The organism is Vibrio hannami (assembly GCF_029589055.1).
GTDB classification, from domain to species: Bacteria; Pseudomonadota; Gammaproteobacteria; order Enterobacterales; family Vibrionaceae; genus Vibrio; species Vibrio hannami.
In genome coordinates, this window is record NZ_JARQZP010000001.1 from 115,343 (window position 1) to 173,013 (window position 57,671).

Annotated in this window: 50 protein-coding genes, 7 tRNA genes and 4 pseudogenes (2 of these 61 running past the window's edge); 43 read left to right on the forward strand and 18 right to left on the reverse strand. The window is 44.6% G+C overall.

All coding sequences use genetic code 11. The features are described 5' to 3' along the window. The 14 genes and pseudogenes from P7F88_RS00570 to P7F88_RS00635 all read left to right on the forward strand — a co-directional run. Positions 1-726 carry the 3' portion of a pilus assembly protein PilP gene (locus P7F88_RS00570; RefSeq protein ID WP_277821425.1) on the forward strand. The gene continues 288 nt to the left of window position 1, outside the view, so 726 of the gene's 1,014 nt are visible here — the last part of the coding sequence; its start codon lies beyond the left edge, outside the window; its stop codon occupies positions 724-726. 91 nt (positions 727-817) lie between these two features. Continuing rightward, positions 818-2,038: pseudogene (locus P7F88_RS00575) on the forward strand (type IV pilus secretin PilQ); the annotation flags it as partial. A gap of 278 nt (positions 2,039-2,316) precedes the next feature. Next, positions 2,317-2,835: a shikimate kinase AroK gene (aroK, locus tag P7F88_RS00580; protein ID WP_277821427.1), complete on the forward strand. Its 519-nt coding sequence runs from the start codon at positions 2,317-2,319 to the stop codon at positions 2,833-2,835. Between the two features lie 24 nt (positions 2,836-2,859). Next, a complete protein-coding gene (aroB, locus tag P7F88_RS00585) occupies positions 2,860-3,945 on the forward strand; it encodes a 3-dehydroquinate synthase (RefSeq protein ID WP_277821428.1) in 1,086 nt (361 codons plus the stop codon). A 51-nt stretch (positions 3,946-3,996) separates the two neighbouring features. After that, positions 3,997-5,484 (forward strand): AAA family ATPase, encoded by a 1,488-nt coding sequence (locus P7F88_RS00590; protein WP_277821429.1) that lies wholly within the window; start codon positions 3,997-3,999, stop codon positions 5,482-5,484. A gap of 71 nt (positions 5,485-5,555) precedes the next feature. After that, the gene (locus P7F88_RS00595; RefSeq protein ID WP_277821430.1) at positions 5,556-6,428 is read left to right on the forward strand and encodes a Dam family site-specific DNA-(adenine-N6)-methyltransferase; all 873 of its coding nucleotides are present in this window, start codon (positions 5,556-5,558) and stop codon (positions 6,426-6,428) included. 79 nt (positions 6,429-6,507) lie between these two features. Further along, positions 6,508-7,182, forward strand: a complete 675-nt coding sequence (rpe, locus tag P7F88_RS00600; RefSeq protein WP_277821431.1) for a ribulose-phosphate 3-epimerase — start codon at positions 6,508-6,510, stop codon at positions 7,180-7,182. Between the two features lie 61 nt (positions 7,183-7,243). Next, positions 7,244-7,929: pseudogene (locus P7F88_RS00605) on the forward strand (phosphoglycolate phosphatase). Between the two features lie 113 nt (positions 7,930-8,042). Continuing rightward, a complete protein-coding gene (gene trpS / locus P7F88_RS00610) occupies positions 8,043-9,047 on the forward strand; it encodes a tryptophan--tRNA ligase (RefSeq protein ID WP_277821432.1) in 1,005 nt (334 codons plus the stop codon). A gap of 159 nt (positions 9,048-9,206) precedes the next feature. Next, a complete protein-coding gene (locus P7F88_RS00615) occupies positions 9,207-9,785 on the forward strand; it encodes an aminodeoxychorismate/anthranilate synthase component II (protein WP_277821433.1) in 579 nt (192 codons plus the stop codon). Positions 9,786-10,158: 373 nt separating this feature from the next. After that, positions 10,159-11,365: pseudogene (locus tag P7F88_RS00620) on the forward strand (aspartate aminotransferase family protein). A gap of 103 nt (positions 11,366-11,468) precedes the next feature. Further along, on the forward strand, positions 11,469-12,488 hold the full coding sequence (gene astA, locus P7F88_RS00625; RefSeq protein ID WP_277821434.1) for an arginine N-succinyltransferase: 1,020 nt from the start codon (positions 11,469-11,471) through the stop codon (positions 12,486-12,488). Between the two features lie 15 nt (positions 12,489-12,503). Further along, the gene (gene astD, locus P7F88_RS00630; protein ID WP_277821435.1) at positions 12,504-13,961 is read left to right on the forward strand and encodes a succinylglutamate-semialdehyde dehydrogenase; all 1,458 of its coding nucleotides are present in this window, start codon (positions 12,504-12,506) and stop codon (positions 13,959-13,961) included. Between the two features lie 191 nt (positions 13,962-14,152). Then, complete coding sequence (locus P7F88_RS00635) at positions 14,153-14,944, forward strand: DUF1338 domain-containing protein (RefSeq protein WP_277821436.1); 792 nt, start codon at positions 14,153-14,155, stop codon at positions 14,942-14,944. A gap of 22 nt (positions 14,945-14,966) precedes the next feature. On the opposite strand, the gene epmB is transcribed toward P7F88_RS00635, so the two are convergent. Further along, positions 14,967-16,007, reverse strand: coding sequence for an EF-P beta-lysylation protein EpmB (epmB, locus tag P7F88_RS00640; protein ID WP_277821437.1), 1,041 nt, complete (start codon positions 16,005-16,007; stop codon positions 14,967-14,969). Positions 16,008-16,043: 36 nt separating this feature from the next. Here epmB and efp point away from each other — a divergent pair, with 36 nt between their 5' ends. Beyond that, the gene (efp, locus tag P7F88_RS00645) at positions 16,044-16,610 is read left to right on the forward strand and encodes an elongation factor P (RefSeq protein WP_277821438.1); all 567 of its coding nucleotides are present in this window, start codon (positions 16,044-16,046) and stop codon (positions 16,608-16,610) included. 115 nt (positions 16,611-16,725) lie between these two features. Here efp and frdD read toward each other — a convergent pair whose 3' ends face one another. From frdD to frdA, 4 genes are read right to left on the reverse strand one after another with little or no spacing between them, the layout of a single operon-like run. Then, a complete protein-coding gene (frdD, locus tag P7F88_RS00650; RefSeq protein ID WP_338405514.1) occupies positions 16,726-17,088 on the reverse strand; it encodes a fumarate reductase subunit FrdD in 363 nt (120 codons plus the stop codon). 10 nt (positions 17,089-17,098) lie between these two features. Beyond that, entirely contained in the window at positions 17,099-17,482 is a 384-nt protein-coding gene (gene frdC / locus P7F88_RS00655) for a fumarate reductase subunit FrdC (RefSeq protein WP_277821440.1), read from the reverse strand. 3 nt (positions 17,483-17,485) lie between these two features. After that, the gene (locus P7F88_RS00660) at positions 17,486-18,226 is read right to left on the reverse strand and encodes a succinate dehydrogenase/fumarate reductase iron-sulfur subunit (RefSeq protein ID WP_277821494.1); all 741 of its coding nucleotides are present in this window, start codon (positions 18,224-18,226) and stop codon (positions 17,486-17,488) included. After that, the gene (gene frdA / locus P7F88_RS00665; protein WP_277821441.1) at positions 18,223-20,043 is read right to left on the reverse strand and encodes a fumarate reductase (quinol) flavoprotein subunit; all 1,821 of its coding nucleotides are present in this window, start codon (positions 20,041-20,043) and stop codon (positions 18,223-18,225) included. The genes P7F88_RS00660 and frdA overlap by 4 nt, the downstream gene beginning before the upstream one ends. Positions 20,044-20,292: 249 nt before the next feature. On the opposite strand from frdA, the gene epmA reads away from it, so the two are divergent. Then, complete coding sequence (gene epmA / locus P7F88_RS00670) at positions 20,293-21,273, forward strand: elongation factor P--(R)-beta-lysine ligase (RefSeq protein WP_422127227.1); 981 nt, start codon at positions 20,293-20,295, stop codon at positions 21,271-21,273. A gap of 19 nt (positions 21,274-21,292) precedes the next feature. Here the strand turns inward: epmA and P7F88_RS00675 are convergent, their stop codons facing one another. The 4 genes from P7F88_RS00675 to rsgA all read right to left on the reverse strand — a co-directional run bounded on the left by P7F88_RS00675 (position 21,293) and on the right by rsgA (position 25,996). After that, the gene (locus tag P7F88_RS00675; protein ID WP_277821442.1) at positions 21,293-22,180 is read right to left on the reverse strand and encodes a DMT family transporter; all 888 of its coding nucleotides are present in this window, start codon (positions 22,178-22,180) and stop codon (positions 21,293-21,295) included. 125 nt (positions 22,181-22,305) lie between these two features. Continuing rightward, positions 22,306-23,727, reverse strand: coding sequence for an SLC13 family permease (locus P7F88_RS00680; protein ID WP_277821443.1), 1,422 nt, complete (start codon positions 23,725-23,727; stop codon positions 22,306-22,308). Positions 23,728-23,948: 221 nt separating this feature from the next. After that, a complete protein-coding gene (gene asd / locus P7F88_RS00685; protein ID WP_277821444.1) occupies positions 23,949-24,842 on the reverse strand; it encodes an archaetidylserine decarboxylase in 894 nt (297 codons plus the stop codon). A 98-nt stretch (positions 24,843-24,940) separates the two neighbouring features. Continuing rightward, positions 24,941-25,996 carry a small ribosomal subunit biogenesis GTPase RsgA gene (gene rsgA, locus P7F88_RS00690; RefSeq protein WP_277821445.1) on the reverse strand — a complete coding sequence of 352 codons (1,056 nt, stop codon included), beginning with the start codon at positions 25,994-25,996 and terminating at the stop codon, positions 24,941-24,943. 94 nt (positions 25,997-26,090) lie between these two features. Here rsgA and orn point away from each other — a divergent pair, with 94 nt between their 5' ends. From orn to P7F88_RS00730, 8 genes are all read left to right on the forward strand, one after another. Continuing rightward, the gene (orn, locus tag P7F88_RS00695; RefSeq protein ID WP_277821446.1) at positions 26,091-26,636 is read left to right on the forward strand and encodes an oligoribonuclease; all 546 of its coding nucleotides are present in this window, start codon (positions 26,091-26,093) and stop codon (positions 26,634-26,636) included. Positions 26,637-26,803: 167 nt separating this feature from the next. Next, positions 26,804-26,879: transfer RNA gene (locus P7F88_RS00700), tRNA-Gly, on the forward strand. A 41-nt stretch (positions 26,880-26,920) separates the two neighbouring features. Continuing rightward, positions 26,921-26,997 (forward strand) — tRNA-Met (locus P7F88_RS00705). Positions 26,998-27,017: 20 nt separating this feature from the next. Continuing rightward, positions 27,018-27,093, forward strand: a tRNA-Gly gene (locus P7F88_RS00710). A 42-nt stretch (positions 27,094-27,135) separates the two neighbouring features. Beyond that, positions 27,136-27,212 (forward strand) — tRNA-Met (locus tag P7F88_RS00715). Between the two features lie 19 nt (positions 27,213-27,231). Next, positions 27,232-27,307, forward strand: a tRNA-Gly gene (locus P7F88_RS00720). A gap of 42 nt (positions 27,308-27,349) precedes the next feature. Continuing rightward, positions 27,350-27,426, forward strand: a tRNA-Met gene (locus P7F88_RS00725). A gap of 94 nt (positions 27,427-27,520) precedes the next feature. Beyond that, a tRNA-Gly gene (locus tag P7F88_RS00730) sits at positions 27,521-27,596 on the forward strand. A 215-nt stretch (positions 27,597-27,811) separates the two neighbouring features. On the opposite strand, the gene P7F88_RS00735 is transcribed toward P7F88_RS00730, so the two are convergent. Then, entirely contained in the window at positions 27,812-27,955 is a 144-nt protein-coding gene (locus P7F88_RS00735) for a hypothetical protein (RefSeq protein ID WP_277821447.1), read from the reverse strand. A 403-nt stretch (positions 27,956-28,358) separates the two neighbouring features. Continuing rightward, positions 28,359-29,471 carry a tRNA epoxyqueuosine(34) reductase QueG gene (queG, locus tag P7F88_RS00740; protein WP_277821448.1) on the reverse strand — a complete coding sequence of 371 codons (1,113 nt, stop codon included), beginning with the start codon at positions 29,469-29,471 and terminating at the stop codon, positions 28,359-28,361. Between the two features lie 259 nt (positions 29,472-29,730). Here queG and tsaE point away from each other — a divergent pair, with 259 nt between their 5' ends. The 8 genes and pseudogenes from tsaE (at position 29,731) to hflC (ending at position 38,791) form a co-directional block, all read left to right on the forward strand. Further along, the gene (gene tsaE / locus P7F88_RS00745) at positions 29,731-30,195 is read left to right on the forward strand and encodes a tRNA (adenosine(37)-N6)-threonylcarbamoyltransferase complex ATPase subunit type 1 TsaE (protein WP_277821449.1); all 465 of its coding nucleotides are present in this window, start codon (positions 29,731-29,733) and stop codon (positions 30,193-30,195) included. A 35-nt stretch (positions 30,196-30,230) separates the two neighbouring features. Further along, positions 30,231-31,904: an N-acetylmuramoyl-L-alanine amidase gene (locus P7F88_RS00750; RefSeq protein WP_277821496.1), complete on the forward strand. Its 1,674-nt coding sequence runs from the start codon at positions 30,231-30,233 to the stop codon at positions 31,902-31,904. A 23-nt stretch (positions 31,905-31,927) separates the two neighbouring features. Next, positions 31,928-33,883 (forward strand): DNA mismatch repair endonuclease MutL, encoded by a 1,956-nt coding sequence (gene mutL / locus P7F88_RS00755; RefSeq protein WP_277821450.1) that lies wholly within the window; start codon positions 31,928-31,930, stop codon positions 33,881-33,883. Continuing rightward, complete coding sequence (gene miaA / locus P7F88_RS00760) at positions 33,876-34,808, forward strand: tRNA (adenosine(37)-N6)-dimethylallyltransferase MiaA (RefSeq protein WP_277821451.1); 933 nt, start codon at positions 33,876-33,878, stop codon at positions 34,806-34,808. The genes mutL and miaA overlap by 8 nt, the downstream gene beginning before the upstream one ends. A gap of 162 nt (positions 34,809-34,970) precedes the next feature. Next, on the forward strand, positions 34,971-35,237 hold the full coding sequence (hfq, locus tag P7F88_RS00765) for an RNA chaperone Hfq (RefSeq protein ID WP_277821452.1): 267 nt from the start codon (positions 34,971-34,973) through the stop codon (positions 35,235-35,237). A 38-nt stretch (positions 35,238-35,275) separates the two neighbouring features. Continuing rightward, positions 35,276-36,564, forward strand: a pseudogene (gene hflX, locus P7F88_RS00770) (ribosome rescue GTPase HflX). A 44-nt stretch (positions 36,565-36,608) separates the two neighbouring features. Then, positions 36,609-37,802 carry an FtsH protease activity modulator HflK gene (gene hflK, locus P7F88_RS00775; protein ID WP_277821453.1) on the forward strand — a complete coding sequence of 398 codons (1,194 nt, stop codon included), beginning with the start codon at positions 36,609-36,611 and terminating at the stop codon, positions 37,800-37,802. A 2-nt stretch (positions 37,803-37,804) separates the two neighbouring features. Continuing rightward, positions 37,805-38,791 carry a protease modulator HflC gene (gene hflC / locus P7F88_RS00780; RefSeq protein WP_277821454.1) on the forward strand — a complete coding sequence of 329 codons (987 nt, stop codon included), beginning with the start codon at positions 37,805-37,807 and terminating at the stop codon, positions 38,789-38,791. Between the two features lie 49 nt (positions 38,792-38,840). On the opposite strand, the gene P7F88_RS00785 is transcribed toward hflC, so the two are convergent. Then, complete coding sequence (locus tag P7F88_RS00785; protein WP_277821455.1) at positions 38,841-39,026, reverse strand: DUF2065 domain-containing protein; 186 nt, start codon at positions 39,024-39,026, stop codon at positions 38,841-38,843. Positions 39,027-39,225: 199 nt separating this feature from the next. Here P7F88_RS00785 and P7F88_RS00790 point away from each other — a divergent pair, with 199 nt between their 5' ends. Beyond that, positions 39,226-40,542 carry an adenylosuccinate synthase gene (locus P7F88_RS00790; RefSeq protein WP_277821456.1) on the forward strand — a complete coding sequence of 439 codons (1,317 nt, stop codon included), beginning with the start codon at positions 39,226-39,228 and terminating at the stop codon, positions 40,540-40,542. Between the two features lie 63 nt (positions 40,543-40,605). Here P7F88_RS00790 and P7F88_RS00795 read toward each other — a convergent pair whose 3' ends face one another. The 4 genes from P7F88_RS00795 to P7F88_RS00810 all read right to left on the reverse strand — a co-directional run bounded on the left by P7F88_RS00795 (position 40,606) and on the right by P7F88_RS00810 (position 45,623). Next, a complete protein-coding gene (locus P7F88_RS00795; RefSeq protein WP_277821457.1) occupies positions 40,606-42,114 on the reverse strand; it encodes a PTS transporter subunit EIIC in 1,509 nt (502 codons plus the stop codon). Between the two features lie 141 nt (positions 42,115-42,255). Continuing rightward, on the reverse strand, positions 42,256-43,485 hold the full coding sequence (locus P7F88_RS00800; protein ID WP_277821458.1) for an ABC transporter substrate-binding protein: 1,230 nt from the start codon (positions 43,483-43,485) through the stop codon (positions 42,256-42,258). Positions 43,486-43,489: 4 nt separating this feature from the next. Then, complete coding sequence (locus tag P7F88_RS00805) at positions 43,490-44,926, reverse strand: HAMP domain-containing sensor histidine kinase (RefSeq protein ID WP_277821459.1); 1,437 nt, start codon at positions 44,924-44,926, stop codon at positions 43,490-43,492. After that, entirely contained in the window at positions 44,916-45,623 is a 708-nt protein-coding gene (locus P7F88_RS00810; RefSeq protein ID WP_277821497.1) for a response regulator, read from the reverse strand. The genes P7F88_RS00805 and P7F88_RS00810 overlap by 11 nt, the downstream gene beginning before the upstream one ends. Positions 45,624-46,071: 448 nt before the next feature. Between P7F88_RS00810 and motX the strand changes: the two genes are divergently transcribed. The 6 genes from motX to rplI all read left to right on the forward strand — a co-directional run bounded on the left by motX (position 46,072) and on the right by rplI (position 51,581). Further along, positions 46,072-46,704 (forward strand): flagellar protein MotX, encoded by a 633-nt coding sequence (gene motX / locus P7F88_RS00815; protein ID WP_277821460.1) that lies wholly within the window; start codon positions 46,072-46,074, stop codon positions 46,702-46,704. A gap of 142 nt (positions 46,705-46,846) precedes the next feature. After that, complete coding sequence (rnr, locus tag P7F88_RS00820) at positions 46,847-49,342, forward strand: ribonuclease R (RefSeq protein ID WP_277821461.1); 2,496 nt, start codon at positions 46,847-46,849, stop codon at positions 49,340-49,342. Positions 49,343-49,504: 162 nt separating this feature from the next. Continuing rightward, a complete protein-coding gene (rlmB, locus tag P7F88_RS00825; RefSeq protein ID WP_277821462.1) occupies positions 49,505-50,242 on the forward strand; it encodes a 23S rRNA (guanosine(2251)-2'-O)-methyltransferase RlmB in 738 nt (245 codons plus the stop codon). Positions 50,243-50,426: 184 nt separating this feature from the next. Then, a complete protein-coding gene (rpsF, locus tag P7F88_RS00830) occupies positions 50,427-50,816 on the forward strand; it encodes a 30S ribosomal protein S6 (RefSeq protein WP_277821463.1) in 390 nt (129 codons plus the stop codon). 52 nt (positions 50,817-50,868) lie between these two features. Further along, entirely contained in the window at positions 50,869-51,096 is a 228-nt protein-coding gene (gene rpsR / locus P7F88_RS00835) for a 30S ribosomal protein S18 (RefSeq protein ID WP_000090471.1), read from the forward strand. A 32-nt stretch (positions 51,097-51,128) separates the two neighbouring features. Continuing rightward, the gene (gene rplI, locus P7F88_RS00840; RefSeq protein WP_277821464.1) at positions 51,129-51,581 is read left to right on the forward strand and encodes a 50S ribosomal protein L9; all 453 of its coding nucleotides are present in this window, start codon (positions 51,129-51,131) and stop codon (positions 51,579-51,581) included. Between the two features lie 95 nt (positions 51,582-51,676). Here the strand turns inward: rplI and P7F88_RS00845 are convergent, their stop codons facing one another. Beyond that, entirely contained in the window at positions 51,677-52,423 is a 747-nt protein-coding gene (locus tag P7F88_RS00845) for a DUF481 domain-containing protein (protein WP_422127244.1), read from the reverse strand. A 197-nt stretch (positions 52,424-52,620) separates the two neighbouring features. Here P7F88_RS00845 and P7F88_RS00850 point away from each other — a divergent pair, with 197 nt between their 5' ends. From P7F88_RS00850 to P7F88_RS00860, 3 genes are read left to right on the forward strand one after another with little or no spacing between them, the layout of a single operon-like run. Continuing rightward, a complete protein-coding gene (locus P7F88_RS00850) occupies positions 52,621-54,015 on the forward strand; it encodes a replicative DNA helicase (protein ID WP_277821466.1) in 1,395 nt (464 codons plus the stop codon). Positions 54,016-54,030: 15 nt separating this feature from the next. Next, positions 54,031-55,125, forward strand: a complete 1,095-nt coding sequence (gene alr / locus P7F88_RS00855) for an alanine racemase (protein WP_277821467.1) — start codon at positions 54,031-54,033, stop codon at positions 55,123-55,125. Then, positions 55,109-56,335: a BamA/TamA family outer membrane protein gene (locus P7F88_RS00860; RefSeq protein ID WP_277821468.1), complete on the forward strand. Its 1,227-nt coding sequence runs from the start codon at positions 55,109-55,111 to the stop codon at positions 56,333-56,335. The genes alr and P7F88_RS00860 overlap by 17 nt, the downstream gene beginning before the upstream one ends. A gap of 14 nt (positions 56,336-56,349) precedes the next feature. Here the strand turns inward: P7F88_RS00860 and P7F88_RS00865 are convergent, their stop codons facing one another. Next, positions 56,350-56,769: a secondary thiamine-phosphate synthase enzyme YjbQ gene (locus tag P7F88_RS00865; protein ID WP_277821469.1), complete on the reverse strand. Its 420-nt coding sequence runs from the start codon at positions 56,767-56,769 to the stop codon at positions 56,350-56,352. Between the two features lie 321 nt (positions 56,770-57,090). Here P7F88_RS00865 and pgi point away from each other — a divergent pair, with 321 nt between their 5' ends. After that, positions 57,091-57,671, forward strand: partial view of a glucose-6-phosphate isomerase gene (pgi, locus tag P7F88_RS00870; protein WP_277821470.1) — the beginning only. 1,072 nt of this gene lie beyond the right edge of the window; only the first 581 of its 1,653 coding nucleotides appear in the window; its start codon is at positions 57,091-57,093; the stop codon falls past the right edge of the window.

Here is a 57,671-nt window from a genome sequence, read left to right on the forward strand (position 1 = left end):
GATATTCTTTCCGTTGTTAACCGATTTGCTTCTGCTAATCGTCTTACAGTGCATCAAATAGATAAAAAACAACCGTTAGGGAACAATGTTTACGTTCAACATCTTTTCGATATCCAGATTTCAGGGAGGTTTGAGGATCTTGGGCGATTTTTTGGCTTTATCGCCTATGTGAAACCCTACATTGGCTTCGAGCGTATTGAGTTTCTTAAGGATAGTGCGGACAGCTCAGAGATTAGCGTCAGAATAAGTGCAGTGACCTATTCTCTGGATGATAACTGGCAGAGGATGGCGTTAGAAGCTATATCTGGTTTAAACCAAACGCCAGAACCTGAGCAAGGATTGTCGCGATATAACACATCTTTTAACCCTGTATCCCCAAGAGATATTTTTGAGTTTGCAGCCCTGGAGTCAAACTCAGGAATTGCTCAACAAAAATGTACAAAAAGCAGCGTGCCTGGAGATCTAACTGAGATTGAGAAATTCAAGCTAGGCGAGTTATCGCTGAAAGGCTTCCTTCGCGCAGATAATAAAAAAGCAGCATTAATCCAGACTCCTGATGGAAAAGTTGTTTCTGTAAAGGAAGGAGACTCCCTCGGAGATGAAGGTGGATATGTGTTAAGTATCAATCAGCATGATCTACTGATTTATGAAACAGCTGGTGGATGTGAATCTCATAAGCCGGTCTACTGGCCAAAAAGGAGTATTAATATTGAAGTTAGACCATAGTTTTGTGATTACTTTACTCTTGCTCTCATTTGCTGTTAGTGGGGCGGAGAATGAAGGTTCCGTTAATCGGTCAGAAGAAAACCGGATTTCCCTTAATGCTCAAGATATGCCAGTAAGAAACCTGCTCCAGGCCGTCGCCGATTTTAAAGGGCTGGATCTGGTGGTTTCCGATTCGGTTGAAGGAAATATCTCTTTAAATTTTGAAAATGTTCCATGGGAACAGGCTCTTGAAGTCATTCTGCATGCTAAAGGTTTGGACAAACATATTACGGGCAACATTATACTCATTGCTCCTAAAGAGGATTTTGGAAAAAGGACACAATACGAAGCGGAGCAAACCAAGTTAACGCAGCAGTTTGAGCTCTTGCATTCACGGGTGATAAGAGTTCATTTTGCAAATGCTGTTGAACTGGCTGAAACCTTATCATCAGGCAGTAACGTAATGTCGTCCAGAGGTGCTCTTTTTGTCGATAGCCGAACCAATTCAATCATTGTCAGAGATATGCAAAGCAATCTGGAAGAGGTTAGTAAGATGATTGCGCAGTTAGATATCCCAATTGATCAGGTTCAGATCGAAGCACGACTCGTTACCATCAGCGAAGGCGATTTAGAAGAGCTCGGTGTTAGGTGGGGCGTATCTGGAAGCCACGGAGATACCGCCTTTGGTGGCTCTTTAGAAGGGATTCACTTACAGGGCGATGAATTGTCACTGGATGATATGCTCAACGTCAATCTGGGAGCGTCAAGCCCCAATGCCTCAGGCATTGCTTTCTCAATAGGTACGCTAGAAGGCATGCTTTTGGATCTTGAACTATCTGCACTGCAGTCGGAGTCCAGAGCCGAAATAATATCCAGTCCCAGGCTGATTACTGCCAACAAGAAAACGGCTTATATAGAGCAGGGTACAGAAATCCCTTACCTGGAAGCGGCGTCTAGCGGTGCCACATCGGTCTCATTTAAAAAAGCGGTATTAAGTTTAGAAGTCACTCCACAAATTACGCCCAACCACCAAATTGTTCTTGATCTGAAGGTGACACAAAATAGCCCAGGTGAAACCGTGCGGACTGGTTTTGGAGAGTCGGTATCTATCGATACTCAAAGAATTGGCACTCAGGTACTGGTTAATAACGGCGAAACCATCGTTTTGGGAGGTATTTATCAGTACGACCTGCGCACATCTGTAGATAAGGTCCCTTTGCTGGGAGATTTACCATTATTAGGAAATTTATTTCGTCGAAGCTATGAAGTCAGGCGCAAAAAAGAGTTGATGATCTTTGTTACTCCTAAGGTTATTTCCGAACAAGTTATGTAAAAAAGTTCGGTCTTTGCCTTGAGCCTATAACCTACTAATTATCAATGTAATTTCCATGAATTGTCTGCGGTATAGTGGCTAGTAGCTCAATTATGTTGAGGTGAATTAGTATCACCAGACAAAATATAGTTGCATTACAGCCATCAGATCTAGATAATTTCGGGTCTTATCACGAAATAATTGTGAGGAATCGGTGCTGCAAGCCGATCAGTGAAGTATAAAAATCGATCTGATTTGTAGCAATTTCATTGAATTAACGCTGTAAATTAATGCTGAACATGGCTGAGAAACGTAACATATTTTTAGTTGGCCCAATGGGGGCTGGCAAAAGCACAATCGGTAGACACCTTGCCCAACAACTTCATATGGAGTTCCTGGATTCTGATACTGTAATCGAAGAGCGCACTGGCGCAGATATCGCATGGGTATTTGATGTTGAAGGTGAAGAAGGTTTCCGTAAGCGCGAAGAAACAGTAATCAATGACCTGACTGAAAAGCAAGGCATTGTATTAGCTACTGGTGGTGGCTCGGTTAAGAGTAAAGATAGCCGCAATCGCCTTTCTGCAAGGGGTATTGTTGTTTACCTTGAAACCACGATTGAAAAGCAACTTGCGCGTACCAACCGCGACAAGAAGCGCCCACTACTTCAGACTGATAACCCTCGTGAAGTTCTTGAAGGGTTAGCTGGTGAAAGAAACTCGCTGTACGAAGAAGTTGCTGATTACACAGTGCGTACAGACGATCAAAGTGCAAAAGTAGTAGCCAACCAGATCATAAAAATGATAGAAGAACGTTAAGTTCAATTATTTGGAGAGCCACCCATGGAACGGATAAACGTTGATCTTGGTGAGCGTAGCTACCCTATCTCTATAGGCGCCGGGTTATTCGATAACTCGGCGCACTTTTCTTCTCTAGGTCTTAAGAAAAAAGCGGTAGTCATTAGTAATGTGACTGTTGCGCCGCTGTACGCCGAGAAAGTCATTTCTCAAATTACCTCTTTAGGCTGTGAAGCTACTCTGCTTGAATTGCCTGATGGCGAACAACACAAGAGCTTAAAGGTTTTTGATGACATTATGAGCTTCCTGCTCGAAGGTAACTATGCACGCGATGTGGTATTAGTTGCGCTGGGTGGAGGAGTTATTGGTGATATTGTTGGCTTTGCTGCTGCATGTTACCAGCGAGGTGTCGATTTCATTCAGGTTCCGACAACGTTGCTTTCTCAAGTGGATTCCTCTGTTGGTGGTAAAACCGCGGTTAACCACCCTCTTGGTAAAAACATGATTGGTGCGTTTTACCAGCCTAAATCAGTCACTATAGATATCGACTGCCTGAAGACGTTACCTGAAAGAGAGTTCGCTGCGGGTATCGCAGAAGTTATCAAGTACGGCATCATTTATGATGAAGCTTTCTTTGTTTGGCTAGAAGACAATCTGGACAAGCTATACGCTTTAGATGAGTCGGCGCTGATCTACGCAATTGCCCGATGCTGTGAAATCAAAGCAGAAGTCGTTAATCTAGATGAAAAAGAGTCTGGAATTAGGGCGTTATTGAACCTGGGTCATACTTTTGGTCATGCTATCGAAGCTGAACTGGGGTATGGTAAATGGTTGCATGGTGAAGCAGTTTCAGCAGGAACGGTAATGGCAGCAAAAACTGCCCAACTTCAGGGACTCATTACTGAAGAACAGGTTGAACGTATTCAAGCCATACTTGAACGTTCTAAGCTTCCGATACATACCCCTGAATCTATGTCTTTTGATGATTTCATGAAGCATATGATGCGGGATAAAAAAGTGCTGTCGGGACAACTTCGCCTGGTGCTTCCAACGGGTATTGGTCGAGCTGGTGTGTTTGCAGACGTTTCAACGGAACTGATTCAACAAGCGATCGACTTTTACCGTAAATAACCATATTTTGCAGATAACAGTATTTCGCAGATAACAGTCTGGTAGGTTTCGATGAGTTTAGCTCATGAATTGCGCGTCCTTGATTTAGATTCTCAGATAGAGTTACTTGAGCGGGTCAGACTTCTTACTCGCTTTGGATCCAATCTTATCTCTATTGCGGGACAACCCGGAGCAGGAAAAACCTGGATCGCCCAAAGATACCTTGAAGCCTACGCTCAGGACAAAAACCAGTCACTGTTAATGTGTCACCCCAACCAAACTGATGAGCAGAAGAAGGCCATACTTCTCAATCAGGTGGTTGCCAACCCTATGTTTAATGAACATGACCAGTTTATCGATAGCTTTGCACGCCTTATAGGTGATGAAAGCTGTGATCTGGTCATTGTTGTTGATGACGCACACCTGCTAACTGACACTCTACTTGCTGAACTTTGGACACTTGTACTTGAAGCGCAGACAAATCCTAATTGGAATGTAAACGTCGTCTTGTTTTCCAATGGTTCCACTTTAGAGCCGGTAATAAGCCGGATAAGCTATGGTCAGGAACACAAACCTATTTCATTGGAGATCGAACAGCTAAGGCCCAATGAAGCGCAAACTTTTCTTGAAGTAATGGTACTCAAGTTTGTGCATGGTGAAGCAGAGAAGAAAAAAGTTCGTAAACAAGCGACCAAAACATTAGCCTTGCCAGGTGCTCTTATGGCGTTAGGGGAACGTAAAATGGAGAAGAAGATTATCATCCGTTCAATTATTGGGTCACCTTTTAAAATCTTGCTGTTGGTCCTGATATTACTGGCTCTGATTGCTGGTGGTTACTTGTGGCTATTCGCCCAACCAGGACCTATGGATAAGTCTGAGGCAGATACCCAGGAACAGACTACCGAACAACTTACTACGGCAGAGAATAATACAGAAGATGGCTCTGATCAGATGGTTCTTTCACCAGACGGTAAAAGTAACCTTAACTCTGCAGTTAACACTACAGAGAGTAGCAATAATCCGGCTGGTGCAACGGATGATGCTGAAGACCTGCCGCCATCAGTAACAGAAAGTGTCGTTAGCGTAGGTAATAACGATGATGGTCAACGCGTAGTTGTACCTTCAAATGTAGTTGATGCCCTGCTTCAGGGGGAACCTGTATTAGAGTCAACGGTTATCGAAGATGCGGTTGATGATGCCAGAGAGCAGGCAACCATTTCAGACAATACTTCTGAGCCAGCTCCACCACTGATTACGTTCTCATTTTCTAAAGACGAGCTTCTGGGTGTGTCAGACAGAAACTATACTCTTCAGTTAGCTGCTATGCGTTCACTGGAAGAAGTGCAGGACTTCTTGCTGGTACACGAGATGGAAAATAAAGTTCGCATCTATCCAACAATTCGGTCTGGTGAAAGCTGGTATATCATCACATACAAAGATTTTCCTACTATTCAGCAGGCTAGAAATGCCAGAGATGAGCTTCCACAATCAGTACAGATCCTACAACCTTGGGCAAAATCTATGCTTCAGGTACATAGGGAGATTGAGCGTGCAAATTAACGCTGAGTCAGCCTTGAAAATGTGGTACAGTCCGCTCCCTCGAATTGAAGTTGGTAGTTAAAGAGCGGTAGATGAAAAAGCAACGTGCCTTTCTTAAATGGGCTGGTGGTAAGTATGGTCTTGTTGAAGATATACAGCGTCATCTACCTGAAGCAAAGAAACTGGTGGAGCCATTTGTTGGTGCCGGTTCTGTGTTTCTTAATACCGACTACGAAGAGTACTTGCTTGCCGATATTAATCAGGATCTGATTAATATATACAACCTTCTTAAGAAAGAACCTGAGAAATACATTGCAGAAACCAGAAGGTTGTTTAAGCCTGAGTGTAACCGCAAAGAATTTTACCTCGATATCAGAAAGCAGTTTAACGAGACCGACGATATCTGGTTCCGTTCTGTAGCATTTCTTTATATGAACCGCTTTGGCTTTAACGGCTTATGTCGCTATAACAAAAAAGGTGGTTTCAATGTTCCTTTTGGTTCTTATAAAAAGCCCTACTTTCCTGAAGCAGAGATGATTCATTTCTCTGAAAAGGCTCAGAAAGCGACGTTTGTTTGTGAAAGCTATGTAGACACCTTTAAGAAGGCAAAAAAGGGCAGTGTTATTTACTGCGATCCACCGTATGCGCCGCTTTCTAATACCGCAAACTTTACTTCCTATGCAGGGAACGGTTTTACGCTTGATGATCAGGCTGAGCTGGCAAATATTGCCGAACGTACGGCCAAAAAACGTGGTATCCCGGTTCTTATCTCAAACCACGATACCAGCCTTACTCAACGATTGTATAAAGGGGCCAAGCTGGATACGGTTCAGGTTAAACGAACTATCAGTCGAAATGGTGCCGGGCGCAATAAAGTCAACGAGCTGTTTGCCCTGTTTGAGTCAAAGGTTGAAGCAAAAGTTAGTACCAAATCTCAGGAACGCATCAAAAAGAGCCTGGTCTGATTTCCCATTAGGAAAATCTTCACTCCTTAGGTAGAATTGCGGCCAGATTCTGAACACTACAATAACCCTGAGGTCTGGTATGAAAGATTTTTTAATTGCGCCGTCAATTCTGTCTGCTGATTTTGCTCGTCTTGGTGAAGACGTTGAGAACGTGCTAAACGCTGGCGCTGATGTTATCCACTTCGATGTAATGGATAACCACTTTGTACCTAATCTTTCTTTTGGCGCTCCAATCTGTAAAGCGCTTCGTGACTACGGCATCACAGCCCCTATCGATGTTCACCTGATGGTGAAGCCTGTTGACCGTATTATTCCAGACTTCGCAAAAGCGGGCGCATCTATGATCACAATCCATGCAGAAGCGACCGATCACCTTGACCGTAGTCTTCAGCTAATCAAAGAGTGTGGTTGTAAAGCGGGTGTAGTATTTAACCCGGCAACACCGCTTCATTACCTTGATTACACAATGGATAAAATTGACATGATTCTGCTTATGTCAGTTAACCCTGGTTTTGGTGGTCAATCGTTTATCCCTTCTTCTCTTGATAAGCTGCGTGATATTCGTAAGCGCATTGATGCTTCTGGCCGCGATATCCGTCTTGAAATCGACGGTGGCGTAAAAGTTGAAAATATTCGCGAAATAGCGGAAGCTGGTGCGGATATGTTTGTTGCTGGTTCTGCGATTTTTGACAAGCCAGACTACAAAGCGGTTATCGATCAGATGCGTGAAGAACTGGCAAAAGTTCAGCGCTAATCAAGCTTTAATGAAGAGGGGCAGGGGCTTAAATGCCCCTCTTTTATAATTAGGGGAAAGTATGTCGCTAGAAAAAATTAAACTCATTGCCTTTGATCTGGATGGAACCTTGCTTGATAGCGTGCCAGACCTTTTTGTCGCGGTAGATCAGTCGGTACAAGCACTAGGATATCCGGCAATTACTGAAGAGCAGGTAAGAGAGTGGGTTGGTAACGGTGCAGATGTGTTGCTAGGCAGAGCGATGAGTCGAAGCCTAGAGGTTTCTGAGGACCTTGACCCAGAGTTAAGAAAAAAGCTCGCAGTCTATTTAATGACTTTTACGCTTCATGCGGTCACACCCGTAGTCCTTTGTATCCAACCGTGTTTGAAACCCTTATCAAGTTGCATGATGCTGGCTATAAACTGGCACTGGTAACCAATAAGCCTGGTGTTTTTGTGCCAGAGATTATGGAGCAGCATAAAATTGATCACCTGTTTGTAGAAGTGATTGGTGGAGAAGATTTTCCAACCCGCAAACCTGATCCAATTGCGCTGAACTGGCTGTTGGAGAAGTACGAGCTTTCTGCTGATGAAATGCTGATGGTTGGTGACTCTAAGAACGACATTCTGGCGGCGAAAAATGCAAATTGCCCTTCGTTTGCACTGACGTATGGCTATAACCATGGCGAGCCAATTTCAGACTCTAAACCGGACTTTATTGCCGATGAGTTAGCTGAGTTGCTGGATATCCTGTCTATCTCAAAATAATTAAGATAAGGCTCTGGAAAAATACTCGTTAATGAGTACACTGCTCTATTCGAGATAAAAATATCTCTTTCAAAGAAGTCTCTATTTAAGAAGTAATTAAGGAAATCATAATCATGAGCAAACCTATTGTATTAAGTGGCGTGCAGCCATCAGGTGAACTAAGTATCGGTAACTACTTAGGTGCTCTTCGTCAGTGGCAACAGATGCAGGATGATTATGATTGCCAGTACTGTATTGTTGACCTTCACGCGATTACTGTTCGTCAGGATCCAAAAGCTCTTTATGACGCAACGCTAGATGCGTTAGCTATTTGTCTGGCTGTTGGTGTGACTCCTGAGAAAAGTACTCTGTTCGTTCAGTCTCACGTTCCTGAGCATGCTCAGCTAGGTTGGGTTCTTAACTGTTACACCCAAATGGGTGAACTGAATCGTATGACTCAGTTCAAAGATAAGTCTCAGCGCTACGCGAACGATATTAACGTTGGTCTTTACGATTACCCGGTGCTAATGGCTGCGGATATTCTTGCGTATCAGGCACAACAGGTTCCTGTAGGTAGCGACCAGAAACAGCACCTTGAGTTGGCGCGTGATATCGCAAACCGTTTCAACAACCTGTACGGTGAAACGTTCGCGGTTCCAGAACCATACATCCCTACAGTAAACGCTCGCGTAATGAGCCTTCAGGATGCGACTAAGAAGATGTCTAAGTCGGATGATAACCGTAAGAACGTTATCACTCTGCTGGAGGAGCCTAAGTCGATCACTAAGAAGATTAAGAGCGCAGTAACTGACCCTGAAGATCCACCGCGTGTAATCTACGATGTGGAAAACAAGCCAGGTATCGCAAACCTTATGGGGCTAATGCATGCCGCTACAGGCCAGAGCTTCGAAGAGATTGAGAAAGACTTCGAAGGTAAGATGTATGGCCACTTTAAGGTAGCAGTAGCAGAAGCGGTAGTTGCAATGCTTGAGCCTGTTCAGGCTGAGTATAAGCGTATCCGTGAAGACCGCGCATACCTTGACTCAGTAATGAAGACAGGTGCAGAGAAAGCATCTGCTCGAGCAGAGATCACACTGAAGAAAGTATACGAAGCAGTAGGCTTTGTTGCTCGTCCATAATCAGTGGGTGTAAAAGATTCGCTCAACGCGAATTTGTTGGTTTAAAGTCAAATATCGGGCAGCTCACGAGAGCTGCTTATTTTTTCTTGCCTTTCAGTGCTCAGTCGGCACAATACCGCACTTAAACAACCAATACCGCTTAAATACACGCAGGCACCAATGCTTCTTATCATCGATAATTACGACTCCTTTAGTTATAACCTCTACCAGTACTTTTGTGAACTGGGCGCAGAGGTAAAAGTGGTGCGTAATGATGAAATAGATATTGCAGGCATTGAATCACTAGGTCCTACGCACCTTGTTATCTCTCCGGGGCCATGCACACCAAATGAAGCGGGCATCTCCCTTGAGGCAATAAAACATTTTGCCGGAAAACTACCTTTGATGGGGGTTTGCCTTGGTCATCAGGCCATAGCGCAAGCTTTCGGTGCAGAGGTGGTTCGGGCAAAGAAGGTGATGCATGGAAAAACATCGCCAATTCGCCACAACAACAAAAGTGTGTTTGAAGGGCTAAACAATCCTCTGACGGTAACTCGTTATCACTCGTTAGTAGTGAGCAAAGAGTCACTTCCCGACTGCTTTGAAATTACCTCCTGGACAGAGAGTTCAGACGGTAACTTTGACGAGATAATGGGATTCCAACATAAAACCTTGCCTATTGATGCGGTTCAGTTTCATCCAGAATCGATCAAAACCGAGCAGGGTCATGAGCTACTTGCTAACTTTCTAAAGCGTTAAAATCAGGCTTTCCTGTTTCTGATAGCTTGAACTTGATCACTATTCTTAACAATACCCATCATTCTCTGTTATAACTGAATAATGAAAATTTATGCGGGGAAGAACACCCTCCTATTCCCCCTTTCTGTTGTTTTGCTGAAATATTCCAGTTCTTCAGTGAATCTTCGGGAAATTTTCATAATTACAGTGATAAAGCGATGCATAGATAGTCAATAATTATGCTTTCTCGCTATTGTGTTAGCAGTTATTAAGACGATCTCTCTATTGAATTGGTTAATAAATTGTAAATACAATGCAGAAGTAGAACAAAATACCAACAGTTTGAAAATAGACTCAAGCTGAAGCATTGGTACCGATATGGAGTATTGAGACGATGGGAAATAAAGTCGAACGTAGCTTGTTCAATGACGTGATGGTGCCGTGTTACAGCCCTCTCGAAATGATCCCGGTAAAAGGACAAGGATCACGAGTATGGGATCAGGATGACAACGAATACATAGACTTCGCTGGTGGCATTGCCGTTAGCTGCCTTGGTCATTGTCATCCGGCAATGGTAAATGCCATTACCGAGCAGGCAAGTAAGATTTGGCACCTTAGTAATGTGATGACCAATGAGCCAGCACTTCGTCTGGCAAAAAAACTGACAGAGCTTTCTTTTGCCGATAAAGTATTCTTTGCCAACTCTGGTGCAGAAGCGAATGAAGCAGCTCTGAAACTTGCACGTCGCGTAGCAGCCGACAAATATGGCACAGATAAGTCAGAAATCATTGCCTTTAAACAGGGCTTCCACGGTCGTATATCTCTTTACAGTAACCGTAGGTGGACAAGCGGCGTATTCCGACGGATTTGGTCCTAAACCAGGTGATGTGACGCACCTGGACTACAATGATATCGAAGCATTCAAAGCACATATCTCAGATAAAACCTGTGCTGTGATGATGGAGCCTCTCCAGGGCGAAGGTGGCATTGTTTCACCAACACCTGAGTTTGCTAAAGCTGTCCGCGAACTGTGTGACCAGCACAATGCGCTACTTATTTTTGATGAAGTGCAAACAGGTAATGGCCGTACAGGTACTTTCTATGCTTATGAAGGTCTTGGGGTAACGCCGGATATCCTAAGTACAGCAAAATCTCTGGGTGGTGGTATTCCTATCGGGGCAATGCTGACAACGGATGAATTTGCTCCACACCTAAAAGTGGGTACTCACGGTTCTACTTATGGTGGTAACCCGCTTGCATGTGCAGTGGCTGAAGCGGTCGTTGATATAGTAAGCCAACCTGAAACTCTGGCTGGCGTTGCAGAAAGAGAAGCGCTGTTTCGAGATGGATTGACTAAAATTAACGATAAGTACGGCATCTTCAGCGAAATTCGCGGAAAAGGGTTATTGATTGGTGCTGCCCTGAACGAAGAGTGGCAAGGAAGAGCGCGTGAAGTGTTAGTTGCAGCAGAAAAGCAGGGGCTGATGGTTCTGGTTGCTGGCGCTAATGTGGTTCGATTTACTCCATCGCTGGTAATTCCTAAGCAAGATATTGAGGAAGGCTTAGCGCGTCTCGATAAAGCAATCGCAAGTATTGTTTAAATAAAAACTGGTAGTCACTTCTCCACCTCCGTGGGGAAGTGACAAGCTCAGCAGAACTGGAACTGCAGAGCAATTGTCAAATTAGCATCTGGAGGGAGTTGTGATGCTGGTTGTTAGACCTATAAAAAAAACAGATTACGAAGCACTGAGAGTTTGTGCGGAAGAATCTGGACATGGATTTACTTCGCTTCCGGTTAACGAAGAACTGTTAACCAATCGTATTAATCACTCTGTAGCAAGCTTTGAAAAGCGGGATGTCACTGAACCTGGTGATGAAGGCTATCTGATGGTTGGCTTTGACTCTGAAACCGGGGAAGTTGCTGGCACAACAGCGATCGAAGCATCAATAGGCTGGGATGTGCCTTTCTACACCTACCACATCAGTAAGATTGTTCATTCTTCTCCTAAACTGGGGGTGAACAATGTCGTTAAATTGCTGACTTTTGGTAACAACTACACTGGCTGCAGTGAAGTTTGTACTCTGTTCTTAAGGCCCACTTTCCGTGGCGGCTTTAACGGTAAGCTTATGTCTAAGTGCCGCTTTCTGATGATGGCAGAGCACCCTGAACGTTTCTCTAAAGTGGTATTTGCTGAGATGCGTGGTGTATCTGATGAGAATGGAGAGTCTCCATTCTGGCAGTGGCTGCAAGAACATTTCTTCTCGATAGATTTCACATTGGCTGACTACCTGACAGGCATTGGTAAAAAAGGCTTTATCGCTGATCTTATGCCCAAGTTGCCAATTTATATCAATCTTCTTAGCAAAGAAGCTCAAGCGGTAATAGGCAAAGTGCATGAAAACACGGTTCCTGCACTGAAGCTTTTAGAAAAAGAGGGCTTCGTTTGTCGGGACTACGTTGATATTTTCGATGCAGGACCAACGGTTGAGTGTGATCTGCAAAATATTCACTCGGTACGTGATTCGTTTCGTGCAAAAGCTCAGGTCAGTGAGCACTCAAGTTCTCAGGACTATTTGATCATCAATACTTCTTTTGACAATTTCCGGGCGGTTGCGGCTAAAGCAGCATATGACAATGAGTCTGGCAGCGTTATTTTGAATGAAGAAACAGCTGGCGCACTTGAAATAAAAAGCGGCGACAACGTTCGTATGCTGGCGATTTAAGGTGAGGGTATAAGTATGACTCAGTGGATTTCAGGTCAATGGGTTGCAGGGCAGGGTGAAGTAATGACGTCATCAAGCCCGTATAACGATGAAGTTATCTGGACAGGGGATAGTGCTACGCCTGCACAGGTTGAGCAAGCCGTTAAAGCCGCAAGAAAAGCTTATCTAGAGTGGAAAAAGCTTAGCTATGAAGAGCGGGAAAAAGTGGTTCTGGCGTTTGCTGATGAGGTAAAGGCAAACAGCGAAGGTATCGCTGAAATCATCGCAAAAGAAACAGGTAAGCCATTCTGGGAAACCAAAACCGAAGCCGGAGCTGTTGCGGGCAAAATTGCGATTTCCATTCGTGCTTACCACGAAAGAACGGGCGAAACGCAACGTGAAGCTGCAGGTAACCAGATCGTATTGCGCCACAGACCTCTTGGAGTGATGGCGATATTTGGTCCTTATAACTTCCCGGCGCACCTGCCAAACGGTCATATGGTTCCTGCTTTGTTAGCAGGTAACACAGTGGTTTATAAACCATCGGAACAAACTCCGGCTACCGCTGAGTTTATTATGAAGTTATGGCAGAAAGCCGGACTTCCTGAAGGTGTAATTAATCTGGTTCAGGGAGCCAAAGAGACTGGTATCGCTCTGGCTGAATCTAAAGGCATCGACGGGCTATTGTTTACTGGTAGTGCGAACACAGGACATATCCTTCATCGCCAGTTTGCTGGTCAGCCGGATAAGATGCTGGCTCTGGAGATGGGCGGTAACAACCCTATGGTTATCTCTGAAAACTATGGTGAAGTGGACGCTACGGTTTATACCATTCTGCAATCTGCATTTATCAGTGCAGGGCAGCGTTGTACCTGTGCAAGAAGACTGTATGTGCCGGAAGGTGAGAAGGGAGATGTTCTGATTGAGAGGCTTGTGCAGGCAACTCAGAACATAGTGGTTGATGAGCCATTTGCTGATCCTCAACCATTTATGGGGCCACAAATTTCAGCTCAGGCTGCTGAGATTATTCTCAATGCTCAGGCTCAGTTGCTCACAATGGGGGCAGAGTCTTTGGTAGAGGCTAAACATACAAAGGCGGCTTTTGTTACTCCGGGATTGATTGATGTAACTAAGGTAGAAGAGCTTCCGGATGAAGAGTACTTCGGTCCACTACTTCAGATTATTCGCTATACAGGCCTGGAGAATGCTGTCGAGATGGCTAACGATACTCGCTTTGGTTTATCAGCGGGCCTGGTTTCCACTGATGATGGTGAGTGGGATTACTTTGTTGAACATATCCGTGCTGGCATCGTAAACCGGAACCGTCAGCTTACGGGGGCAAGTGGTGATGCGCCATTTGGTGGTCCGGGTGCATCTGGCAACTTACGCCCGAGTGCTTACTATGCTGCTGATTACTGTGCTTACCCGATGGCTTCAATGGAAGGTAGCGAAACTTTATTGCCTGAGACGTTAAGCCCGGGAGTTAAGTTGTAGTTGTTACTCGTTCCCACGGTCCCGTGGGAATGCATATCTGACAAGAAGAGCTGTATTAATATCGATGTTATTTGGTGTTATTGACTCAGATCTGCATATCCAATGATTTGATGTTTCCGGCTCCGGTATGCGTTACTACGCAGGAGCGTAGTAACGAGGGCGATAAGCCTACCAATTTTCAAGGAGGAACCATGTCACCTGATTTACTATTCCAGTCACTATGGCAGGACTACATTGCTCGCTTATGTCCGTCAGCAGAGAAAGTTCATAGCTTACTTGAAGAGGACGAAGCTCTAATCAACGATCATATTGCATTGCGAACCTTCGGAGTTGAGCTATTAGGTATCGATGTGCTGTCTAAGCCATTTATCGAATTGGGCTATAAAGAGTGCGGCGATTATATCTTTGAAAGTAAGAAGTTAACCGCCAAACACTTTGAGCATCCTGACCCTAAACAGCCAAAAGTCTTTATTAGTCAACTAGAGGTTGGGCTATGCTCACCTGAACTAGGTGCCATAGTTAACCGCTTAGTCGGGCAGGTAGATGCTGAAAAACTAACCAGTAGTGACTTTCTTTCCCATGGCCGACTTTGGGAAACAAGTCACGAAGAGTATGAGTTGCTGGCTAAAGAGAGTGAGTATGCTGCATGGTTGTCTGCTCATGGGTACGGCGCTAACCACTTTACGGTCAGTGTTAACCAGCTGAAGGCATTTGATGAAGTTAAGGCAGTAAATGACCACTTACGAGAGTCAGGCTTCAGAATTAACGAGTCAGGTGGCGAAGTAAAAGGCTCACCTGACGTGTTGCTGGAACAATCATCAACCATGGCAGATAAGGTTCCGGTTCAGTTTAGTGATGGTGAATATGTTATTTCTGGTGGATTCTATGAGTTCGCCAAGCGCTACCCGACGGCTGACGGCACGCTATATCCGGGATTCGTGGCCGCCTCTGCTGACAAGATATTTGAAAGTACCGATAGCTAGGTTACGGGAGCAGGGGACTTACCTACTCCAGATTAAGGTCTAGCGGTGTTTTGCTAGGCCTACCGCCAATCTCTCTGGTTAGCTTAGGCACAAGGTAGCCAGAGGTCTCTTCCATCACGCCTCGCATAATGTTTTTGGCTTCCTCATCACTAACATAGAAGTGAGCTGCGCCTTGTACCTTATCCAACACATGAAGGTAGTATGGCTGAATGCCTGCATCGAATAGACTTTCATTCAGTTCAACCTGAGTATCAACAGAGTTATTGGCTCCCTTAAGAAGCACGCCCTGATTCAGCAGAGTGGCACCAGCAAATTTTAGTTTAGCAAACGCAGCTTTTAGTGAGTCATCAATCTCATTTGGATGGTTGATATGAGAGACAAAAACAACCTGCAAGCGAGTTGAACGAATTAGGTGGCATAGCTCGTCAGTTATACGGGAAGGTATCACCACAGGTAAACGAGAATGGATTCTGAGTCTCTTGATATGAGAGATTTCCCCTAGTTGTTCAAATAACCACTGCAACTCGTGATCCTTGGCCATTAGCGGATCACCACCTGAAAGAATCACTTCATTCAGTTCTTTATGTTCTGCAATATAGTCAATGCTTTGCTGCCAAACAGCTTTAGAGCCTTTGTTTTCACTATAAGGAAAGTGTCTGCGAAAGCAGTACCGACAATTGATGGCACATCCACCTTTAAGGATTAGCAGAGCCCGGTTTTTATATTTATGCAGTAATCCAGGTTGTTCATTATCCTGTTCTTCAAGAGGATCGGAGGAATAACCCGGGTGGATTTCAAGCTCCTCAGTGACAGGAAGAACCTGTTTCAGAAGAGGATCATTGATATCTTTGTGCTTCATTCGGGCAACAAAAGAGCGAGGAACTCGTTGTGCAAACTGCTTTTTTGCTTCGAAGCAGGTTTCACCTTCGCTGTTTTTCGGCCAGTCAGATTCAGGAATGTGAAGCAATTTAAGCAAAGTAACAGGATCTGAGATCCCATTCGCTAGTTCATTGATCCAGTTTTGCTCAACAGAAACTGATTTTCGGGTTATGATATGCGACATTAAATTTTGACTCGAAAAATACGATAAGAGGAAATAATGGCTACAGTTAGCACTAATGAATTCAAAGGCGGCCTTAAACTAATGCTTGATAACGAGCCTTGCGTAATTCTTGAAAACGAATACGTAAAGCCGGGTAAAGGTCAGGCGTTCAACCGCGTTAAAATTCGTAAACTACTTTCTGGTAAAGTGCTAGAGAAAACATTCAAGTCTGGCGAAACGTGTGAAGTTGCTGACGTAATGGATATCGATCTAGATTATCTATACACAGACGGCGAATTCTACCACTTTATGAACGCAGAAACATTCGAACAAATTGCTGCGGATGCAAAAGCGGTTGGTGACAATGCTAAGTGGTTGGTAGAAAACAATACTTGTATGATCACTCTTTGGAACGGTAACCCAATCACGGTTACTCCACCGAATTTCGTTGAGCTTGAAGTAACTGAAACTGACCCAGGCCTTAAAGGTGATACTCAGGGTACGGGTGGCAAGCCAGCAACTCTGACTACTGGCGCTGTTGTTCGTGTACCTCTGTTTATCCAGATAGGCGAAGTAATCAAAGTAGATACTCGTTCAGCTGAATACGTAGGTCGTGTGAAGTAATTTATATGGTTCCAGGTTACGGGACGGACATAGTCCTACAGAACTGATAATTAAAAGGGGTTGATGCAAATGCATCAGCCCCTTTTATTCAGTGTGGGATAAGCTCTTGCAGAGCTTAGATCATATAGATAAACACAACCGCCAGCACAGTAATAAAGCCAGCCACAAAGTAACAAGCGATTTTACCTGCGGTACCCACATGCAGTTTCAGGTCGTGCATACCGTGATGTAGACGGTGCATCGCATGCCACATTGGCAGTGCCAGTGTGCCGATGATAAACAGGGCACCGATAAAGCTGGTGGCAAAGTCAGCCACACGCTCATAGCTCAGTGCTTCCGCATCAATGATGCCTAGTGGCGCAAGAATACCCAGTACCAATACGGTGATTGGGGTAATCATCGCAAACCAGGTGCCGCCAGCACCGAACAGTCCCCACCATACCGGCTCGTCTGAACGTTTTGGATTTTTATCAACCACAATAGACTCCTTACACGATGATGAGAACAATCAGGGAAATCGCCGCCACAGCGCCCCATTGAGACAAGACAATCAGTTTCTTATCCAGCAGTTTGCCCTTGATGCGGATTGGCATCACCTGAGGCATCATGCTGAAGAAGGTCTGAGCGTGGAACAAGCTGCCCAGTAACGCCAGAATGTTGATGATAATCACCAGCGGGTTACCCATGAAAGACAACCATGCTTCCCAGGACTCTGGTCCCTTCACTAAACTGCCCAGACCCCAGGTCAGAAACAGGGTGAAGAAAATCAACGGCAGTACCGTTGCTTCACGCAACATGTACATACGGTAGAACTTGCTCTTCTGCCACCAGGTGGCCTTCATTTCACGAACATAAGGTTTACGGTTACTCATGTCTTACGCCTCCTGTGGTTTCATCATCGCAATGACAAAGTCTTTTGAAGACTCGACCTTGCCCTGGTTCACCGCTGCTGCCGGGTCTACGTTCTTCGGACACACCTCAGAGCAGAAGCCCACAAAGGTACAGCCCCATACGCCGTTTTCACCGTTCAGTAGCTTCATACGCTCGTCTTTACCGTTGTCACGGCTATCAAGGTTGTAGCGGTGCGCAAGGGTAATGGCTGCAGGGCCTAAGAATTCCGGGTTCAGGCCAAACTGAGGGCAGGCTGCGTAACACAGACCACAGTTGATACAGGCAGAGAACTGCTTGTATTTGGCTAGTTGCTCAGGGGTCTGGTTGTTCGGCCCATCTTCTGGTGTACGGTCGTTACCTAAGATGTATGGCTTCAGCGCTTCTAAGCGTTCAATGAACGGCGTCATGTCCACAATCAGGTCTTTCTCAATCGGGAAGTTCGCCAGAGGCTCGATGAGCATGCCATCCGGGTAGTCACGCAAGAAGGTCTTACACGCCAGCTTCGGATAGTTGTTCACCATCATGCCGCAAGAGCCACAAATCGCCATACGGCAAGACCAGCGGAACGACAGGTTTTTATCCAGGTTGTCTTTGATGTAACCCAGTGCATCCAAAAGAGACATGGTCTCATCAAACGGCACTTCAAAGGTTTGTACGTACGGCTCTGCATCTTTCTCAGGGTCATAACGCAGAATGTCGATTTTTTGTACTCGGTTCGCCATTATTTCTGCTCCTCTGGTTCGCCAGCCGCTGCCGCTTCCGCCGCTTCTTTTGCTGCTGCCTCTTCCGCCGCTGCGCCATACAGACGTGCTTTGGGCTGAGACTTAGTGATGATGACATCGCTGTAATCAATCGATGGCGCCGCATCTTCATTGAAGTGCGCCAGTGAGTGCTTCAGGAAGTCCTTATCGTCACGTTCAGTACAACCCTCATCTAAACGCTGGTGCGCCCCACGGGATTCACGACGAAGGATAGCCGAGTGCGCCATCGCTTCCGCCACTTCCAGGCCATAGCCCACTTCAATGGCGTACAGAAGGTCTGTGTTAAACACCTTACCTTTGTCTTTAATGCCGATGTTCTTATAACGCTGCTTCAGCTCAGCCAGTTTGTTGATGGTCTCTTCCAGCAGGTCTTCACGGCGGTAGATACCACAACCTGACTCCATGGTTTTACCCATTTCAGTGCGAATCTCTGCCCAGTTCTCATCGCCTTGCTGATTCAGCAGAGCATTGATGCGCTCTTCTACCGCTTGCACTTGCTTCTCAATCGATGCGTCGTTCCAGCCTTTGAACTCTTCGGCACGTTTCACCGCGTTCTCACCCGCTACGCGGCCAAACACCACAAACTCTGCCAGAGAGTTAGAGCCCAGGCGGTTAGCACCGTGCAGACCAGAGGATGCACATTCACCCACCGCAAACAGACCTTTAATCTTGGTCTCACAGTTCGGGTCACACTCAATGCCGCCCATGGTGTAGTGCACCGTTGGACGAATTGGAATCGGCTCTTTGGCAGGGTCTACGTTCACGTACGCTTTTGCCAGCTCACAGATGAACGGCAGACGCTCTTGCAGGTACTCTTCACCTAAGTGTGTCAGGTCAAGATGCACCACATCACCAAGAGGATGCTCAATGGTGTTGCCTTTTTGCTGCTCATGCCAGAATGCCTGAGACACTTTGTCACGAGGGCCCAGTTCCATGTATTTGTTCTTAGGCTCGCCAACCGGGGTCTCCGGTCCCATGCCATAATCCTGGAGGTAACGGTAGCCGTTCTTGTTAACGATGATACCGCCTTCACCACGACAGCCTTCGGTCATCAGGATACCTGTGCCCGGCAGACCGGTTGGGTGATACTGAACGAACTCCATATCACGCAGTGGCACGCCATGACGATACGCCATCGCCATACCATCACCGGTTACGATACCGCCGTTGGTGTTGGTGTTGTACACACGACCTGCGCCGCCCGTTGCCAATACTACCGACTTAGCTTTAATCGTCACCAGCTCGCCTTCGGACATATGAATCGCCACCAGACCCTGCACTTCGTCGTCTTCAACCAGAAGGTCGACCACGAAGTATTCGTCAAAGCGTTTAATGGAATCGTACTTGATAGACGTCTGGAACAGGGTATGCAGCATGTGGAAGCCGGTCTTATCGGCCGCAAACCAGGTGCGTTCGACCTTCATACCACCAAAACGGCGCACGTTGACGTCACCATTTTCTTTACGGCTCCATGGGCAACCCCATTGCTCCATCTGAATCATTTCGCGGGTGGCGTTTTCCACGAAATATTCTACGACATTCTGCTCACACAGCCAGTCGCCACCGCCAACGGTATCGTTGAAGTGGTTATCTAAGCTGTCTTCATCTTTGATGACCGCTGCCGACCCACCTTCTGCGGCCACGGTGTGTGAACGCATTGGGTAGACTTTAGAAATCAGAGCAACTTCTAAGTCAGGGTTGGCTTCAGCCGCTGCGATTGCAGTACGAAGACCAGCGCCGCCAGCGCCGATGACTGCGATATCTGTGGTTATAGTTTTCACAGTTATCCTCCAGTGTTTTTAAACTGACAAGGGATGACACCAAGGTGTGCATCCCATAGTTAGTGTTTAAAGTTTTATAATTAATGTTTCACCTAAGACCAGTTTACGGCAGCAAAGTCATGAAAACATTGATGTCATTGGATTTTCTGTCATAGAAATGTGGTTTTTATGCTTTAAAAGTGAATTTGTGATTAGTATCACCACATCGTAAAATTAGATAAGAAATATAGAATTTAACTAATTGCTTATATGAATAAACTGACATCAAACTGGCGGCCAAGCGCTACTATTTTACAGTTAAAAAAACGCGCTGAATTAGTCGCAAAAATAAGGGATTTCTTCTGCCGAAGAGATGTTCTGGAGGTGGATACTCCATTGATGAGTCATGCCACTGTCACCGATGTGCATTTACATACTTTCAAAACAGATTTTGTTGGACCTGGCTATGCGGAAGGCCGAAAGTTATATCTGATGACTAGCCCCGAATTTCATATGAAGAGACTACTTGCCGCTGGTAGTGGCTCTATTTACCAGATCTGCAAATCCTTTAGAAATGAAGAGAATGGTAGGCATCACAATCCAGAATTCACCATGCTGGAGTGGTATCGCGTCGGCTTTAACCATCATGATTTGATGGATGAAATGGATGAGCTTTTGCAATTGATTTTAGGTTGCGGGAAAGCGGTGAGAACAACATATCAGCAAGCATTTTTGAGTGTTCTGGAAGTATGCCCACTGGAAGCCTCAATGGAGGAGCTGAAGGAGTCGGCATATGAGCTTGGCTTAAGAGATATTGCTGAAAAAGAGGATAACCGTGATACCTTGCTGCAGTTACTATTCAGTGTTGGTGTTGAGCCACATATAGGTCAGCAGGCACCCGCTTTTGTCTTTGACTTTCCAGCGTCACAGGCGGCTTTGGCTAAGATCAATCAGACCGATCTGAGAGTGGCTGACCGTTTTGAGGTTTATTACAAAGGGATAGAGTTAGCTAACGGTTTCCATGAGCTTGATGATTCAGCAGAGCAGCTCGCCCGTTTTGTTGAAGACAATCAGCAAAGGCATAAGATGGGATTGGAAATGCAACCTATAGACTACAACCTGATAGACGCTTTAAAAGAGGGGTTGCCAGCTTGCGCAGGTGTTGCCCTTGGGATCGACAGGTTGATTATGCTGGCTTTAGGTTGTGAGCATATTGATGAGGTTACGGCTTTTTCTTTCCCAAGAGCTTAGGGGAGTCTAGGTCAATCCGTTAGGAAACCAGAATACCTGTCCCAGCAACTGCGATTACCGCACCAAACCAGGCAAAGCGATTTGGCCTTTGTCTGGTTATCAACCATAGGATTGGTAGTACCATGATTGGTGTTGTTGAAGATAGCAGAGCAACCATACCAACATTACCTTCTCTTAAGGCATACAGAATCAAGGTCATACCAACAGCCATCGCCAGAAAACCGTTGATAAAAGTTATTCCGAATACTCTTCGTGTCATCGGTTTGATTGGCTTAGCCAGTTTTGTCCCCGTCATTCTAAACAGGCTATGGGCAATAAAGGCTGCGATCATACGGATTGCTGAAGCGGCAATAGGATCGACAGAAGTCTGCATCACTGGTTTTGCGATGATTCCTCCGAGTGCCTGGCAAAGTGCTGCGAGTAATCCAAGAGCAATTCCAACCCAGACATTTCCTTTTACTTCTTCCCAGTCGTGTTGGCCTTCTTTTCTTTTTCCGAAAAAGATAGCAGTTAAAACCCCGGAAAATACCAGCGTCGATCCCAGTAGTTCAATACCACTCATGGTTTCACTAAATAGGAAGTAACCGAGAACGGTAGAAAATACAGCGTGGCAGGAAAACAGTAGTCCGGCTTGTCTTGGACCCATCCGGTTCATACAGGCGAAAAGGGCGGTATCACCAATAAAAATACCTATCAGACCGGAAGCAACCATAGGTGTGATATGAGAAACATGTACAGTGAACCAACCACCACTGATAAGTGCCATGGTCGAGAGAATAACGGCGGTACAGCCCATTCTCCATCGACTATAGGAGAAAGAACCTAAGTGTCTGGCCGGGGTTACAGAGATGATGCTGGAAATCGCCCATAAAAAGGCAGCGGCGAGGGCAAGCCACTCAAATGACATAAGAAATCGTTACTGTTTACAAAGGAATGGAATAACTATGCACCAATTATTAGGGGAGAGCTACAAAAGAACGCCTCCATATCGATAGGGATATGGAGGCGTTCTAACCAAACAGTGTCGGCTTACTAAGTAATAATTAGCGCTGCAGCGTAAACAATCAGCAGACCGATAACACCAATGATAATACCTGTCTTCGCCATATCTTTACTTTCAATAAGGCCAGTAGAGTAAGCCAGCGAGTTAGGTGGCGTAGAAACCGGAAGAATCATGCCCAGAGAAGCGGAGAATGCGACCACAACCATCAAGCCTTGCAGGCCACCGATTGCTGAAAGGCTTTGCATTGATGCGCCGATGGCAGCTGCAATTGGCATTAGCAAGTTTGCTGTTGCGGTATTCGACATAAAGTTTGCCATTACCCAGCAGACAAGAGACATGGTGATTACAACAGCAACCGGAGATAGTGATTCATAGTCGATTGCGTGTGCCAATGCAGACGCTAACCCAGTTTTATCCAGGCCAATACCAATCGCGATACCACCGGCAACCAGCCACAGTACATCCCAGTTGATCAACTTAAGTTCATCTTTGCCCATTATGCCTGTAAGCGTAAATACAGCCAGAGGAATGATAGACACGACATAAGTGTTCATACCGTGAACTTTGGTTGTCATCCACAATAAGATAGTGGCGGCAAAGGTGATGTAAACAACGATAGCTCTCCAGCTCTTTTTAAACTTACCATCGAGTTTAAGAACCATACTTTCTTGTGCTGATGGGAATAACTTTTGCAGTAGGAACCATGCGATAGTCAGCTGCACAATCACAAAAGGCAGACCCATCATCATCCAGGTCAGGAAGTCGATGCTGTTTTCTCCAGTTAGATACTGAAGTGCGATGGCGTTTGGTGGCGTACCAATTGGCGTTGCAATACCACCGGTATTTGCTGCAATTGGAATGCAAAGCACTAAAGCCTTAATACCAAGGTCGCCCTTAGGAGCAGAAGCGACAATAGGGCCAAGCAAAGCAAGCATCATTACTGTTGTTGCGGTGTTCGACATAAACATCGAGAACACCGCAGTAATAAGCATCAAGCCAAGCATGATGAACTTGGGCTTAGTACCAAATGGCTTTAGGAGTACTCTGGCAAGGTTGTTGTCCAGTTCATATTTAGAAGCTGCAATAGCGAGCGCAAAACCACCCATAAATAGAATGATGATCGGAGAAGAGAATGCACTGAAAATATCTGTGTAATTCATCATCTCGCCAAAATCATGACCTTCCGGAGGACTCCTGAACAAGTGCAGGCCCTTATTCGAAATCATGATGAGCTCAAGGGAGATGATAAGTATGGAAGTAGCGAATACCGGAACAGGCTCCAACACCCATAACAATGCAGCAAGCAAAAAGATAGCTAACAATCTATGCTGAACTACTGTGAGATCATCTATTGGTATTAGATCAATGGGAAGGAAAAGGACTATGGTGGGGATAGCAAAACAGATCAGCAGCCTGATCAGTATCCCTATATCGATTTTTTTCTTCTTCATTTTCAACTCGACCTTGTCTCCGAATATGACTCGGATTTAAATTTAAAATAATGACTGTGAGTTAGCTTAAAGTAGTTAAAATCTGGTTACTTAGATCCGTATTTAATTTTCGCAATCGAAAACTAAATTTGTTGAAATGGTTTGTTTTTGGTCAATTTTTACCAAATGAAAGGCGATAAAAAGCCGACGAAGCGCCGGCTTTCAAGAAAATTAAATACAGTTTATTCAGTGCCTTCTGAACTTTGTTCTTTAGAAAAATGCGCATACGGTGTTCCAAGTACCGTTTTTTCACCATTGCTCATGCTTTCATCAAACTTAATTTGGTCTTTTGCGAACAAATTGATTACGGTCGAACCCAGCTTGAAGCGCCCCATCTCTTCGCCTTTTTTCAGTTTAACCGCTTTGCTACCTTCTGCCGGATAATCCCAGCGATAGACAGTATTTCCGCGAGGAGGGGTAATAGTGCCAGACCAAATTACTTCGATGCTGCCAACAATTGTTGCGCCTACCAGAATGTGAGCCACTGGGCCAAATTCTGTGTCGAAGATGCACACAACGCGTTCGTTTTTGGCAAATAGCCCTGGTACATTTTCTGCGGTTAACGGGTTTACAGAATATAGTTCGCCCGGAATATAGATCATCTGACGAAGTGTACCGTCACATGGCATATGAACGCGGTGGTAGTCGCTAGGAGAAAGGTAAAGTGTAGCAAAATCACCGTCTTCAAACTCTTTATACAGCTCGGCATCTCCACCAAGCAGTTCCTGAGCTGAAAAATCGTGGTTTTTTGCCTGAATGATTCGGCCGTCTTTGATTGGGCCAAACTGACTTGTACGAGCGTCAGCCGGATGAACGATAGTTTGTTCATCTTCATTGATTGGCCTTGCTCCTTCTTTCAGTTCACGAACGAAAAAGTCATTAAAAGTTTTGAAATAGGCAGGATCTGAGTGAAGTGCTTCGCTCATGTTAATTTTATACTGCTTGATAAATAGTTTGATTATTGCAGTTGTGAAGCCGCCAAGGCGAGCTGAAGCCAGTAAGCCTACCAGTCTGGTGATGGCATGTTTTGGAGCCCACAGTTGGAACCAAATTTTTATCTTATCTGTAAGTGTCATATCTGCTTATTACCAAAATATCATTACTTTATGCGGCGCGAATGTTACTCAATCTGCTTGAGTTTGTATACTCACGCTATGAAGCATCTGTTGTAGTATCACAAATCCGCTTTTTTGCTTCTGGAATACTGCCTGTTGGCTTTGTTTTCACTCATGCTTTCGATAATACGGTGATAATTTTCAAAGCGGGTTTTATCTATTTGACCTTTCTCTACCTCTTCACGAAGAGCGCAGCCTGGGTCATCAAGGTGCTTACAGTCTCGGAACTTACACCCGCCAAGGTGTGGACGGAACTCAACAAAGGCTTCAGTTACTTCATCTGGCTCAAGGTGCCATAGACCAAACTCTCGTACTCCAGGAGAGTCGATTAAGTCGCCCCCTCTAGGGAAGTGATATAGGCGGGCAGCTGTGGTGGTATGTTGTCCAAGACCTGAGTTCTCAGATACTAAACCTTCTTCAGCGTTTACTTCGGGAAGCAGGGCGTTTACCAAACTGGATTTACCAACACCAGATTGACCTACGAAGATGTTTATTCGATCTTTCAGTTCCGCTTCGAGTTGCTCGATACCTTCCCCGGTCTCTTTACTTACAAACAGAACTTTATAACCAATCGACTCATAAACCTTAAGTTGGTTCTGATATTTTTCTGAGTCTTCGTTAGAAATAAGGTCTATCTTATTGAGCACGATTAACGGAGCGATATGTAGTGTTTCGGATGCAACCAGATATCTGTCGATGATGTTCAGAGATAGTTCAGGCAATACAGAAGAAACGATCACCATCTGATCAACATTTGCAGCAACAGGTTTAAGGCCATCGTAATAATCGGGGCGAGTAAGAACAGAAGTTCTTGGTTCTACAGCCTCCACTACACCAGAAATACCAGCCATAGACTCTAATCCCGGCCGCCAGATTACTCTGTCACCAGAAACCAGGCTTTCGATGCCTCTGCGCAAGTTACAGCGATGAATCTCTCCGCTTTCACTGTCTTCGATATCGGCATGCTGACCAAAGCGAGTGATAACAAGGCCACCCTTGGTGGAGCCTAGCATGTTCTCATCCCACTGAATGGTGTCTTCTTGCTTTAGTCTTTTCTTCTGGTTGCTGCGTACGCGTCGCACCTGACCTTTTGTGAGCTTCTTCTTTTTCGCCACGTTATTCCTATTTGCCTGTAAGCACTTTGCTATGGTTGTTTATTGCTAGGAGGGGTATCATAACTCTTTTAAGAGCAAAATAGGCAATTCATCTATGTCATTCAGCGATCAAAACTTAATTTGGGTCGATCTTGAGATGACGGGGTTAGATCCCGAAACACACAAGATCATTGAAATAGCGACCATAGTTACCGATAGCGAACTAAATATTTTAGCGGAAGGCCCGGTACTAGCTATTCATCAGCCTAAGGAAGAGCTGGATAAAATGGATGAGTGGTGCACCACAACTCACACTGGGAGTGGTTTAGTTAAGCGTGTTCAGGAAAGTTCAGTTGATGAACAAGAAGCTATTCGCCAGACAGTTGCCTTCCTTGAGAAGTGGGTTCCTAAAGGTAAATCTCCAATTTGTGGAAATAGCATAGGCCAGGATAGGCGTTTCCTTTACAAGCATATGCCCGAGTTGGAAGAGTATTTCCACTATCGCTATTTGGACGTTAGCACTCTGAAAGAGTTGACTCGTCGTTGGAAGCCAGAAGTACTAAATGGCTTCTCAAAAACAGGAAGTCATCTTGCATTGGATGATATTCGTGAATCTATTGCAGAGTTAAAGTACTACCGAGAAACCATCTTTACTATCTAATTTATGGATAGAACCAGCCTCTTAAATATTAATATTAAGGGGTTAATTGCGTTGTTTGGCGTTTTTTTCATCAAACTGTAAAAAAAATCAATTTTTTCGATAGAAAGACTTGCATCACAAAAAATGCTCTTATAATTCGCAGCCCTAAACGACGAAAGACGTTTAAAGCGACACTAGCTCAGTTGGTAGAGCGCAACCTTGCCAAGGTTGAGGTCACGAGTTCGAACCTCGTGTGTCGCTCCAAATTACAGTTCTCATCGTACTTAACGGTGACACAATACGGACGCGGGGTGGAGCAGCTTGGTAGCTCGTCGGGCTCATAACCCGAAGGTCGTCGGTTCAAATCCGGCCCCCGCAACCAATTTCTCATTAAGAGAACATGCGACACTAGCTCAGTTGGTAGAGCGCAACCTTGCCAAGGTTGAGGTCACGAGTTCGAACCTCGTGTGTCGCTCCAAATAAAAAGCCTTCATCGTGCTTAACGATGACACAATACGGACGCGGGGTGGAGCAGCCTGGTAGCTCGTCGGGCTCATAACCCGAAGGTCGTCGGTTCAAATCCGGCCCCCGCAACCAATTTCTCTCAAGAGAATATGCGACACTAGCTCAGTTGGTAGAGCGCAACCTTGCCAAGGTTGAGGTCACGAGTTCGAACCTCGTGTGTCGCTCCAAATAAAAAGCCTTCATCGTGCTTAACGGTGACACAATACGGACGCGGGGTGGAGCAGCTTGGTAGCTCGTCGGGCTCATAACCCGAAGGTCGTCGGTTCAAATCCGGCCCCCGCAACCAAATTTACGGTATTATGACTCGCTAGCTCGTCGGGCTCAGCCATTCATAAAACCCAGCGAAGGTCATCGGTTTAAATCCGGCCTCGCAACCAAATGCGACACTAGCTCAGTTGGTAGAGCGCAACCTTGCCAAGGTTGAGGTCACGAGTTCGAACCTCGTGTGTCGCTCCAAATTTATAGTTGTCATCGTACTCAACGGTGGAAAATGCGACACTAGCTCAGTTTATCGAGCGCAACCTTGCCAAGGTTGAGGTCACGCCTTTCTGTTTATGAATAGGGAACCTCGTGTGTCGCTCCAAATTTTAGGAATATTGTGGTATCGAAACACGAGGAACCTCGTGTACCTAACCGGCCACGACGTTCCAAATTTCTTCTTCTACTGTCATTTATGACGATAGATTTGACCATTGAAGGTCACCGCTCTTTTTCATGCTGTGAAGCATAATCCCCCAAAGCTTGAGCTGAATATGATTACTCAGTAAAGGCTCATATACATCGTTATTAGCATCTTCTGCTGCTAATTTTTCCACCGCTCCATCTTATGTAGAGTGGTAGCTATCTGCTATTTAAAATTTTTATTCAACAGACTTATCCACATTATCCATTCTGTGGATAACTTGGTGTATACTTTTTTATTATGCTGATCTGGTGAGCTATTTATATAAGATCCTGCTTTATAGTTAAGAATGACATTAGAACACAAATGCCATGTAAGTTGTTGATTTTATGTTTTTATTGGATTTGTATCCCCATAACCCAAAAGCAAAAAAAGGATCAATAACTCCTTGTTTTTTGATCTTTATCATTTCTTTGTGGTGTGTTTAACTTTTTGGGAAGTGTTAGAAATTTGACAGGAATTTTTTTTGTCCACATCACATATTTGGGAGCTATATCAAACAACGTGCGGTTAATTGATGAGTATATACATCCGGTCTAAGCATCTCGGGGTAAGCCCTTTTGGATTATTCTAATAAGGCGTTCTGTCTTATTGTTGCGCGCAGGTATTTGCTCCAACTGTTGAGATATAGCCCATTCAATATGTTCATCCAGCACTTCACTAAGTCTTTTTCTAGAGTTTAAAGCCTCAATATAGTCTTGTGAGTATGGTGCATTGCCAATGGCAATTGAGATATTTCTTAGCCATTGAATGTAGCCGACTCGGCGGATAGCGGAACCTTCCATTTCTTTTAAGAACTTGTTTTCATCCCATTCCCACAGCTCGAGAAGGCTTGCACTTTTTAGTGCATCTCTTCGATGGAAGTCAGTTCGATCTGTAATATTTGAATGTCTGTTCCATGGGCATACCAGCTGACAATCATCACAGCCATATATTCTGTTACCCATTAGCTTTCTATATTCCTCTGGAATTACGCCGTCGTATTCGATGGTGAGATAGGAAATGCATTTTCTGGAATCAACCACTCCCTCTTCAACGATTGCACCTGTTGGGCACGAAGTGATACAAGCAGTACATTTTCCGCATTCGTCTTCGGATGAGGTATCTACTGGTAATGGAAGGTCTACTAGCAACTCGCCTAGAAAAAACCATGATCCAGCATTTTGGTTGATAAGGAGTGAGTGTTTACCGACCCAGCCAAGCCCGGCTTTTTCTGCAAGAGGGCGTTCTAATATTGGAGCTGAATCAACGAATGGCCTTGCTCCGAGGGTACTAACTTCAGCTTCGATTTTCTGTGCGAGCTTCTTCAGCTGGTTTCTCACCAGTTTGTGGTAATCACGGCCTAGTGCGTATCGGCTGATATAGGCCTGATTTCTTTCCTGTAAGTTGGAAGCAAAGCCAGCTTCAGGCGGCAGGTAATCCATTCTGGCGCTGATGACTCTTAATGTGCCGGGAAGTAACTCTTCCGGTCGGGCTCGCATCATTCCATGTCGGGACATCCACTCCATTTCTCCGTGGTATCCGTTATCTAGCCAACGTTGCAATGATTTTTCGTGCTTAGAAAGGTCGATATCACAGATACCAACTTGTTGGAAACCGAGCTCGTTTCCCCAGACTTTAATATCTTTTGCAAGTTGATCGTAGTTCATAATATCAGCCATTCTAAAATTGGAGCGCGATTGTAAACCTTCCTTATCGTCAGGAAAAGCTGCACTAATCATTAGAGTATAAAGGTTATAAACTAAAATTTATCGCATTCTGACAACTGTTTGTTTTTATTTGATTTAATGCCGAATACATTCTGGTGTATTAAAATTCAATTACCCTGAAGTCTTGTATCTCAAAACAGACACAGTTTACTATGCGACCTTTGCAGATTTTTATATAGTCGAAAAAGTAATGGCTGAAATGAATACAAAACTATTTTCTCTTGAAAACGAAGCTTCTACAGTTGCACTTGGTACGTCTTTAGCTGGTATCTGTTCGCAGCAAACGACTATTTATCTGCACGGTGATCTGGGAGCAGGTAAAACAACGTTTAGTCGTGGTTTTGTTAAGGCTTTAGGGCATTCAGGCAATGTAAAAAGTCCGACCTATACCCTGGTAGAACCATATCAGCTAGCTGATTGGCAGGTATATCATTTTGACTTATATCGCCTGGCTGACCCCGAAGAGCTCGAGTATATGGGCATTCGTGATTACTTTACACCAGATGCAATTTGCCTGGTGGAATGGCCAGAGAAAGGCGAAGGTTTATTACCTGCTGCTGATCTTGATATTGAAATTCGCTATGTGGGCGAGCAGAGAGAAGCTTGTCTGGTTGCTAATAGCGAGTATGGAAAGAATTTGCTTAGTCGTTTGGAGTTAAGTTGAGTTATAAGCGAGTCAGAGCTCTTTTTTACCCGCTCATTTTATTAATTAGTTTGTTTTCTACCAGCGCATTAGCAAATGTGCTGGAAGGGGTTCGTGTCTGGCCTTCACCTGACGAAACCCGCGTTGTTATTGATCTTAAGTCAGAGGCCGAGTACAGCTATTTTACGCTGACGAGCCCATATAGAGTCGTCGTAGATTTAAAAAACACTTCGATCAACGCGAAGCTGCCTATGACGGTTTCCAATAGCAAGGTTCTTAAAAAAATTCGCAAGAGCTCTCCTCCGCAAAAAGGTACATATAGATTGGTCTTCGAAATGAAGACTAAAGTAACTCCTAAGTTATTTAAGCTTAGTCCTACCCCTGGTGGTCAATACGGGCACCGCCTGGTGGTTGATATTCCGCATTCGGAGAAAGCAACAACACCTGCTGTTACTGCTTCTTCAAGCAAACCTTCGGCCAGTAAACATGCTTCTCAACTGTCTGGCAATGCAGATATCGTCATTGCTATTGATGCCGGACATGGCGGGGAAGACCCTGGTTCAATCGGCCCTACGCGCAAATATGAAAAGCATGCGACTTTAGCTATATCCCGTAAACTGGCAGATCAGATCAATCGTATTGATGGCATGAAAGCAGTTCTTACCAGAAATGGTGATTACTTCGTTAACCTGAACAAGCGCTCTGAAATTGCCAGAAGGAAAAAGGCGCATATGTTGGTATCCATTCACGCGGATGCCTTTACCTCTCCTCAGCCACGAGGTGGTTCAGTATTTGTACTGAATACTCGCCGTGCAAATACTGAGATCGCCCGCTGGGTTGAAAACCATGAAGCTCAATCTGAGCTGTTAGGTGGTGCTGGCGATGTACTGGCGAAGAATACCAATGATAAAAACGTAAGCCAGACCTTACTGGATCTTCAGTTTGCTAACTCGCAGAAGGAAGGTTACAAGGTTGCTACTAAGATGCTGGCTGAAATGGGTAAAGTCACTCGACTGCACAAGAAAAAGCCTGTGAATGCGAGCCTTGCTGTTCTTAAGTCACCAGATATTCCTTCTGTTCTTGTTGAAACTGGATTTATCTCCAATCCTACGGAAGAGAAGCTACTGTTCCAGCGCTCCCATCAAAATAAGCTAGCTCAGGCTCTGGCCAAAGCACTGGTTCAGTATTTTGAAGCTAATCCACCTGAAGGAACGAAGTTCGCTCAACGTAGAACACTTAAAAAGCATAAAGTGACAAGAGGGCAATCGCTTTCTGTCATTGCGAAGAAGTATGGTGTATCTACCAAATCGATAATAGATGCCAACAATCTTAAAAGCACTAGCCTGGCTATTGGGCAGGTTCTGACAATTCCAGGCAGTAAGCCGATAGTTGTTAGCCAACCTAAAAATCCGGTGGAAACGGAAGTTATCACTCACGTTGTTAAGTCTGGTGAGTATCTTGGAAAGATTGCATCCAGATATAAAGTTTCGGTAGAGAGTATCAGACGACAGAATAAGCTAAAACGTGATACCTTGTGGGTTGGACAAAAACTTAAGATCACAGTAAAGATGAAGGATAAACCGCCTCGAGTTCATGTCGTAAAACGCGGTGAGTTTCTTGTCAAAATAGCGAATAAATATGGCGTAACTGTTAGCAGCATCAGGCAAGCGAACAAACTAAAATCTGATAGCCTGGCTATTGGGCAAAAGCTCGTTATTCCATATAAGTAGCATATAAAATTTAAGATAAATTAGTGACCATTAAAATATTGCCAGCTCGTCTGGCAAACCAGATCGCCGCAGGTGAGGTTGTCGAAAGACCTGCGTCGGTCGTTAAAGAGCTTGTAGAAAATAGTTTGGACTCTGGCGCTACCAGAATCGATATCGATATCGAGAAAGGTGGCGCTAAGCTTATCCGTGTCCGTGACAATGGCAAAGGTATTGTCAAAGACGAACTTGGACTAGCGTTAAGCCGCCATGCGACCTCTAAAATTCATACTCTGGACGATCTCGAAGCTATTTTGAGCCTCGGATTCAGAGGTGAAGCGCTTGCCAGTATCAGCTCTGTTTCCCGTTTAACTATCACTTCCCGTACTGCCACTCAGGAACAAGCCTGGTCGGCATACAGTGAGGGACGGGATATGGCTGTGAAGCTCCAGCCCTCAGCACACCCGGTTGGTACAACCGTTGAAGTACTGGATCTGTTCTTTAATACGCCCGCCAGACGTAAGTTTCTACGAACGGAAAAGACAGAGTTTTCTCATATTGATGAGCTGCTGAAAAAGATTGCTCTGAGCCGGTTCGATGTCACTATAAATTTGCGTCACAACGGTAAATCCGTTCGCCAGTATCGTGCTGCCAAAACAGAAATTCAGACTGAGAAGCGTCTGGCTTCAGTTTGTGGTGCTGCTTTTGTTCGTAATATGCTGAGAATAGAGCTTGAGCACAACGGGCTTAAATTAAGTGGTTGGATTACGACTCCGGACGGAGCCCGGCAGCAGAGTGACTTGCAGTACTGTTATGTTAATGGTCGCATGATGAGAGATAAACTGATCAATCATGCTATCCGGCAGAGTTATGAAACCACATTAAGACCAGAACAGTTTGCCGCTTATGTGTTGTTTATTGAGTTAGACCCACATCAGGTCGATGTGAATGTACATCCAGCCAAGCATGAGGTTCGTTTCCATCAGGCTCGACTGGTTCATGATTTTATTTATCAGGCGCTTTCGGATGCGTTAGTTCAGAGTAACTTTATTGATGCACCTCAACACTCTGAAGCGGCTTATGAGACACCGACAAATACCTACCAATCTGGTGAGCAAGTGAGTTCTCCTGTCCCGGAGCAGGTTATGGAGGCAATTGCCAAAACCCCTGCATATCCCGGACAAACACACTATAAGAGTGACGAAAACAAATCAGAAGAGGCGAAGGCTTACCAGCAAAGTGTTCCAAGTAACTCCTGGGTAGAGTCATCTCCTGCTCAACGTTCTACAAATAATAAGAGTAACAAGAGGGAACTGGAAGCTCCTCCGAGCAAAGGCGAGGTTCGTGCTTATCAGGAGCTTTTAAAAACACCGGATATAAAGCCTTTTGAGCCAGAAGATCCAAAGTCTGTAGTGCCTGAACAAAACGTAGAAGAGTGTCCGATTGAAAAGCTTAGCAAAGCACTGTCCGTTACTAATCATCGTTATCTGGTAATGAGTTCAAATAGTGGAGCTGCACTGGTGTCTCTTGCAAGAGCGGAATGGTATCGATGCTTAGGTCAGCTTCAGACTAATAAGGGAGCTCTTAAACCTCAACCATTACTAGTTCCGCTTTCAATTAAGATGGAAAAAGAGCTGATTTCAAGCCTTGAAAGCATTCAGCCACTTTTAAGTAAGTTTGGAATTGAGATCAAAGCTAAAAAATACACTAGTATTATGGCGATGGCAGTTCCTCAGCCTTTAAGGCAACAAAACCTACAAAAACTATTGCCGGATCTGTTATCTTACGCGGCTCAAAATTTAAATGAGCCTGGAGAACAAGCTTTGGCCTATTGGCTGGCAAAACATATTACTCAGGTTAAAAGTGACTACACTTTATCTGAGGGGATTCAGCTAATCGCTGAACTTGAGCAGTTATGGGAAGGAACGCTTCCTCTTAATGATCGGTTGTTTGTGCAGCCTGTTGATTTCACCGCCACGATAGCAAAATTTAACCATGAATAATGAATTACCATTGGCTCTGTTTTTGATGGGCCCCACAGCATCGGGCAAAACGGATTTAGCGATTAAACTTCGTCAAAAGTATCCTGTTGAGATAATCAGTGTTGATTCAGCATTGATCTACAAAGGAATGGATATAGGAACAGCGAAGCCCGATGAGCAGGAACTTAGTTTAGCTCCTCATCGATTGATCGATATTCTGGATCCGGCAGAGTCATACTCAGCTGCTGATTTTCGTCGTGATGCTTTGAAGGAAATGTCTGATATTGTGGCCGATGGCAAAATTCCGCTACTTGTTGGTGGAACTATGCTGTATTACAAGGCTCTACTAGAAGGGCTATCGCCATTACCTGCGGCAGATCCAGAGATTAGAAAGCAGATAGAAGTTGAAGCAGAAACTCATGGGTGGGCGAAACTGCATGATGAATTAAAGCAGATTGATCCAGTTTCAGCGGAAAGAATTCACCCTAATGATCCACAAAGATTGTCTAGGGCATTGGAAGTTTATCGAATTTCAGGTAAAACACTAACTGAGCTGACAAAAACTCAAGGGGAGCCAATTCCCTACCGGGTTAAGCAGTTCGCAATTGCGCCTAAGGAAAGGGCAGAGCTACATCGTCGAATTGAATTCAGATTCGATAAGATGATCCAGGCTGGTTTTGAAGATGAAATGAAGGCACTCTATGCCAGAAAGGATCTTCATCCAGATCTTCCATCAATAAGATGTGTGGGTTATCGACAGATGTGGGATTATTTGGACGGGAATTGTTCTTTGGACGAAGCGGTATTCCGTGGTGTCTGTGCAACCCGCCAATTGGCCAAGCGACAAATTACCTGGTTACGCAGCTGGGATAATTTAACTTGGTTAGATAGCGAGAACATTGAAGACGCTCTAAAGTTAATGTCGAATGCAATAGAATCGAAATAACTTTGCTGTGTATAATGTGATCGTTTTTGCGTAAAAGTGTGCTATAGGTTAATAGGTGCGCTTATTTTTGATTCATTTAGCTCGATGCAAAAGCAGCTTTAAAATTGCCATGCAACAAAATAGCTAAATAACTACAACTACAAACAAATAAGGAAAATAAAAATGGCTAAGGGGCAATCTCTACAAGACCCATTTCTAAACGCGCTACGTCGTGAACGTGTGCCTGTTTCAATTTACCTGGTTAACGGTATTAAGCTGCAAGGTCAGATCGAGTCTTTTGATCAGTTTGTGATCCTTCTGAAAAACACTGTAAATCAAATGGTATACAAGCATGCGATTTCTACAGTTGTTCCTGCTCGTGCAGTAACACACCACAGCAACTCAGAGCGTCCTCAATCGGATCGCCCACAAGAGAAATCGGAAGATTAATATCAATATAACGAATTTGTTAGTAAGGAGTTGATTGCTTGTTTGACCGTTACGAAGCCGGTGAACAGGCTATTCTTGTTCATATCAACTTCACGCAAGAGGGTGAATGGGAAGATCTCAGCGAATTTGAAATGCTGGTTTCTTCATCCGGAGTCAACACGCTGCAAGTAATTACTGGTAGCCGACAGGCTCCGCACCCTAAGTATTATGTTGGAGAGGGTAAAGCGGAAGAGATCGCGCAGGCTGTGCGACTTGCTGAAGCTGAGATAGTGATTTTCAATCACTCCCTCTCTCCTGCCCAGGAAAGAAACCTAGAAAAACTGTGTAAATGTCGCGTTTTGGATCGAACTGGTTTGATCCTCGATATTTTCGCTCAGCGAGCAAGAACCCACGAAGGTAAGTTGCAAGTTGAGCTGGCACAGCTCCGCCATTTATCCACCCGATTAATTCGTGGTTGGACTCACTTAGAGAGACAAAAAGGTGGTATTGGTTTACGAGGGCCGGGTGAAACTCAGTTAGAAACTGACCGACGTTTATTGCGTGATCGTATTAAAGCAATTTTGCGTCGCTTGGAAAAAGTAGCAAAGCAGCGTGAGCAGGGAAGGAGAGCTCGTAACAGAGCTGAAATTCCTACCATTTCATTGGTTGGTTACACCAATGCCGGTAAATCTACGTTGTTCAACCGTATTACCGAAGCTGGTGTGTATGCTGCCGATCAGCTTTTTGCTACCTTGGATCCAACTTTGCGAAAAATAGAGTTGGCTGATGTCGGCCCTGCTATCTTAGCTGATACAGTAGGGTTTATCCGTCACCTGCCACATGACCTTGTAGCGGCGTTTAAAGCAACGCTACAGGAAACTCAGGAAGCAGATATTCTGTTACATGTTGTTGATGCCAGTGATGAGCGTTTTCGAGACAATATCGAAGCCGTTGATGTCGTTCTGGAAGAAATCGATGCTAATGAAGTCCCTTCGTTAGTAGTGATGAATAAAATCGACAATATGGAAGATCAGAAGCCTCGTATTGAACGAGATGACGAGGGTATACCTCGAACTGTCTGGGTTTCTGCAATGGAAGGTCAGGGTATAGATTTGTTGTTTGAAGCACTGACAGAGCGCTTAGCTAGTCAGATGGTTCAGTACCGTCTTCGCATACCGCCACAATTTCAGGGGCGCCTGCGTAGCACTTTTTTCGAGATGAAGTCGATTCAGGGCGAAGAATATGATACAGATGGTAACTTATTGATCGATATCCGAATGCAGCAGGTAGATTGGTCTAGACTTGAAAAAGAGAAGGGGCAGCCTTAGGTGACTTTATCGTTCACTAAAGGACTGCTACAGTATAACGTCATATAAATGATGGAGCTTTCTGATGGCGTGGAATGAGCCTGGTAATAATAACGGCAATAATAATGGCCGCGATAATGACCCTTGGGGCAACAATGATCGCGGTGGAAAAGGTGGCCGTGATCAAGGACCGCCAGACTTAGACGAGGTTTTTAACAAACTGAGTCAAAAACTGGGTGGAAAGTTTGGTAAGAAAGGTGGAATCCCATCTGTTGGTGGTGGCGGTGGTGCAATTGGCTTTGGCCTGATTGCTATCGTTGCAATCGCGATTTGGGTGTTCTCTGGTTTCTATACCATAGGTGAAGCGGAAAGAGGGGTGGTACTTAGACTCGGCAAGTACGACCGTATTGTTGACCCAGGTCTGAACTGGCGTCCTCGCTTTATCGATGAAGTCACTCCTGTTAACGTTCAGGCAATTCGTGCATTGCGTGCATCTGGTACAATGCTTACGAAAGATGAAAACGTTGTTACGGTAGAAATGGGTGTTCAATACCGAGTATCTGATCCGTACAAGTACCTGTTCCGTGTAACCAATGCAGATGACAGCTTGCGTCAGGCAACTGACTCGGCACTGCGTGCGGTAATCGGTGACTCCCTGATGGATGCCATCCTGACAAGTGGTCGTCAGCAGATTCGTCAGAGCACTCAGGAAACATTGAATCGTATTATCGATAACTACGATATGGGCCTTATCATTGTTGACGTTAACTTCCAGTCAGCACGTCCGCCAGAGCAAGTTAAAGATGCTTTCGATGATGCTATCGCAGCTCGAGAGGATGAGGAGCGTTTCATTCGTGAAGCAGAAGCCTATAAGAACGAAATCCTTCCTAAAGCAACTGGTCGTGCAGAACGTCTGAAGAAAGAAGCACAGGGTTATACAGAGCGTACGGTGAACGAAGCGCTTGGTCAGGTAGCTCAGTTTGAAAAACTGCTTCCTGAATATCAGGCTGCTCCTGATGTAACTCGTGATCGTCTGTACCTTGATACAATGGAAGAAGTATACACAAGCACTTCTAAGGTTCTTATTGATTCAGAATCTAGCGGTAACCTGCTGTACCTTCCAATTGATAAGCTGGGTCAGTCGAGCGGTGAAACTGCGACTAAACGTAAGGCGAAAACAACATCTGCTTATGATGACATTGAACTTGAGTCTCAGCGTACTGACACTCAAACAACTACAACGCCGTCTCGTTCAACTACACGTCAAGGGAGATACTAAGAATGCGTAAGTTAATGATCCCTGTACTTGTCGTTGCTTTGGCTTTAATGCTGATGTCGATGTTCGTTATACCTGAAGGTGAACGCGGTATTGTTATTCGATTCGGTCGAGTACTGAAAGATAGCAATGATGTTTCTCGCATCTACGAGCCGGGTCTTCACTTCAAGATGCCTTTGTTCGATCGAGTTAAAACGCTGAACGCTCTTATCCAGACTATGGATGGTCGTGCCGACCGTTTTGTAACGTCTGAGAAAAAAGACGTTATCATCGATTCATACGTTAAGTGGCGTATCGAAGATTTCGGTCAGTACTACCTGGCAACAGGTGGCGGTGATACTTTGACTGCTCAGGCACTTCTTGAGCGTAAAGTAACAGACGTTCTTCGTTCTGAAATCGGTTCGCGCGAAATCAAGCAGATTGTATCTGGTCCACGTAGTGGTCAGATTGATCCTGTCGTTGACCCTGAAAATGGTGAAGCGATTCCAGAAGCAAGCCTTGAAGCGCTTGAGATTGAAGGTCAGCGTGACGTAATCATGGCTGAAGTACTGAATGATACTCGTGAAAGCGCCATGAATGACCTTGGTGTTCGTGTAGTTGACTTCCGTATGAAGAAGATCAACCTGCCGGATGAAATCAGTGAGTCTATCTATAAGCGTATGCGTGCGGAGCGTGAAACTGTAGCTCGTAAGCACCGTTCACAAGGTAGAGAGAAAGCGGAAGTTATCCGTGCTCAGGCTGAGCTTGAAGTGGCAACCGTTCTTGCAGAAGCAGACAAAACAGCTCGTGTAACACGAGGTGATGCAGATGCGAAAGCTGCTGCTATCTACTCTGATGCGTACAACAAAGATCCTGAATTCTTTAGCTTCCTTCGTTCACTGAGAGCGTATGAGCGTTCATTCAGTGATAAGAGCGATATTCTGGTTCTGGATCCGAAGAGTGACTTCTTTAAGTACATGAATCAGTCTGACGGTTCTAAGGCTGCTAACTAAGTTACGCCAAACATTATGTAGAGAGGCTCCTGTTGTGGAGCCTCTTTTTTTATGAAGCCATAAAAGCGATCACTGCTCCCGCAACCACCAAACAGCCTCCCACTCGCCTTAAATCGTTATCTGGCTGCTGGCTTAACTGAGCTACCATCTTTCTCCAGCCATTAGGGGCAACTAGGGGGCCAATACCTTCGACAACTAAAACCAGACCTAAAGCGACTAAAATAGAACTGCTCATCACCAACCTTCAAAAAAATTAATATTATCAATGTACTTGCGAAGTAGTACGCTAAAAACGTATGGTATTCACGGTTTGAAGCTATGGGTTTGTCACCATAACTTTTCTCAATTATGACATTTTTATGCTTAAAAAATGACTGCAAGAATCAAAGTAAGGTGCTAGAATCCATTTTTAACTAGCAATCAGATTTGGAAAGATGGGAAATAACGTAGTCGTTCTTGGCACCCAGTGGGGTGATGAAGGTAAAGGTAAAATCGTTGACCTTTTAACAGAAGATGCAAAGTATACTGTTCGCTATCAGGGTGGACACAATGCAGGTCATACTCTAGTCATTGACGGTGAAAAAACCGTTCTTCACTTAATTCCATCCGGTATTCTACGCGATAATGTTAAGTGCGTTATCGGTAACGGTGTTGTTCTTTCTCCGGATGCTCTAATCAAAGAAATGACTCCTCTAGAAGAGCGTGGCATTCCAGTTCGTGAGCGCCTATTCATTTCTGAAGCTTGTCCACTAATTCTTCCATACCATGTTGCACTGGACCAGGCTCGTGAAGCAGCGCTTGGCAAGAAAGCTATCGGTACAACTGGTCGTGGTATCGGTCCTTGTTATGAAGATAAAGTAGCGCGTCGTGGTCTGCGTGTTGGCGATCTATTCGATAAAGAATCATTCGCGGCGAAGCTAAAAGAAGTAATGGATTTCCATAACTTCCAGCTACAGCATTTCTACAAAGCAGAGCCAGTGAGTTACGAAGAAGTTCTTGAGCAAGCAATGGGCTATGCAGATCTTCTGACTTCAATGGTTATCGACGTAACTGATGAACTTGATGCAGCACGTAAGCGTGGCGACAAGATCATGTTCGAAGGTGCGCAAGGTACTCTGCTTGATATCGACCACGGTACGTACCCATATGTAACTTCTTCAAACACTACAGCTGGTGGTGTTGCAGCAGGTTCTGGTTTTGGTCCTCGCCATATTGGTTACATTCTAGGTATTGCTAAAGCTTACTGTACTCGTGTTGGTTCTGGTCCTTTCCCGACTGAACTATACGATGGTCTGGACAAGCAAGATCCAGTAGGTAAGCACCTGGGTGAAGTTGGCCATGAGTTTGGTGCTACAACTGGCCGTCTACGTCGTACTGGTTGGTTCGATGCTGTTGCTATGCGTCGTGCAGTTCAGCTTAACTCAATCTCTGGTTTCTGTCTGACTAAGCTAGATGTTTTAGATGGTCTTGAAGAGCTTAAAATCTGTACTGGCTACAAAATGGAAGATGGTACGGTAGCAGAAGTGTCGCCATTGGCTGCAGATGAGTTTGAGAAAGCAACGCCAATCTACGAAACGCTTCCTGGCTGGTCTGAGAATACATTCGGTGCTAAGTCTATTGAAGACCTACCTCAGACCGCTCTTGATTACATCAAGCGTATTGAAGAACTAACAGGTGTACCGGTAGATATTATCTCTACTGGTCCAGACCGTAATGAGACTATCATTAAGGTTCATCCGTTCAATTCTTAATTGAATCTGAATGAAAAAATAGCCAGCTAATGCTGGCTATTTTTGTATCTGAGAATCAGTTTTTTAAGTCGCAGGAACTTCGCTTACATCAGGTGATGAAGTTAGTATTTCGGCGATAAACTGAGCCTTCGCTCCAAGTATTATCTGGACTCCATTGGTGCCAACTTTTACGACTCCCATGGCTCCAAGTTCTTTAATTTTGTCTTCGTTGACCAGAGATACATCCGTAACTTCTAAGCGTAAACGAGTGATGCAGGCGGCAATAGATGTTACGTTTTGACGGCCACCAACCTGTTCCAAAATAGCTACAGCCAGGTCTTCATCACTTAACGTAATTTCATTGATTTGCTCTTCTCGACCTACGGTCTGGTAGTTAAATTTACGAATTACAAATCGGAATACAGTGTAGTAGATTACAGCGTTAATTGGTCCCCAAATAAATAGATTTAACCAGTTAGTATCGAAGCCTTTCAAAGACGGCATGATACCGAAGACGATGTAGTCAATAACACCAGCAGAGAAGGTTTTACCTACCTGAATATCTAGCGCATATGACACTGTGTAGGAAACACCAGCCATTACCGCATTGAACAAATAAAGTACTGGAGCTACGAACACAAAGGCAAATTCTACTGGTTCGGTTATACCTGTTACAAATGAGGTCAATGCAGCAGAACCCAGCAGACCAGCTGCGATCTTCTTATTCTTAGTATTTGCTTCGTGGTACATGGCAAGACATGCAGCCGGGAAAGCAAACATATAGATAGCGAAGTTACCGGAGATAAACGCTCCCGCATTCTCATAACCGCCACCAGTGAATGACGTAACACCATCAGAAAGCATACGGTGCCAAATAGTATAAGCGCCATTGATCACTTCGCCGTTTACCGCTGTATATTCATAGAAAGAAAACCAATATGGTGTATAGAAGATATGATGCAGGCCAACAGGGATTAGAGCTCGCTCCATAAAGCCATAGATAAATGTTGAGACATACATGTTACCTTCACTAGTCATTACGGACAGGGCATCGATTCCGCTCTGAATGAATTGCCAGAAGAATGGTAGTATCAAGCCGATAAAGAAAGCACTAAAAGCGGTAACAATAGGAACGAAGCGCTTGCCTGCGAAGAAGCCCAGGAATTCAGGTAGTCTGATATTGAAAAAGCGGTTATACATAAACGCGGCCAGAAGACCGACTAGCATACCGCCAAGGGGGCCTGTTTGAAGGGTTGGAATACCCAAAACCATGGCATATTTTCTATCCGCTGCTACTAAATCTGGGGTGATTTCTAAGCCGACATTCATAGTCATATTCATTACCAACAAGCCAACAACGGCTGCCAGAGCTGCAACACCAGATTCTTTAGTTAAGCCAACGGCTACACCAACAGCAAATAATAGAGTCAGATTGTCGAAAATAACTTGCCCGGACATCTGCATCATAGGTGAATTTAACTGAACACCAAATGCCAGCAGAAGACCTGCGGCGGGTAACAGCGCTATGGGGAGCATCAAGGCTTTACCGAGAAGAGAAAGCTTTGAGAGGCCATGCTTAAGATGTGCAATCATAAGTTGTGTCCTTTCTAAATAGTATTTATATGATTCAGCTCGTAGGGTTAAAGAGCCTTAAAAAAATCATACGGAAAAAGACACTCGTGAAGGTTAAATATGATTATGGATTCGTAAGCAGGTGCTTACAAAGGCGGTACACTATGAGCTTTCTGCTATCGCGAGCAACCGCTTAATGAGTAGCTCATTATCTACTCTCGTATCGGTGTAGAAGCGGAATAACTCGTTGGTAATTGCATTTTGTTTGACGGGATTGACTGCCATGGAGTCTATCATGCTGGGTACGGCATTGTTCCCCTTGAGTGCTTCATGTAGATAGCTAACAGCCGCTTTTTGACAAGGATTAAATCCTTCTAGGGGAACACCTTTGTGCACAGGGATGGAGCCTTTTACCTGATTAAATTTAACCTGAAAGTTACTATCTGCCAAAGCATCTGCGATTAGTAGTGCAGATGCTTGCGAGAATCCTGGTTTGTTCATAAAGATAAAACTATCCATGTTGTAAACAAATACGTTCTCGGTGCCAGGAGTTGGAGTGCAGGTTATCTTATCGGGGATAGAGACTCCCAGAGACATTAGCTCACCGAGGATCCAGTCCCCTCCCATCAGGAAAAGTGCTTGCTCATTGGCAAGTAATCTAGCCGCTTCGTCCCAGCTTCTCTTGGGGGTCTTTTTGCCAGTTATCGAGCTTAGCTCCCTAAACCGGCTCACTACCTTATTCATCTGGGCCGAATTTAGTGCCTGGGTATCAAGGTCGACTAATGCCTGTTGATAGAACGTTGTTCCTCCAATTGAGATAGCGATATGTTCAAATAGCTGAGCGATCTGCCATGGTTGTCGGCCGATTGCTAATGGTACTACGCCCTGAGACTTTGCTGTTCTCATTGCTTTGATAAGCTCATCCCAGTTAGTTGGTACCTTTAAATCCAGTTGGTTTAAAAGGTTGCGGTTACTCCAGAGCCAGTTCATTTTGTGTAAGGTGATTGGCAATGCGACGTAACCATTATCAGTTTTGTTAAACTGTATAGCTAACGGAGTCAGAGTGTTATCCCAGTTATGCTTTTCTGCTATTGGGTTGATGTCGTGTAATATTCCAATCGCGTCCCAGGCTTTTATGCTAGCCCCTTCTATCTGTGCAAAATGAGGAGTATTTCCTGCGAGCGCTCTGGCTTGAAGAACCATCAATGAACTATCTCCCCCGCCGCCTTTAACCGGAGATGTATCTACATCGATATTGTTTTTCTTTAGGTGAGTAACTAAAACCTGAAGGGCAGCTTGTTCACCTTTAGATGTCCACCAGTGTTGAAGTTCAACCTCGGCGTAAGACGAGTATGCATATAGCGTAACGCACATTAGGAGTAGATTTCTCATCGCATTATTCTCTAGGTAGTTCCAGGGTCGCGCAGAGTCCGCCAGTTTTAGCCCTTTGAAGAGTTAGCTTACCTCCATGAGCTTTCGCTATGCTTCTTGAGATGGTTAATCCCAGGCCGTTTCCTTCGGTATTGTGTTGAGGTGACAAACGGAAATAAGGTTCGAACAACTTATCCAGAAGAGAGTCGTCAACACCATCACCATAATCTGAAATGGAAATGATAAAAGCATCTTCTGTTTCCACTAGGTCAACATCGACCTCTGTTCCATATTTAATGCCGTTATCGATCAGGTTTTGGACGCAACGCTTAATGGCTAATGGTTTACCCGCAAACGTCTTTTCAAATTGACCAAATATCGAGATATTCGAGCTATGCTTACCATAGGCATTTCGGCATTGTTCAATCACCGCCATGAGATCAATTCCTTCGATCTCTTCGTGAATATCAGTCTCTTTTATACATTGCAGTGAACCTTTAACCATTAAGTCTAGTTCATTGATGATGCGGAAAAAGTTTTCTCTTTCGGTTGGGTTTTCAAGCATTTCTGCTCTTAGTTTTAGGCTGGCAATTGGCGTTTTAAGGTCGTGTGAAATTGACCCAAACAACATTTCGCGGTCATGAATGTGACTGTTGATCCTGCGATTCATCTTATTGAATGCTCTTACTGCAGCTCTTAACTCTGCACTTCCTTCCTCTTTTACTTCCGGAACCTTGAGTTTGCTTGTCATCATTGTCGCTGCTTTTGCCAGTTGGCGTACTGGTCGAATTTCTCCGCGCACAATGTACCAGGTGCAAATCATCAAAAGTATCGCGGATAGTATGATGCTGACCCACTCTTTGACCTCGAAGTAAGTGGTTTCCAAATTCACATATGGAGCAGGTAAAACGGCAGCGAGATAGAACCACTCATCATCTGCAACTTCAATTTGGATAACGAGAATAGGAGGGTTAATGTCACCGTAAGAGAGTGAATAATGTGCCCATAACAGAGGGAGCTCATCAATTTTTAATTCGTTGTTGAATACTTTGAGCTTCTCTCGGCGAGTGAAATCTACCTTGATATTAAGCTCTGTGCCCAGCTCGGAATGAAGAATACTTTTTACCTCAGATACTACCAGTTGTTTTCTATTGCTATCTGGTAGTGCATCAAGTGGCAGTTCATGGTTATTGAGAGATACAAAGAAGCGTGTGCCTCCTATATTTCTTAACTGATTGAGCACCAGATGCCGGTATTCTGTTGGAAGGGTTTTAAAAAAAGATATGGTTGAAGATGCACTTCTAGCCAGGCTTTGAGCTGTGGTCACCAAACCCTGTTGATCTCTTGCACTGGTATGCTGATACCAGAACACTCCCGACATAAACTGTGCCGCGAGAATCACGAGCAAAAGAAGCAGACTGGTTCTGGCAGCAAGGCTTTGTGGCCAGAGTTTAAAATTCATATTTAACATCGGTGGTGAGCATGTAGCCCTTATTTCTTACGGTTAATATCAGGGTTCTCTCTTTGTCATCCAAATGGTGCCGCAGGCGGCTGATTTGTACGTCGATTCCTCTTTCTAGCGGTTCAGCATCGCGGCCCCAGATTTCTCTGGCGATATCATCTCTGGAAAGAATGCTTTTGGCTTTGAATAGGAATAACGCAAGTAGGGAAAGGTCAGCGCCAGAAAGTTGTTTAACCTCTTTGGATCTATGATCAACTAACTGACGGGTTAATGTATCTAACGTCCAGTCAGAAAAATGAACTTTTCTGGCTAGTTTTCCAGAGCTGTTTGTTTGACTTCTGCGTAATATTGTTTTGATCCGGGCAAGGAGCTCCCGAGGGCTAAAGGACTTTGTGATGTAATCGTCGGCGCCCATTTCCAGACCCGCAACTCTATCTGCCTCTTCTGCCACTGCCGTGAGCATGATTATGGGGACTTCTGATTCGCGGCGTAGCTGTCTGCAAAGGCTAAAGCCATCTTCGCCGGGAAGCATGATATCCAGGATAATAAGATCTGGCTGGATCTTCTCTAGATGTTTCCACATTTGTGTGCCATTTTCAGCGCAATAAACACTGAATCCCGAGCGGGTAAGATAGTCGTTTAATGCACTGATTAACTCTTTATTATCATCAACAATAAGGATCTGCTTCTGTTCCATTTTAATCTTGGATACCCTCATTTCGGCATGCTGAATCTGTTTATTATGTATACGCCAGTACTGATAGTATTACGAATAGAATGGTTCCAAAATTCAGTCCGGCTAACGATAAATTTTGTAAGTAGATGCTTACAATCTGGTTGCTATTTTTAACCTAAAAAGACTCATGACAGGTAAAATATCAGAGTTGCTAATCCTTATTGATTTTTGTGGTAATGGGTTAGCCAGACAACCATTTCCCCCGTATGTAACTTTTCTAGTATGTAATATAGGCGCTTAGGCCAGCTCAGTAGTAATAGTAGCTGGCCTTTTTTCTCTTCAATTTCTGAACTAATGCGATCTTTTACGCTTGTTATGGCAAATTATTGCCGTCCTTGTGCGCTTTTTGAGCTAAAGTACAGACAGGTATTGCCGATAACAAAGCACGGTATGAGTAAAGAGTGCAGGTATGAAGCTGAAATCGATAGCAGCTTCGCTGTTATTGGTTCTTAGTTCGTCATATACATTCGCGATGGAGGATGTAGGCGAGCCAGTTCCGATATACACCGAAGCTGAGTTGATCAATCTAATCAACAAAAATAAGCATCTTGAACAGGTAAAAGCAGATAAGTGTCAGATTGTGGAAGATATCGTTGCCCGTGCGACGCGTATTAACCTGCCTGCTTATGAATACCTCTATGGTGACATGCTTTCCTGGGGGGTGTGTGTCGATCAGGACGTTGAACTTGGACTCTACTATATCGAGAATGCTGCTCATCAGGGCTTGCCTGCTGCTTTGGAAAAGCTAGGAAGCTACTATTCACGCGGTACTCTGGTACAACAGGATAAAGAGCGTGCGATTCCTTATCTGCGTGAAGCTGCTTCTATGGGCAACCTGAACGCTAGGGTTCATCTGGCGGAGTTGTTATTAAGAGATTATGGTAGCCCGCTCGATTACGAAGATGCCTACCGCTGGCTCTATAATTCAGTGACTGCTGATAAGCGAATGCATACCAGAATCAAAGTACTGCGTGACGGTTTAGAGCAACGAATGCCTCAGAACATCATTGCCAGAGCAAAACGCCGGGAAGTGTTCTGGTAAGCAACGAATTTCTTCCTCATACCAATAAAAATAACCATCGCCTCGCAAATGCGGGGCGTTTTGTTTTCTATGGTTGCTTGGGTATAGTCATTTAGTTCTATATACTTACAGCATATCCCCTTGCCTATAAGCAGGTATAGCAATGTCTGAAAAGATCACTAAAGATAAGTTCGCTGATCGAGAATCTCGTAATTACGAAAATCCGATACCAAGCCGGGAATTCATTATTGAGTTCTTAACGGAGGCCAATGTGCCAATGAACAGAAATGATCTGTTCGAGGTTCTTGGGCTTTTTGGTGAAGAACAATATGAAGGTTTGCGTCGTCGCTTAAGAGCCATGGAGCGCGATGGTCAGTTGGTGTTTACCCGCAGGCAGTGCTACGCGTTACCTGACAAACTTGAACTGGTTAAAGGTTATGTCATCGGCCATAAAGATGGTCACGGATGGGTAAGGCCGGATGGTTCTGTTGGTAAAGACAACGATTTGCTGCTGCCACACCACCAGATGAGAACTATCCTGCACGGCGATTATATTCTTGCTCAACCAGCAGGAACCGATAAGCGTGGCCGCAAAGAGGGCAGGCTGGTCCGCGTACTGGAAGAGCGAAAAACTCAGATAGTTGGCCGCTTCTTTATGGAGCAAGGCTTTGGTTATGTTGTTTCGGACGACTCGCGTATCAGTCAGGATATTCTAATCCCGGACGAGCACAGAGCCGGTGCACGCATGGGTAACGTTGTGGTTATTGAAATTACAGATCGTGCCAGCCGTACCCGTGGCATGATGGGTAAAGTTGTTGAAGTGCTTGGCGAGAATATGGCTCCTGGCATGGAGACTCAGATAGCTATTCGCACCCACCAGATCCCACAAGACTGGCCGGAAGAGGTTGAGAAACAGATTCAGGACTTAGGTGAAGAAGTTCCTGAAGAAGCGAAAACCGGCCGCGTTGATCTGCGTGAACTGCCATTGGTGACTATTGACGGTGAGGATGCACGGGACTTTGATGACGCAGTTTACTGTGAAGCTAAACCTAGTGGTGGTTGGCGCTTATGGGTAGCTATTGCAGACGTTAGCTACTATGTTCGTCCTGATACTGCTCTGGACAAAGAAGCGATCAATCGAGGTAACTCGGTATACTTCCCGTCTCAAGTAGTGCCAATGTTGCCGGAAGTGTTGTCTAACGGCTTATGTTCTCTTAACCCGCAAGTAGATCGTCTGTGTATGGTGTGTGAGATGACCGTTTCAGCAGCGGGTAAGCTTTCTGGTTATAAGCATTACGAAGCGGTAATGAACTCTCATGCCCGCCTAACTTACAATAAGGTTGATGCCATTCTGAATGGTGACGAGGAACTTCGTGAACGATATGACTCACTGGTTCCACACCTCGAAGAGCTGCACAACATGTACAAAGTGCTTAAACATTCGCGTGATCATCGCGGTGCGATTGAGTTCGAAACGGTAGAAACCAAATTTATCTTCAACGCTGAAAGAAAGATTGATCGTATTGAGCCGTTAATTCGAAACGATGCTCACAAGCTGATTGAAGAATGCATGATTTTGGCGAACATCGCATCTGCATCATTTGTAGAAAAACTAAAAGAACCTGCACTATATCGAATTCACGAATCTCCGGGTGAAGAGCGCTTATCAGGATTCAGAGATTTTCTTGGAGAGCTTGGACTCGATCTGGCTGGTGGCCTAGAGCCCGCTCCGACAGACTACGCTAATCTGATGAAAGCCATTAGTGAGCGTCCTGACAAAGAGCTTATCCAGATTATGCTTCTGCGTTCCATGAAGCAGGCGGTATACAACGCTGACAATGCCGGGCACTTTGGACTGGCGCTGAAACGTTATGCTCACTTTACCTCTCCGATTCGTCGTTATCCGGATCTATTGCTGCACAGAGCGATTAAATACCTGATCGCCAAGCAACACGGTACTCACAAGGATCGTTGGACACCAACTGGCGGCTATCACTATTCCTTTGACGATATGGATTTCTATGGTGAGCAGTGTTCGATGACTGAGCGCCGCGCTGACGATGCGACCAGAGAAGTGTCTGACTGGTTGAAGTGTGAGTACATGCAAGATCATGTTGGCGAAGAGCTGGGTGGTGTTATCGCTAATGTAACCGGATTTGGTTTCTTTGTGAGACTGACTGAGTTGCATATTGATGGTCTGGTGCATATATCAACGCTGGCTAACGACTACTACCAGTTTGATCCAATCGGTCAGAGACTTATTGGTGAGAGTTTCGGTCACATTTACCGACTGGGTGATCAGGTTAAGGTAAAAGTTTTGTCGGTAAATCTGGATGATCGACAAATTGACTTTGAATTAATCGAAACAAGTCGTAAGCTACGCGGTAAAGGAAAAACGGCTAAGAAACGAGCCGCTCAGGCTGAGAAAAAAGCAGCTGAAAATAAGAAGGCTGCGGTTAAGTCGCGTAAGCGTGGTGTAAAGGCGAAAGCCAAAGCTATGGTTGAACCAACCAAGAGACCAGATGGTTCAACAGAAGAGGCAGGCAGAAACCCTGCTCGTAAAAAAACAAAGCAGAGAAAGCGCGTAAGAATAAGTCGCGCTCTAAAGCAAATAAGGCAAAGGGAAAGCGTAAAACCCGATAGAGTATATAAAGTTTAATTGATGTCATCCCGCTAGCCGCGCGCCAGCGAAGGCTGGAATCTAATAGACTTTGTTGGAATTAATAACTAGATCCCTGCCTTCGCAGGGATGACGATTTAAGGCTAGGTACTTGTAAGACGAAGTATCAGGCATAAATTGTCTAGAACATGAAAATAAAAAATGAGCAACGAATTTATTTACGGTATTCATGCCGTCAAAGCCGTACTGGAAAGAGATCCGGTTCGCTTCATTGAAGCATTTGTGTTGAAAGGTCGTCAGGATGATCGTCTTCTTCCAATTCTTAACGACCTACAGCAATGTGGTGTTTCTATCCAGCAGATGGGGCGTAAAGCTCTTGATGATAAAGCTAAAGGTGCAAACCATCAGGGTATTATTGCTCGTGTAAAACCTGCTAAGCAGCTAAATGAACACGACCTTGATGCTATTATTGCGCAGCATGATCAGCCGCTATTTTTAGTATTGGATGGTGTTACAGACCCGCACAACCTTGGTGCTTGTCTGCGTAATGCAGATGCCGCTGGTGTTGCTGCTGTTATCGTTCCTAAGGATAAGTCAGCGCCAATGACTGCAACTGTAAGTAAAGTTGCATGCGGTGCAGCGGAGACGGTTCCTCTTGTACGTGTAACAAATCTGGCTCGCACAATGAGAGCAATGCAGGAGCAAGGTGTATGGTTTGTAGGTACTGCGGGTGAAGCAACTCATGATATCTATCAGTCCAAACTCAAAGGTTCACTGGCGATTGTTATGGGGGCTGAAGGTGATGGTATGCGTCGCCTGACTCGTGAAACCTGTGATGATTTAATTAAGATTCCAATGGCAGGAGCTGTATCTAGCCTGAACGTTTCGGTTGCTTCCGGTATCTGCTTGTTTGAAGCAGTCAGACAAAGAAGCCTTTAATCTCATTTTCTTTAATTAGGGGCTAACTTAGTCCCTAATTTTTGTCTATAAAAAGCCCTTGCGATCCCTGTCTCATTTCTATACAATTTGCCGTCCTTAATTCTCGGTCATTTTTTATTAGTTCCTTGCTTCCTCTGGACGACCGGGCCAAACGTGGAAGCTAATAATCCGTAAGGAGCAACCAATGCGTCATTACGAAATCGTATTCATGGTGCACCCTGATCAAAGCGAGCAAGTTGCTGGCATGATCGAGCGTTACACTGGTTCTATCACTGAAGCTGGCGGTACTATCCACCGTCTAGAAGACTGGGGTCGTCGTCAAATGGCTTACCCAATCAACAAGCTTCACAAAGCTCACTACGTTCTAATGAACGTTGAAGCTGACCAGGCTGTAATCGATGAACTAGAAACTGCTTTCCGTTTCAACGATGCAGTTCTACGTAACATGATCATGCGTACTAAAGCTGCAGTTACTGAGCAATCTATCATGCTTAAGCAAAAAGAAGAGCGTGCAGAGCGTGCTCCTCGTCGTGAAGAGCGTACAGAAGCTAAGCCAGAAGCAGCTGCTGAGTAATTTAAACTCAGTTTTTACTTCTTAACTCAAATTTAAGATCAGGAGATAGCCCATGGCTCGTTTCTTCCGTCGTCGTAAATTCTGCCGTTTCACTGCAGAAGGCGTACAAGAGATTGATTACAAAGACGTAGCAACTCTTAAAAACTACATCACTGAAGCTGGTAAAATCGTACCTAGCCGTATCACTGGCACAAGCGCTAAATACCAGCGTCAACTAGCTCGCGCTATCAAGCGTGCTCGCTACCTAGCACTACTACCGTACACTGATAAGCATCAGTAATCGGTCGTTTTATTAAGAAAGAGGATTAAACAATGCAAGTTATTCTACTTGATAAAATCGGTAACCTAGGTGGTCTTGGCGATACTGTTAACGTTAAATCTGGTTACGCTCGTAACTTCCTTATCCCTCAGAATAAGGCAGTAATGGCTACTAAAGCTAACGTTGAAATGTTCGAAGCTCGTCGCGCTGAACTAGAAGCTAAAGTTGCTGAGCAACTAACTGCTGCTGAAGCTCGTGCTGAGAAAGTTAACGCTCTTGAAGCTGTTGTTATCGCTTCTAAAGCTGGTGACGAAGGCAAACTGTTCGGTTCTATCGGTACTCGTGACATCGCTGACGCAGTTACTGCTGCTGGCGTTGAAGTTGTTAAGAGCGAAGTTCGCCTTCCTGAAGGTGCACTACGTACAACTGGTGAGTTCGAAATTAGCATCCAGCTTCACTCTGAAGTATTTGCTACTATCAACCTACAGGTTGTTGCTGCTGAGTAATTTCAGCATCGAAAAGATTTCTTTTAGAAGAAAGTAAAAACACCAGCTTCGGCTGGTGTTTTTTTATATCTGTTACTTGAGTAAAGACGTCACTTTTAGAACAAGAATAGTAAATTGACGGTAAAGATGCTGTCGGTATTACTTAGTCCTTCCGGAACCTTGTCGTGATATTGACGAGAGTGAGTAAGTTTTAACGCGATATCGTCGGTGACATTATTTATAACGCTCACTTCTGAATCAAGGTTGGAGTTACTGCTACCAGCTGTCATTGTTAAATCTGCAGATAAAGCAAGCGAATCCAGTATCTGCCAGCTGAGATTTACGTTGCTACGTACAATTGGCTCTTTCACCACGTTGGGGAAAATGATGTCATCGTCATCGATTTCATCAAGGTTGGGTTCCTGATAGCGATAACCCGGACCGAGTTCTAATTCTATAACCATGTTACTGGAAAAAGAAGTTTGGTAACCCAAACCACCTGACAATGTGTAGTCTTTAAAATATGCGCTGTACTTAGAGTCTACGCCTTTGAAGTTGCCGTAGAGGTAAAGGTTTGAGCCCAACTTATAGTCGGTCTGAGCCTGATAGCTTGCTTGGCGCTTATCCTCCACCCCATCTTTATCCAGCTTGTACAGTTTGAGTTCGCCAGAGTATCGGTGTCTCCCCGAAATATATTCTAGGTCACCCCTTGCGTTGAGAGATTCGGTATCAGAATTCCCTGAGTGTGACTGGTAACCAAACTCTATTTCAGTACTTAAAGGTGAGTTTTCTCCTTTATCCTCTGCTGTTTCTTCCGCATACGCTAGTGGGCTAATTAAAATAGTTAGCAACAACAAACGGATAGACACTTAAACCTCTCTATTAGGACGCAATGATAGCTGTATGATAAGTATGTCTGGCTTTTATTCGTCATAAGAATGTTAATTATTGGGCGCTAGCCCATTGTGTATATGGGATACTAATAAATTCTTGTTGAATATGCATCTTTAAGCGACTTGAGTATAATACCGGGCTACGCACAAATTTAATGAGAGTCGTCATGGCTGAAGTCCGAAATATTAACAAAGCAGATCCGCAAGTCGATGCTATTAAGGTTCCACCGCATTCTCTTGAAGCAGAGCAATCCGTAATAGGCGGCCTGCTGCTTGATAATGAGCGTTGGGATACAGTGGCAGAGAAGGTGCTTAGTACAGACTTCTATAGCCGACCTCATAGAATGATCTTTGAAGGCGTCAAATCGCTTCTTGAAGAAAGTAAGCCTCTCGATCTTATCACTCTATCCGAGCATCTTGAGCTGAGAGAAGAGCTTGAGGATGTTGGTGGCTTTGCTTATTTAGCAGACCTTGTAAAAAATACGCCAAGTGCAGCGAATATCAATGCCTATGCCGATATCGTGGCAGAAAGAGCCCTGGTAAGAAACCTTATTGGCGTAGCCAATGAAATTGCCGATGCTGGTTATGATCCTCAAGGCCGTTCATCCGAAGACCTTTTGGATATGGCGGAAACTAAGGTTTTCAAAATAGCGGAAGAGAGAACCAGCGAAAGTGAAGGACCACAGAATGTAGACAGTATTCTAGAGAAGACGTTAGAGCGAATCGAGATTCTCTATAAAACCCCACAAGACGGTGTGACGGGTGTAAATACTGGATTTACTGATCTAAACAAAAAGACCGCAGGTCTTCAAGGCTCGGATCTGGTTATCGTTGCTGCGCGTCCTTCGATGGGTAAAACAACCTTTGCAATGAACCTATGTGAAAATGCTGCTATGGATCAGGATAAGCCTGTTCTGATCTTCTCTCTGGAGATGCCCTCAGAACAGATCATGATGCGTATGTTGGCATCCCTTTCTCGTGTTGATCAGACAAAGATTCGTACTGGCCAGCTGGACGATGAAGATTGGGCTCGTATATCTGCCACCATGGGTATTCTTATGGAGAAGAAGAACATGTTTATTGATGACAGTTCTGGTCTTACTCCTACTGAGCTTCGCTCTCGTGCTCGTCGTATTGCACGTGAGCATGGTGGCCTTAGCATGATTATGGTCGACTACCTTCAGTTGATGCGAGTTCCTTCTCTATCTGATAACCGTACACTTGAGATAGCAGAAATTTCGCGCTCTCTTAAAGCGTTGGCAAAAGAATTAAATGTTCCGGTTGTTGCACTTTCTCAGCTTAACCGATCGCTTGAACAGCGAGCTGATAAGCGCCCAGTAAACTCTGACCTTCGTGAATCAGGTTCCATCGAGCAGGATGCTGACTTGATCATGTTTATCTATCGCGATGAAGTGTACAACCCAGACAGCTCAATGAAAGGCACGGCCGAAATCATCATTGGTAAGCAACGTAACGGCCCTATTGGTTCGGTACGCTTGACATTCCAGGGGCAGTTCTCAAGGTTTGATAACTACGCTGGCCCGGCATTTGATGATGAATAAGGCAGTGTCAGCAATATGAGTAAATTGAAAGCAGCAACAGCGTTTGTAGACAAGCAAGCACTGCAACATAACCTGGCTCTTATTAAATCCAAAGCTCCAGCGAGCCGTGTTCTGGCGGTTATCAAAGCGAATGCTTATGGTCATGGTGTCATTCAGGTAGCACGTAGTCTGGAAAATGCTGATGCATTTGGTGTAGCCAGAATTGAAGAAGCAGTAAAACTACGTGAGAGTGGGATTGATAAACCTATTTTGTTGCTCGAAGGCTTTTATGATGCAGACGAGTTGCGACTATTAAGCCGATATAACCTTGAGACAGTTATTCACAACGTTGAACAGCTGTTGGCTATTGATGAGCAGTCTGGTCTGTCAGAACCATTAAAAGTATGGCTCAAGATAGATTCTGGAATGCACCGGCTTGGTATTGACCCAGAGCAATTACCTTACTTCTTAGAACGTATCGAAATTTGTGACAAGGTACAGAAGCCAATCAGATTTATTAGCCATTTTGCTTGCGCAGATGAGTTGGATAACCCAGCAACCAGCGAGCAGGTTCAACGTTTTTTAACTTCTATTAAAGGACTTGAGGGTGAGCGTTCTATTGCCGCTTCGGCTGGTATTCTTAAATGGCCGGAAAGCCATATGGAGTGGAACCGACCGGGTATTATTCTTTATGGTGTATCGCCTTTCGATTTTGCCAATGCGGAAGAGCTTGGTTTTCTCCCGGTGATGACCCTTAAATCAAAAATCATTTCAATTAAAACAGTACGAAAAGGTGAGCCTGTTGGATATGGTGCGTCATGGATAACAGAGCGAGATACCAATGTAGCGGTTATTGCTATTGGCTATGGGGATGGGTATCCAAGAACAGCTCCGTACGGAACTCCAGTGTGGATTAATGGACGAAAGGTGCCAGTTGCCGGACGTGTATCTATGGATATGCTGACTGTTGATCTAGGGCCGGACTCGCAAGATAAAGTTGGCGACGAAGCTACGCTATGGGGCAGGGAACTACCAGTAGAAGAAGTAGCTAAGCATGTAGGCACCATAGGATATGAACTGGTTACAAGACTAACATCCAGGGTTGAACTGTCATATGTTGAATGCGATTAAAGCTTTATATAATAAGCTTTTAGTTGTATTGCTTTCATTTACCGCAATTTTAAGCTCAGGCGCTGTTGCTGATGGCTGGCCTTCCTGGAACCACGAAACGGCGTTTGTTCCCTTCTTCTATTCAACAGAAAGTATGGGCTTTACGCTAGGCGCTGCTGGCCTAATTAAAGGTGTTGGACAAGATCAGGCTGGCCTTCTCGGTGTTGGATTGCGGTCAGAGAAGGGCAGCTACATTACCTACTTATCGGGAGTTAACTACCAGTTTGGAGATAACTTGTTGGTAGGTGCCGATGGCTATAATGCCAAATATGTAGATTTCGATTATTTTCTTGGTGAGCAAGGAAATAATAGTTCAGAACAATCGTCTGCAACACGGACAGATGGCAGGGAGTCAAATTACAGGCTTTCTCTTCGTTATATCCTACCCATTGGTCACGCAGAATCATTGGGTGCGCAAGCTGCTTTGCATAATTCCCGCGACATTTCAGGCAAAACTCCCTTTGATAGTGGTGTATCGACAATTGAGCTTCAACCGTTTTACTCTTCTCGTGAACTTGAAGTTAATTACAATGAAGCGGAAGAAACATGGGGAATGGCGTTAAAGCTGGATTGGGATAACCGCAATGATGTCCGCAACCCTACCGAGGGCTCAAGAACCAGTCTGGATGTGACTTATTCACCTGAGTTCAAGCAAGATAGTGAATGGGTAAAGCTGGAATTTGAAAATAACCTTTATTGGGATCTTGGTAACCTAAAAGACGTTTTTGATAAACAGGTTCTGGCTTTCAGTTTTTATACGGCGGATACACCAAACTGGAGTGACTGCGGCAACGATGATTGCCATAGACCGCCAGAATATGAACAAGTGGCCTTAGGGGGGCTATATCGCCTAAGGAGCTATGGTTCTAACCGTTTTCATGGCCGCTCTGCCATACATTACAGCGCGGAGTATAGAGTGATGCCAGAGTGGCAGCCACTTGGAGACTGGCCGGTATTCAACTTTTACGATGTACCCTGGTGGCAGTGGGTGGCCTTCGTAGATGTTGGCCGGGTTGCAGATGAGTACAACCTGAAAACATTGCACACAGACATGAAGTGGAGTGCTGGTGGTGCAATTCGATTTCAGGTTGAAGGTATCGTTGTTCGAACAGAGCTAGCCTGGGGGAAAGAGGATAGTGCTTTCTGGGTTATGGTAAACCAGCCTTTTTAGTGCTGCGTGAAATATCATTCCCCTTGTATAGTCACTACGATATTTCTTGAACCACCATAATCCCTGTGTTCGCCAAGGTAGATTCCTTGCCATGTGCCTAATGCGAGTCTACCGTTAGTGATGGGAATAGTAACACTATTACCGAGAGTCGATGCTTTGATATGAGCGGGCATATCGTCATCACCTTCATAAGTATGTTGGTAGTACGGGGCTCTCTCTGGTACTGAGTGATTAAAGTGTCTCTCAAGATCAGAACGGACAGTAGGGTCAGCATTTTCGTTAATTGTCAGGCTTGCTGATGTGTGTTGAATAAAAATATGCACCAGACCTACAGATAGATTGTGGATTTCTGGAAGTTGACGCTCCACTTCATCTGTAATTAAGTGAAAGCCACGTTTTCTGCTTTTGAGTGTAATTAATTTCTGTGTCCACATGATGATTGCTCGTTAGTATTGGTTGGCAAAAGGTAGCTAAGACGGTATGGTCTTCAGTAAAAATTGCCTGATTATTGTTTTTTAAGCGATATCAGAGAACATTTTAACCAAGTGTTCTCTGATATAACTCAAAATCCGAATATATGAGTTAAGAGATAATCTTATCTTAGGGCGTGTTGATAATGCATCAACACGCCCAAAATTATAATAAGGGTATTACCACCGGATGGGTACAACCAACTAATTTTAAGTCTTCGGTCAATGTGGAGTCGTTACCGCATTTGACTGAAAAAAATTTACTGTCATATCGGGATGAACACCATGTTGAAAAACGTCAATCCAACTCAAACTAAAGCTTGGAAAGAACTGACTGCTCACTTTGAGTCAGCTCAGGATATGGAACTTAAATCGCTGTTTGCTCAGGACGAAAACCGCTTTGATACGTTTTCTGCTAAGTTTGGTTCAGACATTCTTGTCGACTACTCAAAGAACCTTATCAGCCAGGAAACCATGGAAAAGCTTTTCGCCTTAGCTGATGAAACTGAGCTGAAAGCGGCAATCAAAGCTATGTTCAGTGGTGAGAGCATCAACCAGACTGAGGGTCGTGCAGTTCTTCACACAGCACTTCGTAACCGCAGTAACACACCTGTGATTGTTGATGGCGAAGATGTAATGCCAGCAGTAAACGCTGTGCTAGAGAAAATGAAGTCATTCACCGACCGTGTTGTTTCTGGTGACTGGAAAGGTTACACAGGTAAAGAAATCACCGATGTTGTTAACATCGGTATCGGTGGTTCAGACCTTGGTCCATACATGGTGACTGAAGCTCTGGCGCCATACAAGACTCGTCTGAATATGCACTTTGTGTCAAACGTAGACGGCACACACATTGCTGAAACGCT

Excerpts from the sequence above, each read along its gene's own strand:
- aroK (WP_277821427.1), top strand. The coding sequence starts at position 2,317 with ATGGCTGAGAAACGTAACATATTTTTAGTTGGCCCAATGGGGGCTGGC.
- aroB (WP_277821428.1), top strand. The coding sequence starts at position 2,860 with ATGGAACGGATAAACGTTGATCTTGGTGAGCGTAGCTACCCTATCTCT.
- P7F88_RS00590 (WP_277821429.1), top strand. The coding sequence starts at position 3,997 with ATGAGTTTAGCTCATGAATTGCGCGTCCTTGATTTAGATTCTCAGATA.
- P7F88_RS00595 (WP_277821430.1), top strand. The coding sequence starts at position 5,556 with ATGAAAAAGCAACGTGCCTTTCTTAAATGGGCTGGTGGTAAGTATGGT.
- rpe (WP_277821431.1), top strand. The coding sequence starts at position 6,508 with ATGAAAGATTTTTTAATTGCGCCGTCAATTCTGTCTGCTGATTTTGCT.
- trpS (WP_277821432.1), top strand. The coding sequence starts at position 8,043 with ATGAGCAAACCTATTGTATTAAGTGGCGTGCAGCCATCAGGTGAACTA.
- P7F88_RS00615 (WP_277821433.1), top strand. The coding sequence starts at position 9,207 with ATGCTTCTTATCATCGATAATTACGACTCCTTTAGTTATAACCTCTAC.
- astA (WP_277821434.1), top strand. The coding sequence starts at position 11,469 with ATGCTGGTTGTTAGACCTATAAAAAAAACAGATTACGAAGCACTGAGA.
- astD (WP_277821435.1), top strand. The coding sequence starts at position 12,504 with ATGACTCAGTGGATTTCAGGTCAATGGGTTGCAGGGCAGGGTGAAGTA.
- P7F88_RS00635 (WP_277821436.1), top strand. The coding sequence starts at position 14,153 with ATGTCACCTGATTTACTATTCCAGTCACTATGGCAGGACTACATTGCT.
- epmB (WP_277821437.1), bottom strand. The coding sequence starts at position 16,007 with ATGTCGCATATCATAACCCGAAAATCAGTTTCTGTTGAGCAAAACTGG.
- efp (WP_277821438.1), top strand. The coding sequence starts at position 16,044 with ATGGCTACAGTTAGCACTAATGAATTCAAAGGCGGCCTTAAACTAATG.
- frdC (WP_277821440.1), bottom strand. The coding sequence starts at position 17,482 with ATGAGTAACCGTAAACCTTATGTTCGTGAAATGAAGGCCACCTGGTGG.
- epmA (WP_422127227.1), top strand. The coding sequence starts at position 20,293 with ATGAATAAACTGACATCAAACTGGCGGCCAAGCGCTACTATTTTACAG.
- P7F88_RS00675 (WP_277821442.1), bottom strand. The coding sequence starts at position 22,180 with ATGTCATTTGAGTGGCTTGCCCTCGCCGCTGCCTTTTTATGGGCGATT.
- P7F88_RS00680 (WP_277821443.1), bottom strand. The coding sequence starts at position 23,727 with ATGAAGAAGAAAAAAATCGATATAGGGATACTGATCAGGCTGCTGATC.
- asd (WP_277821444.1), bottom strand. The coding sequence starts at position 24,842 with ATGACACTTACAGATAAGATAAAAATTTGGTTCCAACTGTGGGCTCCA.
- orn (WP_277821446.1), top strand. The coding sequence starts at position 26,091 with ATGTCATTCAGCGATCAAAACTTAATTTGGGTCGATCTTGAGATGACG.
- queG (WP_277821448.1), bottom strand. The coding sequence starts at position 29,471 with ATGAACTACGATCAACTTGCAAAAGATATTAAAGTCTGGGGAAACGAG.
- tsaE (WP_277821449.1), top strand. The coding sequence starts at position 29,731 with ATGAATACAAAACTATTTTCTCTTGAAAACGAAGCTTCTACAGTTGCA.
- miaA (WP_277821451.1), top strand. The coding sequence starts at position 33,876 with ATGAATAATGAATTACCATTGGCTCTGTTTTTGATGGGCCCCACAGCA.
- hfq (WP_277821452.1), top strand. The coding sequence starts at position 34,971 with ATGGCTAAGGGGCAATCTCTACAAGACCCATTTCTAAACGCGCTACGT.
- hflK (WP_277821453.1), top strand. The coding sequence starts at position 36,609 with ATGGCGTGGAATGAGCCTGGTAATAATAACGGCAATAATAATGGCCGC.
- hflC (WP_277821454.1), top strand. The coding sequence starts at position 37,805 with ATGCGTAAGTTAATGATCCCTGTACTTGTCGTTGCTTTGGCTTTAATG.
- P7F88_RS00785 (WP_277821455.1), bottom strand. The coding sequence starts at position 39,026 with ATGAGCAGTTCTATTTTAGTCGCTTTAGGTCTGGTTTTAGTTGTCGAA.
- P7F88_RS00790 (WP_277821456.1), top strand. The coding sequence starts at position 39,226 with ATGGGAAATAACGTAGTCGTTCTTGGCACCCAGTGGGGTGATGAAGGT.
- P7F88_RS00795 (WP_277821457.1), bottom strand. The coding sequence starts at position 42,114 with ATGATTGCACATCTTAAGCATGGCCTCTCAAAGCTTTCTCTTCTCGGT.
- P7F88_RS00800 (WP_277821458.1), bottom strand. The coding sequence starts at position 43,485 with ATGAGAAATCTACTCCTAATGTGCGTTACGCTATATGCATACTCGTCT.
- P7F88_RS00805 (WP_277821459.1), bottom strand. The coding sequence starts at position 44,926 with ATGAATTTTAAACTCTGGCCACAAAGCCTTGCTGCCAGAACCAGTCTG.
- P7F88_RS00810 (WP_277821497.1), bottom strand. The coding sequence starts at position 45,623 with ATGGAACAGAAGCAGATCCTTATTGTTGATGATAATAAAGAGTTAATC.
- motX (WP_277821460.1), top strand. The coding sequence starts at position 46,072 with ATGAAGCTGAAATCGATAGCAGCTTCGCTGTTATTGGTTCTTAGTTCG.
- rnr (WP_277821461.1), top strand. The coding sequence starts at position 46,847 with ATGTCTGAAAAGATCACTAAAGATAAGTTCGCTGATCGAGAATCTCGT.
- rlmB (WP_277821462.1), top strand. The coding sequence starts at position 49,505 with ATGAGCAACGAATTTATTTACGGTATTCATGCCGTCAAAGCCGTACTG.
- rpsF (WP_277821463.1), top strand. The coding sequence starts at position 50,427 with ATGCGTCATTACGAAATCGTATTCATGGTGCACCCTGATCAAAGCGAG.
- rpsR (WP_000090471.1), top strand. The coding sequence starts at position 50,869 with ATGGCTCGTTTCTTCCGTCGTCGTAAATTCTGCCGTTTCACTGCAGAA.
- rplI (WP_277821464.1), top strand. The coding sequence starts at position 51,129 with ATGCAAGTTATTCTACTTGATAAAATCGGTAACCTAGGTGGTCTTGGC.
- P7F88_RS00850 (WP_277821466.1), top strand. The coding sequence starts at position 52,621 with ATGGCTGAAGTCCGAAATATTAACAAAGCAGATCCGCAAGTCGATGCT.
- alr (WP_277821467.1), top strand. The coding sequence starts at position 54,031 with ATGAGTAAATTGAAAGCAGCAACAGCGTTTGTAGACAAGCAAGCACTG.
- P7F88_RS00860 (WP_277821468.1), top strand. The coding sequence starts at position 55,109 with ATGTTGAATGCGATTAAAGCTTTATATAATAAGCTTTTAGTTGTATTG.
- P7F88_RS00865 (WP_277821469.1), bottom strand. The coding sequence starts at position 56,769 with ATGTGGACACAGAAATTAATTACACTCAAAAGCAGAAAACGTGGCTTT.